71 protein-coding genes and 1 tRNA gene (1 of these 72 running past the window's edge) are annotated in these 51767 nt (G+C 64.1%); 18 read left to right on the top strand and 54 right to left on the bottom strand.

What is annotated here, in order from left to right; all coding sequences use genetic code 11:
* From soxC to DEA8626_RS00320, 8 genes are all read right to left on the bottom strand, one after another.
* On the bottom strand, positions 1 to 1110 hold the 5' portion of the coding sequence (soxC, locus tag DEA8626_RS00355) for a sulfite dehydrogenase (protein WP_108851099.1). It extends 159 nt beyond the left edge of the window; the window shows 1110 of its 1269 coding nt (coding positions 1-1110); the start codon lies at positions 1108 to 1110; its stop codon lies off the left edge, out of view.
* 34 nt (positions 1111 to 1144) lie between these two features.
* Complete coding sequence (soxB, locus tag DEA8626_RS00350) at positions 1145 to 2836, bottom strand: thiosulfohydrolase SoxB (protein WP_108851098.1); 1692 nt, start codon at positions 2834 to 2836, stop codon at positions 1145 to 1147.
* 118 nt (positions 2837 to 2954) lie between these two features.
* Positions 2955 to 3815 (bottom strand): sulfur oxidation c-type cytochrome SoxA, encoded by an 861-nt coding sequence (gene soxA, locus DEA8626_RS00345; RefSeq protein ID WP_108851097.1) that lies wholly within the window; start codon positions 3813 to 3815, stop codon positions 2955 to 2957.
* Between the two features lie 65 nt (positions 3816 to 3880).
* On the bottom strand, positions 3881 to 4210 hold the full coding sequence (gene soxZ, locus DEA8626_RS00340; RefSeq protein ID WP_108851096.1) for a thiosulfate oxidation carrier complex protein SoxZ: 330 nt from the start codon (positions 4208 to 4210) through the stop codon (positions 3881 to 3883).
* An 18-nt stretch (positions 4211 to 4228) separates the two neighbouring features.
* Positions 4229 to 4648, bottom strand: coding sequence for a thiosulfate oxidation carrier protein SoxY (soxY, locus tag DEA8626_RS00335; RefSeq protein WP_108851095.1), 420 nt, complete (start codon positions 4646 to 4648; stop codon positions 4229 to 4231).
* A 42-nt stretch (positions 4649 to 4690) separates the two neighbouring features.
* Positions 4691 to 5164, bottom strand: coding sequence for a sulfur oxidation c-type cytochrome SoxX (gene soxX / locus DEA8626_RS00330; protein ID WP_108851094.1), 474 nt, complete (start codon positions 5162 to 5164; stop codon positions 4691 to 4693).
* A gap of 121 nt (positions 5165 to 5285) precedes the next feature.
* A complete protein-coding gene (locus DEA8626_RS00325; RefSeq protein WP_108851093.1) occupies positions 5286 to 5852 on the bottom strand; it encodes a thioredoxin family protein in 567 nt (188 codons plus the stop codon).
* A 19-nt stretch (positions 5853 to 5871) separates the two neighbouring features.
* Positions 5872 to 6612: a cytochrome c biogenesis CcdA family protein gene (locus tag DEA8626_RS00320; RefSeq protein WP_438502421.1), complete on the bottom strand. Its 741-nt coding sequence runs from the start codon at positions 6610 to 6612 to the stop codon at positions 5872 to 5874.
* Between the two features lie 71 nt (positions 6613 to 6683).
* Here DEA8626_RS00320 and DEA8626_RS00315 point away from each other — a divergent pair, with 71 nt between their 5' ends.
* The 4 genes from DEA8626_RS00315 to DEA8626_RS00300 all read left to right on the top strand — a co-directional run bounded on the left by DEA8626_RS00315 (position 6684) and on the right by DEA8626_RS00300 (position 9052).
* A complete protein-coding gene (locus DEA8626_RS00315) occupies positions 6684 to 7058 on the top strand; it encodes a hypothetical protein (RefSeq protein WP_108851092.1) in 375 nt (124 codons plus the stop codon).
* Complete coding sequence (locus tag DEA8626_RS00310) at positions 7055 to 7546, top strand: GlcG/HbpS family heme-binding protein (RefSeq protein ID WP_108851091.1); 492 nt, start codon at positions 7055 to 7057, stop codon at positions 7544 to 7546. The genes DEA8626_RS00315 and DEA8626_RS00310 overlap by 4 nt, the downstream gene beginning before the upstream one ends.
* A gap of 132 nt (positions 7547 to 7678) precedes the next feature.
* A complete protein-coding gene (locus tag DEA8626_RS00305) occupies positions 7679 to 7963 on the top strand; it encodes an ArsR/SmtB family transcription factor (RefSeq protein ID WP_108853244.1) in 285 nt (94 codons plus the stop codon).
* Between the two features lie 45 nt (positions 7964 to 8008).
* Positions 8009 to 9052: a YeeE/YedE family protein gene (locus tag DEA8626_RS00300; protein ID WP_306418081.1), complete on the top strand. Its 1044-nt coding sequence runs from the start codon at positions 8009 to 8011 to the stop codon at positions 9050 to 9052.
* On the opposite strand, the gene DEA8626_RS00295 is transcribed toward DEA8626_RS00300, so the two are convergent.
* A complete protein-coding gene (locus DEA8626_RS00295) occupies positions 9040 to 10002 on the bottom strand; it encodes a LysR substrate-binding domain-containing protein (RefSeq protein ID WP_108851089.1) in 963 nt (320 codons plus the stop codon). The genes DEA8626_RS00300 and DEA8626_RS00295 overlap by 13 nt on opposite strands.
* 124 nt (positions 10003 to 10126) lie before the next feature.
* Between DEA8626_RS00295 and DEA8626_RS00290 the strand changes: the two genes are divergently transcribed.
* Both DEA8626_RS00290 and DEA8626_RS00285 read left to right on the top strand, forming a co-directional pair.
* Complete coding sequence (locus DEA8626_RS00290) at positions 10127 to 10435, top strand: cupredoxin domain-containing protein (protein ID WP_108853243.1); 309 nt, start codon at positions 10127 to 10129, stop codon at positions 10433 to 10435.
* A gap of 163 nt (positions 10436 to 10598) precedes the next feature.
* Entirely contained in the window at positions 10599 to 11156 is a 558-nt protein-coding gene (locus tag DEA8626_RS00285; protein ID WP_108851088.1) for a GNAT family N-acetyltransferase, read from the top strand.
* A 72-nt stretch (positions 11157 to 11228) separates the two neighbouring features.
* Here DEA8626_RS00285 and DEA8626_RS00280 read toward each other — a convergent pair.
* A tRNA-Arg gene (locus DEA8626_RS00280) sits at positions 11229 to 11305 on the bottom strand.
* A 92-nt stretch (positions 11306 to 11397) separates the two neighbouring features.
* Positions 11398 to 12765 carry a sensor histidine kinase gene (locus DEA8626_RS00275; RefSeq protein ID WP_108853242.1) on the bottom strand — a complete coding sequence of 456 codons (1368 nt, stop codon included), beginning with the start codon at positions 12763 to 12765 and terminating at the stop codon, positions 11398 to 11400.
* 328 nt (positions 12766 to 13093) lie between these two features.
* Between DEA8626_RS00275 and rpmH the strand changes: the two genes are divergently transcribed.
* Genes rpmH through yidD form a run of 3 tightly spaced genes read left to right on the top strand, consistent with a single transcriptional unit; the run spans position 13094 to position 13911 of the window.
* Positions 13094 to 13228 carry a 50S ribosomal protein L34 gene (gene rpmH / locus DEA8626_RS00270; RefSeq protein ID WP_108851087.1) on the top strand — a complete coding sequence of 45 codons (135 nt, stop codon included), beginning with the start codon at positions 13094 to 13096 and terminating at the stop codon, positions 13226 to 13228.
* 24 nt (positions 13229 to 13252) lie between these two features.
* On the top strand, positions 13253 to 13672 hold the full coding sequence (rnpA, locus tag DEA8626_RS00265; RefSeq protein WP_108851086.1) for a ribonuclease P protein component: 420 nt from the start codon (positions 13253 to 13255) through the stop codon (positions 13670 to 13672).
* On the top strand, positions 13669 to 13911 hold the full coding sequence (gene yidD / locus DEA8626_RS00260) for a membrane protein insertion efficiency factor YidD (RefSeq protein ID WP_108851085.1): 243 nt from the start codon (positions 13669 to 13671) through the stop codon (positions 13909 to 13911). The genes rnpA and yidD overlap by 4 nt, the downstream gene beginning before the upstream one ends.
* Here the strand turns inward: yidD and DEA8626_RS00255 are convergent.
* Positions 13908 to 14948: a hypothetical protein gene (locus DEA8626_RS00255; RefSeq protein WP_108851084.1), complete on the bottom strand. Its 1041-nt coding sequence runs from the start codon at positions 14946 to 14948 to the stop codon at positions 13908 to 13910. The two genes, yidD and DEA8626_RS00255, sit on opposite strands and share 4 nt — an antisense overlap.
* Positions 14949 to 15053: 105 nt before the next feature.
* Between DEA8626_RS00255 and ttcA the strand changes: the two genes are divergently transcribed.
* The 8 genes from ttcA (at position 15054) to DEA8626_RS00215 (ending at position 23194) form a co-directional block, all read left to right on the top strand.
* The gene (gene ttcA, locus DEA8626_RS00250; RefSeq protein WP_108851083.1) at positions 15054 to 15923 is read left to right on the top strand and encodes a tRNA 2-thiocytidine(32) synthetase TtcA; all 870 of its coding nucleotides are present in this window, start codon (positions 15054 to 15056) and stop codon (positions 15921 to 15923) included.
* A 77-nt stretch (positions 15924 to 16000) separates the two neighbouring features.
* Positions 16001 to 17539, top strand: coding sequence for a putative bifunctional diguanylate cyclase/phosphodiesterase (locus DEA8626_RS00245; RefSeq protein ID WP_108851082.1), 1539 nt, complete (start codon positions 16001 to 16003; stop codon positions 17537 to 17539).
* Between the two features lie 311 nt (positions 17540 to 17850).
* Positions 17851 to 19671 carry a membrane protein insertase YidC gene (yidC, locus tag DEA8626_RS00240; protein ID WP_108851081.1) on the top strand — a complete coding sequence of 607 codons (1821 nt, stop codon included), beginning with the start codon at positions 17851 to 17853 and terminating at the stop codon, positions 19669 to 19671.
* Complete coding sequence (locus DEA8626_RS00235; RefSeq protein WP_108851080.1) at positions 19668 to 20423, top strand: MOSC domain-containing protein; 756 nt, start codon at positions 19668 to 19670, stop codon at positions 20421 to 20423. The genes yidC and DEA8626_RS00235 overlap by 4 nt, the downstream gene beginning before the upstream one ends.
* The gene (gene yihA / locus DEA8626_RS00230) at positions 20420 to 21070 is read left to right on the top strand and encodes a ribosome biogenesis GTP-binding protein YihA/YsxC (protein WP_108851079.1); all 651 of its coding nucleotides are present in this window, start codon (positions 20420 to 20422) and stop codon (positions 21068 to 21070) included. The genes DEA8626_RS00235 and yihA overlap by 4 nt, the downstream gene beginning before the upstream one ends.
* Positions 21071 to 21150: 80 nt before the next feature.
* Positions 21151 to 22029: an acetylglutamate kinase gene (gene argB / locus DEA8626_RS00225; RefSeq protein ID WP_108851078.1), complete on the top strand. Its 879-nt coding sequence runs from the start codon at positions 21151 to 21153 to the stop codon at positions 22027 to 22029.
* Positions 22026 to 22679 (top strand): 4Fe-4S dicluster domain-containing protein, encoded by a 654-nt coding sequence (locus DEA8626_RS00220; protein ID WP_108851077.1) that lies wholly within the window; start codon positions 22026 to 22028, stop codon positions 22677 to 22679. Before argB ends, DEA8626_RS00220 begins: the two co-directional genes overlap by 4 nt.
* Complete coding sequence (locus DEA8626_RS00215) at positions 22676 to 23194, top strand: SixA phosphatase family protein (protein WP_108851076.1); 519 nt, start codon at positions 22676 to 22678, stop codon at positions 23192 to 23194. The genes DEA8626_RS00220 and DEA8626_RS00215 overlap by 4 nt, the downstream gene beginning before the upstream one ends.
* 18 nt (positions 23195 to 23212) lie before the next feature.
* Here the strand turns inward: DEA8626_RS00215 and DEA8626_RS00210 are convergent, their stop codons facing one another.
* The 11 genes from DEA8626_RS00210 to DEA8626_RS00160 form a co-directional block, all read right to left on the bottom strand.
* Positions 23213 to 24007, bottom strand: coding sequence for an amino acid ABC transporter ATP-binding protein (locus tag DEA8626_RS00210; RefSeq protein WP_108851075.1), 795 nt, complete (start codon positions 24005 to 24007; stop codon positions 23213 to 23215).
* A gap of 11 nt (positions 24008 to 24018) precedes the next feature.
* The gene (locus DEA8626_RS00205; RefSeq protein ID WP_181366314.1) at positions 24019 to 25494 is read right to left on the bottom strand and encodes an amino acid ABC transporter permease; all 1476 of its coding nucleotides are present in this window, start codon (positions 25492 to 25494) and stop codon (positions 24019 to 24021) included.
* 1 nt (position 25495) lies between these two features.
* Entirely contained in the window at positions 25496 to 26773 is a 1278-nt protein-coding gene (locus DEA8626_RS00200; RefSeq protein WP_108851074.1) for an amino acid ABC transporter permease, read from the bottom strand.
* A gap of 125 nt (positions 26774 to 26898) precedes the next feature.
* Entirely contained in the window at positions 26899 to 27915 is a 1017-nt protein-coding gene (locus tag DEA8626_RS00195) for an amino acid ABC transporter substrate-binding protein (RefSeq protein ID WP_108851073.1), read from the bottom strand.
* Positions 27916 to 28148: 233 nt separating this feature from the next.
* Positions 28149 to 28862 carry an ATP12 family chaperone protein gene (locus DEA8626_RS00190; RefSeq protein ID WP_108851072.1) on the bottom strand — a complete coding sequence of 238 codons (714 nt, stop codon included), beginning with the start codon at positions 28860 to 28862 and terminating at the stop codon, positions 28149 to 28151.
* Entirely contained in the window at positions 28859 to 29527 is a 669-nt protein-coding gene (locus tag DEA8626_RS00185; protein ID WP_108851071.1) for an HAD-IA family hydrolase, read from the bottom strand. Before DEA8626_RS00185 ends, DEA8626_RS00190 begins: the two co-directional genes overlap by 4 nt.
* Positions 29524 to 30570, bottom strand: a complete 1047-nt coding sequence (locus DEA8626_RS00180) for an RluA family pseudouridine synthase (RefSeq protein WP_108851070.1) — start codon at positions 30568 to 30570, stop codon at positions 29524 to 29526. Before DEA8626_RS00180 ends, DEA8626_RS00185 begins: the two co-directional genes overlap by 4 nt.
* The gene (gene crcB / locus DEA8626_RS00175; protein ID WP_108851069.1) at positions 30567 to 30944 is read right to left on the bottom strand and encodes a fluoride efflux transporter CrcB; all 378 of its coding nucleotides are present in this window, start codon (positions 30942 to 30944) and stop codon (positions 30567 to 30569) included. The genes DEA8626_RS00180 and crcB overlap by 4 nt, the downstream gene beginning before the upstream one ends.
* A gap of 111 nt (positions 30945 to 31055) precedes the next feature.
* Positions 31056 to 32366, bottom strand: coding sequence for a replication-associated recombination protein A (locus DEA8626_RS00170; protein WP_108851068.1), 1311 nt, complete (start codon positions 32364 to 32366; stop codon positions 31056 to 31058).
* 94 nt (positions 32367 to 32460) lie between these two features.
* On the bottom strand, positions 32461 to 33051 hold the full coding sequence (locus DEA8626_RS00165; protein WP_108851067.1) for an acyl-homoserine-lactone synthase: 591 nt from the start codon (positions 33049 to 33051) through the stop codon (positions 32461 to 32463).
* Positions 33052 to 33113: 62 nt separating this feature from the next.
* Entirely contained in the window at positions 33114 to 33725 is a 612-nt protein-coding gene (locus DEA8626_RS00160) for a helix-turn-helix transcriptional regulator (RefSeq protein ID WP_108851066.1), read from the bottom strand.
* Between the two features lie 78 nt (positions 33726 to 33803).
* Here DEA8626_RS00160 and DEA8626_RS20785 point away from each other — a divergent pair, with 78 nt between their 5' ends.
* The gene (locus DEA8626_RS20785; protein ID WP_146188813.1) at positions 33804 to 33986 is read left to right on the top strand and encodes a hypothetical protein; all 183 of its coding nucleotides are present in this window, start codon (positions 33804 to 33806) and stop codon (positions 33984 to 33986) included.
* Between the two features lie 106 nt (positions 33987 to 34092).
* Here DEA8626_RS20785 and rplQ read toward each other — a convergent pair whose 3' ends face one another.
* The 31 genes from rplQ to DEA8626_RS00005 form a co-directional block, all read right to left on the bottom strand.
* The gene (gene rplQ, locus DEA8626_RS00155; RefSeq protein ID WP_108851065.1) at positions 34093 to 34512 is read right to left on the bottom strand and encodes a 50S ribosomal protein L17; all 420 of its coding nucleotides are present in this window, start codon (positions 34510 to 34512) and stop codon (positions 34093 to 34095) included.
* Between the two features lie 207 nt (positions 34513 to 34719).
* The gene (locus DEA8626_RS00150; RefSeq protein ID WP_108853240.1) at positions 34720 to 35736 is read right to left on the bottom strand and encodes a DNA-directed RNA polymerase subunit alpha; all 1017 of its coding nucleotides are present in this window, start codon (positions 35734 to 35736) and stop codon (positions 34720 to 34722) included.
* Positions 35737 to 35851: 115 nt separating this feature from the next.
* Positions 35852 to 36241, bottom strand: coding sequence for a 30S ribosomal protein S11 (rpsK, locus tag DEA8626_RS00145; RefSeq protein ID WP_108851064.1), 390 nt, complete (start codon positions 36239 to 36241; stop codon positions 35852 to 35854).
* Positions 36242 to 36257: 16 nt separating this feature from the next.
* The gene (rpsM, locus tag DEA8626_RS00140; RefSeq protein ID WP_108851063.1) at positions 36258 to 36626 is read right to left on the bottom strand and encodes a 30S ribosomal protein S13; all 369 of its coding nucleotides are present in this window, start codon (positions 36624 to 36626) and stop codon (positions 36258 to 36260) included.
* Positions 36627 to 36804: 178 nt separating this feature from the next.
* Entirely contained in the window at positions 36805 to 37464 is a 660-nt protein-coding gene (locus tag DEA8626_RS00135; protein WP_108851062.1) for an adenylate kinase, read from the bottom strand.
* A 102-nt stretch (positions 37465 to 37566) separates the two neighbouring features.
* Positions 37567 to 38943, bottom strand: a complete 1377-nt coding sequence (secY, locus tag DEA8626_RS00130; RefSeq protein WP_108851061.1) for a preprotein translocase subunit SecY — start codon at positions 38941 to 38943, stop codon at positions 37567 to 37569.
* Positions 38944 to 39043: 100 nt separating this feature from the next.
* Positions 39044 to 39529, bottom strand: coding sequence for a 50S ribosomal protein L15 (gene rplO, locus DEA8626_RS00125; RefSeq protein WP_108851060.1), 486 nt, complete (start codon positions 39527 to 39529; stop codon positions 39044 to 39046).
* 231 nt (positions 39530 to 39760) lie between these two features.
* Positions 39761 to 40201: a GFA family protein gene (locus tag DEA8626_RS00120; RefSeq protein ID WP_108851059.1), complete on the bottom strand. Its 441-nt coding sequence runs from the start codon at positions 40199 to 40201 to the stop codon at positions 39761 to 39763.
* Between the two features lie 207 nt (positions 40202 to 40408).
* On the bottom strand, positions 40409 to 40558 hold the full coding sequence (locus tag DEA8626_RS20925; RefSeq protein WP_181366313.1) for a hypothetical protein: 150 nt from the start codon (positions 40556 to 40558) through the stop codon (positions 40409 to 40411).
* Between the two features lie 186 nt (positions 40559 to 40744).
* Positions 40745 to 40936, bottom strand: a complete 192-nt coding sequence (gene rpmD, locus DEA8626_RS00115) for a 50S ribosomal protein L30 (RefSeq protein WP_108851058.1) — start codon at positions 40934 to 40936, stop codon at positions 40745 to 40747.
* Between the two features lie 12 nt (positions 40937 to 40948).
* Positions 40949 to 41539: a 30S ribosomal protein S5 gene (gene rpsE, locus DEA8626_RS00110; RefSeq protein WP_108851057.1), complete on the bottom strand. Its 591-nt coding sequence runs from the start codon at positions 41537 to 41539 to the stop codon at positions 40949 to 40951.
* A 106-nt stretch (positions 41540 to 41645) separates the two neighbouring features.
* Entirely contained in the window at positions 41646 to 42005 is a 360-nt protein-coding gene (rplR, locus tag DEA8626_RS00105; protein ID WP_108851056.1) for a 50S ribosomal protein L18, read from the bottom strand.
* An 11-nt stretch (positions 42006 to 42016) separates the two neighbouring features.
* Positions 42017 to 42550: a 50S ribosomal protein L6 gene (gene rplF / locus DEA8626_RS00100; RefSeq protein WP_108851055.1), complete on the bottom strand. Its 534-nt coding sequence runs from the start codon at positions 42548 to 42550 to the stop codon at positions 42017 to 42019.
* Positions 42551 to 42560: 10 nt separating this feature from the next.
* Complete coding sequence (rpsH, locus tag DEA8626_RS00095; RefSeq protein WP_108851054.1) at positions 42561 to 42959, bottom strand: 30S ribosomal protein S8; 399 nt, start codon at positions 42957 to 42959, stop codon at positions 42561 to 42563.
* A gap of 13 nt (positions 42960 to 42972) precedes the next feature.
* A complete protein-coding gene (rpsN, locus tag DEA8626_RS00090; RefSeq protein WP_108851053.1) occupies positions 42973 to 43278 on the bottom strand; it encodes a 30S ribosomal protein S14 in 306 nt (101 codons plus the stop codon).
* Between the two features lie 18 nt (positions 43279 to 43296).
* On the bottom strand, positions 43297 to 43857 hold the full coding sequence (gene rplE, locus DEA8626_RS00085; protein ID WP_108851052.1) for a 50S ribosomal protein L5: 561 nt from the start codon (positions 43855 to 43857) through the stop codon (positions 43297 to 43299).
* A complete protein-coding gene (gene rplX, locus DEA8626_RS00080; RefSeq protein WP_108851051.1) occupies positions 43857 to 44162 on the bottom strand; it encodes a 50S ribosomal protein L24 in 306 nt (101 codons plus the stop codon). The genes rplE and rplX overlap by 1 nt, the downstream gene beginning before the upstream one ends.
* Positions 44162 to 44530: a 50S ribosomal protein L14 gene (gene rplN / locus DEA8626_RS00075; RefSeq protein WP_108851050.1), complete on the bottom strand. Its 369-nt coding sequence runs from the start codon at positions 44528 to 44530 to the stop codon at positions 44162 to 44164. The genes rplX and rplN overlap by 1 nt, the downstream gene beginning before the upstream one ends.
* A gap of 72 nt (positions 44531 to 44602) precedes the next feature.
* Positions 44603 to 44842 (bottom strand): 30S ribosomal protein S17, encoded by a 240-nt coding sequence (rpsQ, locus tag DEA8626_RS00070; RefSeq protein WP_108851049.1) that lies wholly within the window; start codon positions 44840 to 44842, stop codon positions 44603 to 44605.
* A gap of 10 nt (positions 44843 to 44852) precedes the next feature.
* On the bottom strand, positions 44853 to 45056 hold the full coding sequence (rpmC, locus tag DEA8626_RS00065) for a 50S ribosomal protein L29 (RefSeq protein ID WP_108851048.1): 204 nt from the start codon (positions 45054 to 45056) through the stop codon (positions 44853 to 44855).
* 226 nt (positions 45057 to 45282) lie between these two features.
* Positions 45283 to 45642 (bottom strand): hypothetical protein, encoded by a 360-nt coding sequence (locus tag DEA8626_RS00060; RefSeq protein ID WP_108851047.1) that lies wholly within the window; start codon positions 45640 to 45642, stop codon positions 45283 to 45285.
* Between the two features lie 942 nt (positions 45643 to 46584).
* Complete coding sequence (rplP, locus tag DEA8626_RS00050; RefSeq protein WP_108851045.1) at positions 46585 to 46998, bottom strand: 50S ribosomal protein L16; 414 nt, start codon at positions 46996 to 46998, stop codon at positions 46585 to 46587.
* 12 nt (positions 46999 to 47010) lie between these two features.
* Positions 47011 to 47751 (bottom strand): 30S ribosomal protein S3, encoded by a 741-nt coding sequence (rpsC, locus tag DEA8626_RS00045; protein WP_108851044.1) that lies wholly within the window; start codon positions 47749 to 47751, stop codon positions 47011 to 47013.
* Positions 47751 to 48131, bottom strand: coding sequence for a 50S ribosomal protein L22 (gene rplV / locus DEA8626_RS00040; protein ID WP_108851043.1), 381 nt, complete (start codon positions 48129 to 48131; stop codon positions 47751 to 47753). Before rplV ends, rpsC begins: the two co-directional genes overlap by 1 nt.
* Positions 48132 to 48136: 5 nt before the next feature.
* Positions 48137 to 48415, bottom strand: coding sequence for a 30S ribosomal protein S19 (rpsS, locus tag DEA8626_RS00035; protein WP_108851042.1), 279 nt, complete (start codon positions 48413 to 48415; stop codon positions 48137 to 48139).
* Positions 48416 to 48419: 4 nt separating this feature from the next.
* Positions 48420 to 49256: a 50S ribosomal protein L2 gene (rplB, locus tag DEA8626_RS00030; protein WP_108851041.1), complete on the bottom strand. Its 837-nt coding sequence runs from the start codon at positions 49254 to 49256 to the stop codon at positions 48420 to 48422.
* A gap of 120 nt (positions 49257 to 49376) precedes the next feature.
* Positions 49377 to 49673, bottom strand: coding sequence for a 50S ribosomal protein L23 (locus tag DEA8626_RS00025; RefSeq protein ID WP_108851040.1), 297 nt, complete (start codon positions 49671 to 49673; stop codon positions 49377 to 49379).
* Positions 49670 to 50290: a 50S ribosomal protein L4 gene (rplD, locus tag DEA8626_RS00020; protein WP_108851039.1), complete on the bottom strand. Its 621-nt coding sequence runs from the start codon at positions 50288 to 50290 to the stop codon at positions 49670 to 49672. Before rplD ends, DEA8626_RS00025 begins: the two co-directional genes overlap by 4 nt.
* Entirely contained in the window at positions 50290 to 51165 is an 876-nt protein-coding gene (gene rplC, locus DEA8626_RS00015) for a 50S ribosomal protein L3 (protein ID WP_108851038.1), read from the bottom strand. The genes rplD and rplC overlap by 1 nt, the downstream gene beginning before the upstream one ends.
* 14 nt (positions 51166 to 51179) lie before the next feature.
* Positions 51180 to 51488: a 30S ribosomal protein S10 gene (gene rpsJ / locus DEA8626_RS00010; protein WP_036639457.1), complete on the bottom strand. Its 309-nt coding sequence runs from the start codon at positions 51486 to 51488 to the stop codon at positions 51180 to 51182.
* A gap of 76 nt (positions 51489 to 51564) precedes the next feature.
* The coding region (locus DEA8626_RS00005; RefSeq protein ID WP_497706964.1) for an EF-Tu C-terminal domain-related protein at positions 51565 to 51767 on the bottom strand (203 nt) is incomplete at its 5' end.

Raw genomic sequence — 51767 nt, 5'->3', positions numbered from 1 at the left:
CATCTCCGACCCGTCCCAGTCGATGTCGAGGTGGAACCGCGTCAGCGCCTTCGATTTGACGTCTCCGGTCAACCGGGCCGGCTGCCAACTCACGCCGCCATCGAGCGACACGTCGACGCGGTCGATCTTGCCGTTGCCCGACCAGGCGAGGCCGGTAATGACCAGCGGCCCCTTGCCGTGCCGGATCGGCGCCTGCGGCGAAGGCGAGGTGATGACGGATTTCGCATCCATCACCCAGGTCCACTTGCGCGCACGGCCGTCCTTCATCAGGTCGGTGTATTTCGACGTCTCCTCGCGGCTTTCCACCGCCTGATCGTAGACCCCGATGCGGCGCAGCCACTTTACCCACATGTTGCCTTCGAACCCGGGCACGACAAGCCGGACCGGATAGCCGTGCTCCTTCCTGAGCGCTTCGCCATTGGCGAAGAAGGCGACGAGCACGTCGTCCAACGCCTTCTCCAAAGGCATCGAGCGGCCGTTTGAAGAGGCGTCGGCGCCTTCGGCATAGATCCATTTGCCCTCCGGCTTCACGCCTGCCTCTTCGAGGAGCAGGCGCAGCGGCACGCCGGTATATTCCATGTTGTGGATCATGCCCTGCGTGAACTGACAGCCTTCGAGCTGCGCGCCGCCCCATTCCATGCCGCCATTGGCGGCGCATTCGCAGAACGCGGTGGTGATGGTGCGAGGGAACCGTGTGAGGTCCTCGTAGGTGAAGACCAACGGCCTCTCGACGAGGCCATTGATCATCAGCCGGTAATCCTGCTTGCTGAGTTCGATCGCTCCGGAGTGGTGGCGTTCGAAGGCACACCCTTGGGGGGTGATCGTGCCTTCAAGAGCGTGAATCGGCGTGAAATTGATCGAGGATACCGCGCTTTCGGTGAGCCATTCGACGTTGCGCCGAACGACGTGGGATTCGTAGTGGATCGGCATTCCGTAGGGCGTCGCGTCCACCGCATCACCGAAGGAGGACGCCCAGTCCTGCACCTCGGTGATCAGCGGATCGGCAGTTTGCGCCCGCGCGAAGCCCGCGGTCGCGACGGCGCCGCCGGCTGCCAGGCCCGCGCCGAGGAAGGCGCGGCGGCTGGTGCCTGCTTCATCGGTTTCAGACATTGAAACCTCCTGTCTCGTCTTCTTCTTGTTCAACTCATGCCCCCGTCACCTGAACCGAGGTGTTGGGGTCGATCGTCACCTCGCCCTGTTTCTTGATCCAGGCTTCCACGAGGTCCCAGATTGCCGGGCCTTCTGTGCCTTCGTTTACGCTGGCCCATCCCGCGACGACGTAAGTCCTGGCCGGGTCGACCGACTCACCTGTCTTGAGCATCGTCATCTCCGAAATGCGACTGCCTTGAGGCTTGGAAACGTCGATGCGGTAGCCCATACCGCCGACGCGGACCATGTCGCCGCCCTGCTGATAGTAGGGATCGGGATGAAAGAGATTGTCCGCCACGTCCTCGAGGATCGTGTGCAGTACCTCGCCCGTCATCTCCGTGCGATAGGCGGCCGGGTAGTTCATTGCAGTCACGTTGTGCAGATCCTCGCGCGTGATGCTTTCGCCCGGGAGTAGCGACGGGCCCCAGCGGAAGCCCGGGCTGAGCGCAATGTCGGCCTGATGTTCGTCGATCAGCGCGTTGCAGATCAGATCGTCCCAGGTGCCATTGAAGTTGCCGCGGCGGTAGAGAAGGCTGTCGGTCTGGCCCAGCACCTCCTCCAGGTCCGCTTTGAACGGTTCGCGCTCGGCGTCGATCAGCGCGGCGACCTCGGCATCGGGCTCGATCACGTCCGAAAAGATGGGGATCAGCTTGTGCTTGAAACCCATCATCTGGCCGTTCTGGACGTCGAGATCGACGCGGCTGACGAACTTGCCGTTGCTTCCGCTCGCGATGAGAAGCGTGTTGCCGACCATCACCGGCTCGGGCAGCGCGTCATGGGTGTGCCCCGTGAGGATCACGTCGATGCCATCGACGTTGCCCGCCATCTTGCGGTCCACGTCGAAACCGTTGTGCGAAAGAACGACGACCAGATCGGCGCCGGCGTCGCGGACCTCGGCCACGACCTCGGCCATGCGCTCCTCGCGCACGCCGAAGGAGAGGTTCGGGAACATCCATTTCGGGTTGGCGATGGGGAGGTAGGGAAAAGCCTGGCCGATGACGGCCACGTTCGCGCCGCCCACCTCGAACATCTTGTAGGGCTCATAGGCCGGTTCGTCCCATTCCGCGTCGAAGATGTTGGCGCCGAGGAAGGGGAAGTCGAGCCCATCGACGATCTCGGTCACCCGGTCGATGCCGAGCGTGAATTCCCAGTGCGAGGTCATCGCATCGGGCTTCAGCGCGTTCATCACGTTGACCATGTCCTGTCCGAGCGTGCGTTGCGCCGTCAGCGACCCCTGCCAGGTGTCGCCGCCATCCAGCAGAAGCGCGTCGGGCCGCGCGGCGCGGATCGCCTTGATGACGGTGGCGCAGCGGTCGAGCCCTCCCATCTTGCCATAGGCGCTGGCGAGCGCGACGAAATCCTCTTTGGTCAGGGCGTAGGCGTGCGGCGTGCCCGGCTCGATCCCGAAGAGCTTCAGGAAATCGGCGCCCGTGACATGCGGCGGCAGTCCGTTCACGTCGCCGACGCCAAGATTGATCTCGGGCTCGCGGAACCAGACCGGTTTCAGCTGGGCGTGGATGTCAGTGATGTGGATCAGCGTGACGTTGCCGAAATCCTCGAACTCCAGAAGCTGGTCCTGGGTGAGCGCTTGCTGGGCCGCGAGCCGCGACCAGTTGCCGACCCCGGACGCCCCCCAAAGTGCCGAGGCCGCTACTGTTGCCTGCAAGAAATCCCGCCGCGAGATCATGTCTGCCTTCCTCGTACCGTGGGCAAAATGGTATCCGCCGCGCCACAGCGCGTCCGTCTCCTGCCCTTCTTCAAATGAACAAACGAACTGCCGGGCGGCGAACCGCCCGGCTTTGTCACTAGTTACGAACCGACGGCGATTCGACCGACAACCCGTTGCCGCGCGAGGCGACGTACAGCTCGAGCGCGATGAATTCGGGCGAGCCTTCCTTGAAAGTTTCTGCCCGAGTGTCGCGGATGCAGCCCTTGAAGCGGTTGTGCTGTGAGATCAGCGCGCCCTGCTTCAGACGATAGACCGGGAAGCCGTTGGTCTGGCCTTGGCTCAGGTGGTCGGCGCGGATGTAGTTGCCGTAGTTGTCCTCGTGGCAGTTCGCGCAGGCCAGTTCGAGCTGACCGTAGCGGGTGTAGTACATCTCCTTGCCCTGCTCCCAGAAGGGCTTTGCAGGGCCGTCGACCGCCACGTTCATCGGCATTCCGCGCGAAACCGAGGAGATGAGCGCCGTCATGTTGATCATGGGATCGGAGGTCCAGCCCCACTCCTCGGCGCCCATGCGCTCGGTGCGGCATTCGTTGATGTACATCTCCATCGTGTACATCGTGCCCTTCGCCTCGTTGTATTTCGGCATCTGGGTGCGAACGCCCTTCATGCTCGTCTCGACATCCTCGTGGCACGAGGCGCAGGACTTGCCTTCACTGCCTTCCACGGTGTTCCACACTTCTGCGGCAGCCTCGACGCCAAGCATGCCCGGATTGTCGAAATCGTCGGCCTGCATCACACGCGTGTCCGCCTCACGGAAAAGCCAGCCAGAATACTGCTCGGTCAGCCCGTCGATGTAGTCCGGCGCCTTCTCGGTATGCGTGACCATCTCGGTCTCGCCGTTCAGCACCAGAGTGTCATCGGCGGGATCGGCCGTCGCGGAAAGGCCCGAAAACGTCAGGGCCGCAAGCGCGCATCCGCCGGCGAGTAGTCTTATCTTCATTTGTTGTCCTCCCTGAGAGAAAGCGCCGAAGCGGCCGGCGCCTGCCCTGTCCTTGGTCCTGCTCTTCAGGCGACTTCGATCGGCTTGGTTTCTTCGTAGACAGAGCCGTCGTCGTCGTACCAGGTGAACTTGAACTCGCCCGCCGCATCGACCTTGGCGTCGAATTCGAAGTATGGGTTGGTCGAGATCGCCGGCTCCATCTTCACGTCGACAACGTTCTGGCCGTTGAAGTCGCAGGTGAAGCGGTTGATGATCGAACGCGGTATGACGTTGCCTTCCTTGTCCTTGCGTTGGCCGGACTCCATCGGGTGGCTTATCAGCGTCTTGATCGTCACCACCTCGCCGGCAGCGGCGGATTTCGGGACCTTCACGCGGGGTTTGACATCTTTTGCCATTTCTCTTGCTCCCTAATCTCAGCCGCCGCAGCCGCCGATGGTGACCTTCACGGTGGAGGTGGCCTGCACGACGCTGCCATCCGCCATCTTGGCAAGCGCGACCACATCCTGCGTCTTCGCCAGTCGGATCCGTGTCGAGGCCGCGTGCGAACCGGCCGCCGGTCCAAAGTTGAATGTACAGATCGGAGGTGTCGGGTTGCCGGTGGCGAGCACCATGACTGCTGCTGCCCCGGGTGCATCGACGGAGATCGGCACGGTATTGCCGTTTTCGGCGATTTCGGGCGCGGTGAGCGTCAGGCCACCCGAACCGATCTCGGCTCCACCGGCGAATTCCGCGATCAGTTCCTCGACCGTCGCGGCGAAGGCCGGCATCGGCAAGGCCGTCGCCGCGATGCCGCCGAGGCCAACTGCCAGGGCTTCTCGTCTGTTCAGTTTCATTTCTTGCTCCTCATCCTGGTCGGGTGCGACGCGATCGGCATCTTATTCCTTCAGCGTCAGCAGATAGGCGACGACGTCCTCGATCTGCTGGGCTGTCAGAAGCGGGGCGAGTTCACCTTCGGCAGCCTTGCCGGTAAACGCGTTTCCGGGCCGGACATACGGGCCCGTCTTGTAGAACGACGGCATGATCGTGCCGTCGAAGGTCATCTTTGCGTCTGATACGATGCCACGAAGCTCGGCTTCCTCCCACCGATCCCCCGCGCCGTCGAGCGGCGGGCCGACATTGCCCTGAAACGGCACATCCGGCATCGTCGAGACGGCGTGGCAGGCGACGCAATTGCCGAGGCCACGGTTCGACATGACATTCGCCCCCTCGGCCGGGTCGCCCGGCGCCCCGGTCAGCGACTGCGTGATCGCGCCTTCCTCGAACGCTACACTGGCGGGCGTCGTTTCCGCCGCGGCCGCTGATACGATGGTCATAGACGATAACAGGCCGAGAACTATGCGGCGCGTCATGGGTATCCTCCCTGTTCACTCCCGATGCAGAGGGTAGCTGAGGCGTACTGCCGCATGCAACAAAAAATTCAACTGCGTGAATATGAGAATATGTTGCACCGCAGAAAGCCCACCATGTCAGTCAGTTAGATGTGCTGCCTGTCACGCGTTCGGCGAGATACTTCTGGAAATGCTCGCCCGACTCATAGCCGTGATCCTTTACCCAGGTCAGCAGCGCGGCGGTCGTCTGCTTGCCGAAAGCGCCCGGCATCGACGCGACGGCAGCCTCAGACGCGGTCACGCCATCACCCACCTCCTCGGGCAGGAAGATCATCGTCGGCGTGAAGACGACGCCCCATTTCACGGCCATGTCCTTCTCCGACAATGTCTCGCCGTCAAAATCGGTCACCTCCACGTCGCCGAATAGGTTCATCTGCACCACGAAGTAGTTGTCGCGGATCAGCGCGTCGATTTCGGGCTCCGGGAAGATCTTCTCGTGCATCTCGGTGCAGTAGATGCAACCCCGCTGCTCGAAGATCACGAGAAGCCGCTTTCCCTCGGTATTCGCCTCGGCCAGATCCTCGCGCATGTCCTTGAAGGTATCGCGCAGCCAGGCGGGCTTGTGCAGACCGTCATCGCCTAGTTCGACGGCGGCAGCAGGCGTGGCGAGTGCCGTGATGACTGCCAGCGTTCGCAAGATTTGTTTCATGGATTCCTCCCTTGAAAGCTCAGACGAAATTCATGGTCCAAGGCATGTAGTCGATCATGAACTGTGCGATCGCGTTGACCGATCCAGTCGCAATCAGCACGGCGAAGACAATGAGCATGCCGCCCATGACCTTCTCGACATGGCCGAGATATTTCCGGTTGCGGTTCATCCAGGCGAGGAAAGGCTTGGCGAAGACGGCCGCGACCACGAAGGGCGCCGTCATGCCCAGGCCGTAGACGAACAGAAGCGCCGCGCCGCGCCAGATCGCGTCGAGGCTCGACGCGATCATCAGAATGGCGGCGAGCGCGGGACCGACGCAGGGTGTCCATCCGAACCCGAATGCGAGCCCCATGACATAGGCGCCGACTATGGACGTCGGCTCCACCTTCGCATCGATCCGCGCCTCTCGGTAGAGCAAAGGGATACGCAGAATCCCGAGAAAGTGCAGGCCGAAGACGAAAAGGATCGCAGCGGCCACCCATGACAGCTGCTCAAGCCATTGCCGGAAGATCTGGCCGAGCGCGGTCGCCCCCATCCCCAGGAGCACGAAGATCGAGGTCACGCCCAGCGCGAAGGCAAGCGCCGACAGGATGAGCCGCCGCTGCGCGCCCGGCGCGATCGTCTGGTCCGAACGCAGTTCGGCCATCGAGATACCGGCCATGTAGCACAGGTAGAACGGCACCATCGGCAAGATGCAGGGCGACAGGAACGACAGCAGTCCGGCGAATAGCGCGCCTCCCATAGTCGGATCGAGCAGCATCCGGTCCCTCGCCTTGCCGAGTACGCAAAAACATATTACAATTTTTATATGTAAACTGCGAGGCGTCAACCATGCGCCATGTGCTCGCCTTCATCGCCGTACTTTTCAGTGCGGCCGCCAGCCCGGCGTCGGGAGAGCTGCGGCTCGTGATGCTGGAACAGGACGGTTGTGCGTATTGCGCGCGCTGGAACCGGGAGATCGCTCCGATCTACCCGAAAACGCCTGAAGGCAAGGCCGCGCCGCTCGAACGCGCGGATATCCGTGGCCCCTATCCCGACGGGCTGAGCTTCAAGCCGAGCCCGGTCTTTACACCGACCTTCATTCTCGTTGCGGACGGGCGGGAAACGGGCCGGATCGAAGGCTATGCGGGCGACGATTTCTTCTGGGGACTGCTTGGACGACTTCTTGAGCAGAGCGGACAATATCAGATGGAGACAGGGGAATGAGAAAGCTGCTTCTGGCGATGGCGCTGGTGTCCGGGCCGGCGATCGCACAAGACGACGAGGCGCTCGTGCAGTTCGAGGTAATGAAACCCGAAATCGCGCTCAAGCTGGCGCAGGCGGCGCTGGAATCCTGCCGCGATCAGGGCTACCAGGTGGGCGTCGCCGTCGTCGACCGGTTCGGCGTCACGCAGGTCTTCCTGCGCGATCGCTTCGCAGGGCCGCATGTCGAGGAAACCGCGCGCCGCAAGGCCTGGACAGCGGTGAGCTTCCGCACCGACACTCTGACGCTGGCCGAAGAAACCGCGCCCGACAAGATCTCGTCCGGTATCCGCAACCTCTCGATGGCGCTTCCGCTGGGCGGTGGCGTGCCGGTCGATGCCGCGGGCTCGCTCGTCGGCGGCGTCGGCGTGTCGGGAGCGCCCGGTCCAGATATCGACGATGCCTGCGCACGGGACGGTATCGCCGCAGTTGAGGAAGACATCGCGTTCTGATAGGGCGCGAAGCCACCTCGGAAGCAGGAAGAAAGGAAGAAGCCGTTGACCTTTTCGCCGCAGGAACATGCTGCGAAGGCCGTGGGAGCCGACCAGGGCGGCGGTCCACTTGACGGCATCGATCCGACAAGCATGGCGGACAAGGCCGAAGCGGCGTCGAACATGCTCAAGGCGCTGGCGCATGACGGGCGGCTGATGATCCTGTGCCATCTCGCTGACGGAGAGCGCTCTGTCACCGAGCTTGAAACACTGCTCTTCTCAAGGCAGGCTGCCGTCAGTCAGCAACTTGCGCGGCTTCGCCTCGAAGGGCTCGTGAAGGCGCGGCGCGAGGGCAAGGCGATCTACTACTCGCTGAACGACGACCGCGCCGCGAGCATCGTGCGTTTGGTCTATGATATCTTCTGCGCCGACGACTGAGTCCCAGTGACGGAAGGCCGGTTTTGCCGGCTGGGAGGAACAATGATGGAAATGGCGCCAGGCATCCTGGCAGCGCTTGTCGGGCTCGTCGGGGGCGTTGTCCTCGGGCTTGCGGCGCGGCTTGGGGACTTTTGCACGTTGGGCGCAATCGAAGCGGCCCACTACGGTGACGATCGGCGCCGGCTGAGGCTCTGGGGCGTCGTGATCGGCACTGCGATCATCGCGACCTTCGCGGCCGAGGCCATGGGCTGGGCCGCGCCGTCGGAGACTTTCTATCACACGATCGCGTGGAACCCCCTGGCCTCGATCGTTGGCGGGCTCGTCTTCGGCTACGGCATGGCGATGGCCGGAAACTGCGGCTTCGGGGCACTCGTCAGGTTCGGCGGCGGCGACCTGCGATCGCTCGTCGTCGTGGTGGTGCTCGGGATCTTCGCCTTCGCGACGCTCTCCGGCCCGCTCGCCGATCTCAGGGTCGCGCTCTTCCCGCAGAGCGAGGCGACCGGGCCGCAGGGCTTCGCGCATTGGCTGGCGGGCAGGACCGGCCTGCCGCCCCTTGTCTTCGCGCTCGCATTCGGCGCCGCCGCCCTGTCCTGGGGATTTGCCCATACCTCCCTGCGTGCGACGCCGCGGATGATCCTGTGGGGCGTCGCGGCGGGGCTCGCCGTCGCCTGGTGTCTGATCGGAACGACCTGGATCGCCGAGGAAAGCCTTGGCGAGATCGGCGTGGAAGGGCCGTCTTTCACGGCCCCGCTCGGCCGATCGATCATCTACTTCATGACGTCGAGCGCGGGCGGGCTCAGCCTCTCTGTCGGCATCGTCGCGGGCGTGCTTGCCGGCGCGTTCCTCGGCTCGGCCATCCGCGGCCTTTTCCGCTGGGAGGCCTGCGAGGATCCGCGCGAACTGGGCCGCCAGGTCTCCGGCGCTGCCCTGATGGGGATCGGTGGCACGATTGCTCTCGGCTGTTCCATCGGCCAGGGCGTCACGGCGATGTCGACGCTGGCCTTCTCGGCGCCCGTGACGCTCGGGGCGATCCTGATCGGCGCGTTGTTCGGCCTGCGCCGCCTGATTCAGGGCTTTCAGCCGGACTGAACAGCGGCCCGCCGCGCGGCCGGCGCATCCGCCTGCTCCGATTGACCCGCTCCGACTTCAGCGACAAGCCGCTCGACCAAACGCGCGACGGCGGGGCGAAGCGATCCCGGCGCGAACAGGAAGAAGTAGCTCAGCGGACTTTGCGCCTCCGGGAACGGCAGGCGCACCAGGTTCAAGCCGCCGATGACCTCGTCGATAAGCGGACATTGCGCGAGCGCCACCCCCAGCCCGGCTTCGGCCGCGGCAAGGCATAGCGGATAGTCCTCGAACCGGCGGTCGCGGGCGCGCGGACTGTAGGACTGGCCGACTGCGGCTTCGCACCAGGCCCGCCATTTCGCCGCGTCGGTATCGTGCAGCAGCGGATGGGCGAGAAGGCGGCCGACATCGCCCGCACCGATCTCTTCGGCGAGCTCGGGCGCCGCGACCGGGAACAGCCGCTCGGTCATGAAGACCCGCGCGGCGTCCGGCAGACGCTCGCGCCGCGAATAGCGGATCGCCACATCCACTTCTCCTTTTTCGATATCGGCGAGGCCTTGCTGCGCAGCGAGGTCGATATGGATCGGCGGTTCGACCGACTCGATCCGTCTGATCCGGGGCAGAAGCCAGAACTTCGCGAAGGTTGGCGTCGTGGACAGGCGCACGACGTCGCGCCCGCGCCGCCTTTGCCAGCGGTCGGCGGCCCGATCGATGAGTGCAAAGCCGCGTTCGACCTGGTTGAAGAAGATGTGGCCTTCCTGCGTGGGCGAGACGCCGCGCCCGTGCCGCTCGAAAAGCCGCAGATTGACCCAATCCTCGACTGTCCGCACGTGACGGCTGACCGCGCCATGCGTCATGCCCAAAACGGCGGCGGCGGCCGTGAGCGAGCCGCAGTGCGCCACCGCGACGGCCACTTCGAGGCTTCTGAGCGGAGGCCGAGGGGGCGGTTCTGAAATGTGCGAGCTGTGAGCCATGGTCACAGGACTCCGGCGATCTTCAGACTATGTTAGCACAGCCGGCCGTGGCATCCATGCAGCCGTCCCGTGGGGCCGCATCCGGAGCCGGGGCGACAACTATTGAGACGAAGTGGAATTTGACATGAAACCGACATTTGTAATGCTGATTGCCGCAGCTTTGGTTACGGGTCCGGCCCTTGGGGCCGATCACGAGGTGATGATCCGTGGCATGGCTTTTCAGCCTGCGTCGCTCAGTGTCTCGCCGGGCGATACCGTCACCCTCGTGAATGCCGAAGGCGCAGCGCACACCGCCACCGCACGAGGCGGCGGATTCGACACCGGGCGGCTCAAGCGGGATCAGAGCGCGACCATCCGGATCGCCGCGGCGGGGTCGCTATCGTATTTCTGCAAGCTCCATCCCGCAATGAAGGGTCGGATTGCGGCCCGCTGATCGCAGCCGCGGGAGGAACCCGGGACTATCCACCGCCGCGCGGACGACCGAGCATCGGCGCGTGACGGATCTTCGGGAGACCCGCCATTCAGCCATTCTGTTCCGCTAAAATGCTTCCCCCCGGGACACCGGCGGAAAGGCGGCGAAATTTTAGGACCAAATAATGTTGGACACGCATTTTAATAACGCAGCCGCCCTGCAATTGCGCAGGGCAACGCCGCTCGACCGGGAGGAGCTGGACAGGCTCCGGCGCCTCTCGCTCGAGCGGCTTCTCAGCCCCATGCTCAGCGCGGCGCAGCAGCGAACGATGATCGCCCACTCGCCCTTCGACCCGCGGCTGGTCGGGGACGGCACGTATTTCGTGGTCGAAATCGGCGGCCGGATCGTCGCGAGCGGCGGCTGGAGCCGGCGCGTTGCGCTGTTCCGACGTCACGGCGAAGAGGAACCCGAGGACCGTTTCCTCGATCCCGCCAAGGATGCGGCGGCGGTTCGGGCAATGTACACCCATCCCGATTTCGCGCGTCGCGGGCTCGGCTCGATCCTGCTCGCGGCGGGCGAGGCCGCCGCGCGTCTTGCCGGCTTCAAGCGCGCGGAACTGATAGCGACGCCTGCCGGGCGGAAGCTCTATCTCGCACGCGGCTGGCGCGAAATTGATCGCGTCCTCGTCGGCCCGCGGGGTGCAGCGTCGATCGAGGCGAGCCTCATGGAAAAGCTGCTCTGATCCGGCGGCGAAGGATTCAGCCTGCCCATCAGCGGCGCCGGCGAGGCGGCTGGGTCGGCTGCGTTGGAGGAATGGCGCACCCGGGACGATTCGAACGCCCGACCCCCAGATTCGTAGTCTGGTGCTCTATCCAGCTGAGCTACGGGTGCGTGGAAGTGGCATTTAGCGACCCGAGTGGGTCAATGCAAGGGCAAAACCGAAGCGAGGCGGCGGAACACCGTTGCAACTGGCACGCTGAAGATCAGTGCGCTTCGCCGTTGACGCCGGTGCCGAGTTCGCGCGGAAGGTGGAGCATGAATTCCGTCCCCTCCGCGTCGGACTTCAGCAGCTCCAGCCGGCCGCCGTGGCCGCGCACCAGTTCGGCTGCGATGGCGAGGCCGAGCCCTGTGCCGCCCTTGCGGATGCCGCCCTGAAACGGCTGGAACAGGTGTTCGCGCGCACGCGCAGGAAGACCCGGGCCGGTATCGCCGAGGCGGATCCACCAGCCCTCCTCCTCCTCGCCCGCGCCGATCTCGATCGTTCCGGGTTTGGCCGTCGCCTCGATCGCCTGCCGTGCGTTGCGCACGAGATTGGTGAGCACACGGTGCAACTGCTCGTGGTCGGCCCGGATGGCGAGCGACCCGGGCACGTCGATAACGAATTCGACCGCGTCGCCATCCACTGCGAGCTTTTCGCTCTCGACCACGTCGCTGACGAGCGAGGACAGCATGAAACGCGCAAGCATCGGCGGCAGTTCCTCTGCCTTGCCGAAGGCGAGCGTGGATTCGCACAGGCCCACCGCGCGGCTGATCGAGCCCACGAGCTTCGGTGCGGCGCGTTTGACCATCGGGTCGTCGCTGCTCTCCATCCGGTCGGCGACGAGCTGGGCGGTCGTCAGGATGTTGCGAAGATCGTGACTGACCTTGGCAACGGCGCCGCCCAACTGGGCCAGCCGGTCCTTCTGACGGAGTGCCCCGGTCAACTGGCGCTGCATGGACTGAAGCGCCTCTTCCGCCTCGCGAAGCTCGGCCACGCTCGCGGTGGGCTCGATGACCCGGCGCGCATCCTCGGGCGCCTCGGCATAGACGGTCATGTGGTTCACGACGCGCCGGATGGGGGTGACGAGCAGGCGTTGAACTGCGAGGAACAACAGCACCGCCGTAACCGCCGAGATCAGCGCCGAAAGGCCGAGTATGCGTAGGCCGTAGTCGATCATCGCGCTCCTGAGGGGCGCGGTGTCCATGGTGGCCTCGATCAGCAGACCGGCCTGACGGACCGGGCTGCCCATCACCCGGATAACCCGGTTCTCTGGATCGATGAGACAGGCGACCGCGTCCCGGATGAGTTCCCAGGCCGGCGCATCGCGCAGATCGTAGCTCTGCTCAATCGGCGCCGGGATCGGCGAGGACAAGACAAGCTGGCGCACCTCGTCGCGGCGCAGCACGACGTTGTAGACCTCGGCATTGGCCAGAAGCTCGCGCTCCAGGTTCTCTTCGATCATTCCGTCGGTGGCCAGGAGCGCGAGCGAGGCGATCTGGGCGCGTTCGAGGCGAGACAGGATGTAATCCTCGCGGAACCGCGCGACCGAAGGCACGAAGATAAGGATTTCGGCCAGCATGACGAACAGCATCGTCAGCAGGAGGAACCGTCCCGAAAGCGTGTTGAAGAGCTTCAAACTCGTCCTTCCACCCTTGGCACCCCGTGCGGTGCATCCGCAACCGGCGCGTCTCTGCCGAAGATAACCCTTTGACGCGGCGCTTTAAACCTCGGCGCCCCGTTTTGGCGCGGGGCGGTGATCCGTCGCGCGGCCGGGCGGCGCGCGATCGCGAATCCGCCCAAAAAATCCGCGTGGGCGAGTTGACTTGCCAGTCCGACGCGTCTATGAGCCGGGCTTCGAATGACAGCGGCCTTCGAATCCGGTGTACGGAATTGGGCCGCCAGAACCCGGAGTTGCCGCGATGAAGCGCACGTTTCAACCTTCGAACCTGGTCCGCGCCCGCCGGCACGGCTTCCGCGCGCGCATGGCGACCAAGGCTGGCCGCAAGATCCTGAACGCTCGCCGCGCCAAGGGTCGTAAGGTTCTCTCGGCCTAAGGGCTGCCGGAAAGGCACAACGGCATGACACCGCCGGAGGCGCCCGTGCAAGGCCAGGTTGGCCGGGGCACGGATACGCCTCCGGCGGTTTCCGTTTGCACGATACTCCGCAAGCGCTCTGACTTTCTGCGCGCGGCGCAGGCGCGGCGGCAGGGCATGCCGGGCTTCCTTCTCCAGGCGCGCAAGCGGGCGACGGACGAAGCGGATCCTGCGGCGATCCGCGTCGGCTTCACCTGTTCCAGAAAGCTCGGCCCCGCCGTGGCGCGCAACCGCGCCAAGCGCAGGCTGCGCGAGATCGCGCGGCAGATCCTGCCCACGCACGGACGGCCGGGATGGGACTATGTGCTGGTCGGCAGGCCCGGCGCCACGGCGACCCGAGACTTCGCCGCGATGCGTGGCGATCTCGTGTGCGCGCTCGGGCGCATCCACGGTGACGCGAAATGAGCCCGCTCGCCCATGTCGTCGCCCTGCCCGTGCGCGCCTACCGGCTCGTTCTCAGCCCTTGGGTCGGCCATAGCTGCCGCTACCAGCCAACCTGCTCGGCCTACGCGCTCGAGGCGCTCGAACGGCACGGCGCCATCCGGGGAAGCTGGCTCGCCGCCCGCCGGATCGCCCGTTGCCATCCCTGGGGCGGGTCAGGCTATGACCCGGTTCCCGGCAGTGATTCAGGCGATCCAGGCTAACCCTTGGCGCATCCAGCGCCGGGACCCTCGCCCCATTCCTCCGCCAGCCTTGCCACCTCGGACTCCGGCGGCGCGCCCGGGCAATCCTTCCAGAGCCGCATCAGCCGATCCGCGGCAGCGACAGAGAACACCGACTCCAGCCGCGTCGATGGCCCGCGCGGCGGCGGAGCCAGCAACGCTTCCGTCAGGCCGAGGCCATATGCCGCGTCGATCCCCTCTGTAGCGGCGCGGAACCGCGACTGGAACCGCCCGCGCATAGCGCGCGACAGGCGCGGCGGCGTGGCGCGCAGGATGCCCTCGACCGGCCGCAGCCATTGCTTGCTCGGGGCGGCCTCACCGTGCCGGTTATGCAGAAAGCGCAGAAGGTTCTTGTTTGCCCTGCGTACATTTGCCCGGGCTTCCGCAGGCGCCTTGGCGGCGAGTTCCGCAAAGCCCAGCGTCTCCAAGAGGTCCGAAACGGTCGAACCGCTCGCCAGGGCGTGATAGTCGCGGAACTTCGCGCTTAAACCGACGCCGTCAATCGCGTGCGCCACGGCGGAAGCATCGAAATGGAAGGTCCATTTGCGCCAGCTGTACTGCCCCTCTTGCAGCACATCCTCTGCAAGTTCGTCGGCTGCCAGCGGCTGGCCGTGTCTCAGCATCTCAAGATAGAGCGACTCGAAGTAGTCGATCGGGCTACGCAGGTAGATCAGGAACAGGGGGCGCAGATCGGCCCGCTCGCAGAAGGCACTCAGACGGCGGAGCGCATCCGGATCGCCCAGCGCGCTTTCGAAATCCTCGCTTGAGATGAAGATCGAATGGCCCTTAAACGTTCGGGCCGCCTCGGCCAACCGCTCGAACATCGCGGCCTTGCGGGCGAAGCGCTTTTCATGCGCGATGGCGCTGGCATGCTGATGATGCGCGATGCGGCGTCCATCGGGGCTGTGCAGTAGCACGCCGCGCGCCTCAATCACGTCACGAAGTCCCATCAGCGCGATCTGAGCGGCGGTCGAGCCGGTCTTGTGCAACCCGGCATGCACGATCAGTGTCTTCTTCATGCGGCTCCGATACCTGAGACTGCCAAGACGTCAAGGCCCGTCGCCTCTGTCAACCACGCGGCTGCAGGCCTTGTCGGATTCACCGATCTCCACTAAAGCCTGACCATGTTCGACGAGGCCGACGACATCCACCCGCTGTTTCACGGCGCACCCGCCACGACGGAGTTCAAGAAGCTCCGCAAACGGCTCGTGCGCGAGGTGCGCGAGGCGATCGAGACCTACGGCATGGTCGAACGCGGGGCGCGCTGGCTCGTCTGCCTGTCGGGCGGCAAGGACAGCTACACGCTCCTCGCCGTGCTGCATGAGCTGAAATGGCGCGGCCTGTTGCCCGTCGATCTTCTTGCCTGCAACCTCGATCAGGGCCAGCCCGGATTTCCGGCCACGGTGCTGCCCGGGTTCCTGACGAAGATGGGGGTGCCGCACCGGATCGAGTACGCCGATACCTACTCGGTCGTCGTCGACAAGATCCCCCAAGGCCGGACCTATTGCAGTCTGTGCTCGCGGCTGAGGCGCGGCAACCTCTACCGAATCGCCCGGGAAGAGGGCTGCTCGGCGGTCGTTCTCGGCCATCACCGCGACGACATCCTCGAAACGTTCTTCATGAACCTCTTTCACGGCGGGCGGCTTGCCACGATGCCGCCGAAGCTTATGAACGAGGACGGCGACCTCTTCGTCTACCGCCCGCTTGCCTTCGTGGCCGAGACCGATTGCGATAAGTTCGCCCGCGCCATGGACTATCCGATCATTCCTTGTGACCTCTGCGGTTCGCAGGACGGGCTGCAGCGCCAGCGGGTCAAGCGCATCCTTGACGAATGGGAAGCGCGCAGCGCCGGACGCCGGCAGGTGATGTTCCGCGCGCTGATGAACGCCCGGCCGTCCCACCTCTTGGACCCGGCCCTGTTCGACTTCGCCGGGCTCGCGCTTACCGGCGCGGGGATAGATAAAATCCCCGACACATCGGCCGAGGGCGATTAACGTTCCGGTGACCCGCAGTTCCTAGCCTCGCCTCAATTCGGCCGGTTCACGGCCTTCGAGCGAAGGGGTCCCGAATCATGCCACACTTCCGCGCCTCCGGCTTGATGCGGCACGTCCGGGACATTCTGGCGCCCGAGTTTCTGGCGCTTGTGCCCGCGTTCGTGCTTGCCGGCGCCTGGTTCGGACCGCACGGCGCTGCGATTGTGGCCGCCGGGGGCTTGCCGCTCGCCTTTCTCGTGCGCCGGAACGCCGCGCTGCGCGCGGAAGCGCTTGAGGAGATCGCACTGGACGCCACGACCGGCCTGCCCCAGCGCGACGCCGCCATCCGCGCGCTCGACCGCGCCTACCTGCAGGAAGAGGTGATGGGCAAGACCTCGGCCTGCATTGTTGTTGAACTCGACGACGACCAGAAACCGTTCGAGAGCTTCGGTCACGCCGCGCAGAAGGCAGTGCTCAGCAAGATCGGGGAACGCCTGCGGGGCGTCCTCAGAGACACGGACATCGTCTGCCGGCTCGAAGGTACGCGGTTCGCGATCGCGCTCGCGCCGGCGCGCAGGCTCGATCTCGAGGCGCTGATTCAGATCTCGGGCCGGCTGAAGGCGGCGGTGTCCGAACCGATGAGCATCGACGCGACCGGCATCTATGTGAGCGTGTCGGTCGGTTTCTGCCTGTCGGGCCGCGCGCCGGAACGGACGGGCGCGACGCTTCTTGCCGCGGCGGAACTTGCCCTCGAGGAGGCGCTGCGCAACGGACCAGCCGCGATCCGCGCCTTTTCCAATGACATCGCTGAGGCGGCGGAAAAGCGGGAGGCGCTACGTGACAGAATCGAAGCCGCGCTCGAAAACGGCGAGATCGTCGCCTACTTCCAGCCCCAACTCTCCACCGATACCGGCGATGTCGTCGGCTTTGAGGCGCTCGCGCGTTGGCAGCACCCCCAGCGCGGCGTGCTGCCTCCGGTCGAATTCCTGCCCGTCATCCTCGCGGCGGGTCTTGGGGAACGGCTGGGCGAAGTCATGCTCGCGCAGGCGCTGTCGGCGCTGCGCGCCTGGGACATGGCGGCGCTGGGCGTGCCCGGCGTCTCGGTCAACTTCTCGAAAGAGGAACTTCGCAACCCCGATCTCACCGCCAAGCTGCAATGGGAGCTCGATCGATTCGACCTCGCACCCGAACGGCTGACAGTCGAAATCCTCGAATCCGTCATCGCCGAAAGCGACCACGACGTGATCGTGCGCAATGTCACGGCCCTGTCCGATCTCGGTTGCGGGATCGACCTCGACGATTTCGGTACCGGGCACGCGTCGCTCGCCGCGATCCGCCGCTTCGCGATCGACCGGATCAAGATCGATCGCTCCTACATTACCCACATCGATTCGGATCAGTCGCAGCAGCGCATGGTCGTCGCGGTACTCGCGATGGCGGAAAATCTCGGCCTCAAGACGCTCGCCGAGGGGATCGAGTCGATCGGCGAACATGCGCTGCTGGCGCAACTCGGCTGCACGCATGTGCAGGGTTTCGCCATCGCCCGGCCGATGCCGGTCGCCGCGACGGCCGAATGGCTGCGCGCTCATCGCGCCAAGCTGTCGCTGACCCCCGGCGTGAACCGACGGATCGGCTAAAACGGGAAGGCCGGCCTGCCGCCTCATGTCGGTCGTCCTCGCCTCTCGACTTGCACAGGCGCAACCGCCAAAGGCGGCGACCGGAAAACGGGTGTTCAGTCGGCGCTGGCCGCGCTCCGTCCCAGTTCGAAATGCGGGGAGCTCGTCCCCCATAGCGGTGATCTGATCGATCGGCGCCGAGCGGCTGGCGCTCCGGCCCGCGACACGCGACGGCTTGCGGCCCGGCGCCCTGATTCAAGGGAAAACCGCTTGACCTTTGCCTGCCCGTTCTGTTGAACCAGCCCAAATCCTAGCCGGACAGGTGTGTCCTTATGGACGATCAGAACAAGAACCTCATTCTCGCGACCGTGTTGTCGTTCCTCGTGATCCTCATCTGGTACACGCTGTTTCCGCCGCCGACGCCGGAGCCCGAGCCCCAGGTGCCGGCCGAGACGGCGCAGAGCGAGACTCCGGCGCCCGCGACTACCGGCGAGACCGGTACCTCGCCGGAGATCGATGCGGCAGCGGCAGAGATCGCCGCCGCCCCGCGCGTCGCGATCGACACGCCACGCCTGTCTGGCAGCATTTCGCTCCTCGGCGGCAGGATCGACGATCTTCTGCTGAAGGACTACAAGACTACGCTCGACAAGGACGCGCCCAACGTCCGTCTGCTCGCCCCTGTCGGCGGCTCCGAGATAAACGCGGCCAAACCTTATTACGCGGTCTATGGCTGGGTCCCCGCCGGCGGGCTCGACCCGGCGCTCGTGCCCAATGCCAAGACGCTCTGGCAGGTCGACGAGGGCGCGATGCTCGCCCCCGGCCAGCCCATCACGCTGTTCTGGGACAACGGCGCAGGCCTAGTCTTCAAGCGCCGGATCGCTGTCGACGCGAATTATTTGTTCACCATCACCCAGTCTGTCGAGAACCGGGGTGGCGAGGCCGTCCGGCTCGCTCCTTACGGCATCGTCGCTCGCCACGGCCTGCCGAAGACACAGAGCATCTACGTCCTGCACGAAGGCGTCGTGCGCAAGTCCGACGGCGAACTACAAGAGATCGACTACGACGACCTGCCGGATCTCGACATCGACGCGCGCGAACGCACGCCCGCCGACCCGATCGCGGTCGCCGAAAACGGCTGGATCGGCTTCACCGACAAATACTGGATGACGACGCTCGCCCCGGCGCCGGGTCAGGCCTTTACCTCGGTAGCCAAATACGTCCCCGGCGCGGACATCTACCAGACCGAGGCGCGCCTTCCGGTGATGGAGGTCGCCCCCGGCGCCAGCGCGGACGCCACGACCATGCTGTTCGCCGGCGCGAAGGAATGGGAGGCGATCAAGCACTACCAGGACGATACCGGCATCCAGGGCTTCGTGGACTCGATCGACTGGGGATGGTTCTTCTTCCTGACCAAGCCGATGTTCCAGCTTCTCCACTGGCTCCATGGCGCGATCGGCAACATGGGCTGGGCGATCATCGCGCTGACCGTCATCATCAAGCTCATCGTGTTCCCGCTGGCGCGCAAGTCCTACGTCTCGATGGCGAAGATGAAGGAATTGCAGCCCGAGATGGAGGCCCTGAAAGAAGCCGCCGGCGACGACCGTCAAAAGATGCAAAAGGGGATGATGGAGCTTTACAAGAAGAACAAGGTGAACCCCGCCTCGGGCTGCCTTCCAATCCTCCTGCAGATCCCGATCTTCTTCTCGCTCTACAAGGTCATCTACGTCACAATCGAGCTGTACCACGCCCCGTGGTTCGGCTGGATCAGGGATCTGTCGGCGCCCGATCCGTCCTCGATCCTGAACCTCTTCGGGCTCCTGCCCTGGGCCACGCCCGAACCGGGTTCGCTGTTCTTCATCTTCTCGCTCGGGATCCTGCCGATCTTGCTCGGCGTCTCGATGTGGTTCCAACAGAAGCTGAACCCCGCGCCGACCGATCCGACGCAACAGATGATCTTCGCCTGGATGCCGTGGATATTCATGTTCATGCTGGGCGGCTTTGCTTCGGGCCTCGTGCTCTACTGGATCGCGAACAACATCATCACATTTGTGCAGCAGTACTCGATCATGTCGATGCACGGGAAACGGCCGGACCTCTTCGGCAATATCCGTGAAGGATTTAAACGCCGGGCACGCGAGCCCGAAAAGAAATGACTCTGCGCGTCGCCTGGATCCAGCGCCATCCGATTAAGTCGCACGGGCGCGAGGATCTGGCTGAGGTGACGCTTGCAACCGGCCAGGACCTGCCTTGGGATAGGCACTGGGCGGTCGCGCACGAAGCCGCGAAACTGGTGGAGGGCGCCTGGGCGCCGTGTGCGAATTTCTCGCGCGGGTCCAAAGCGCCAAGGCTCATGGCGATATCGTCGCGGCTGGATGAGGCGAATGGCCGAGTGACGCTTAGCCATCCCGACCGGCCCGAATTGACGTTCTCGCCGGATGATCCCAAGGAGGCGAGCCGATTCATCGACTGGGTGCGTCCGCTCTGCCCGCCCGACCGCGCGCAACCGGCCCGGGTCTTTTCGGTCGCGGGACGCGGCATGACGGACACCGACTACCCTTCCGTCTCGCTCATCGGGCTCGCGTCGAACCGGGCACTGTCGGAACATGTCGGCGCGGAAGTGTCGCCGCTTCGATGGCGTGCGAACTTCTGGCTCGAAGGCTTGCGTCCGTTCGAGGAACGCGACTGGATCGGGCGGACAGTCCGGCTCGGCGGGGCAGTCCTGAAGATCGTGGAGCCGAAGGAACGGTGCCTCGCTACAACGGCCAATCCCGCGACCGGCGAACGCGATGTGGAAACGCTGCGCGCGCTTAACGCGCTCCACGGCGACAAGGATTTCGGCGTCTACGCGACCGTCGTCGAGGGCGGAACCGTCCGGCGGAATGACGCGGTGGGGCTTCTGCCGTGACGGTCGCCTTTCCAGAGGCGACCGAACCCGAAACGCAGGCGGCCGAGGCGGGGCGGCTGCTTTTCGCGGGGCCGATCGAATTCCTCAAAGGCGTCGTCGCCATGGACGGCCTGCCCCCGGCCGACCGGGTCGAGGTCTGCTTCGCCGGCCGCTCGAACGCCGGAAAGTCGACGCTGATCAACGCGCTCACCGGCCGCAAGGCGCTTGCCCGCGCCTCCAACACGCCGGGCCGCACGCAGGAAATCAACTACTTCAGCGCCGGCGACAATCTCTACCTGGTCGATCTGCCGGGCTACGGTTACGCCGAGGCGCCGGTCAATGTCGTCGCCAAGTGGCAGGCGCTCCTGAAATCCTACCTCGCGGGCCGTCAAACGCTTCGCCGCGCCTTCGTGCTGATCGACATGCGGCACGGGATCAAGCAGGTGGACGAGGAGATCCTGACGCTCCTTGATCGCTCCGCCGTGACATTTCAGGTCGTCCTGACCAAGTCGGACAAGGTCAAGGCTGCGGACCGCGACAGGGTGCTCGCACAGGTGCGCGGCGCCCTTCAGAAGCATCCTGCGGCCTATCCCGAAATCGTCGTGACTTCGTCGGAAAAAGGCCAGGGCATCGCAGCCCTTCGCGCGATCATCGCGACAATGGCGTGACGCATCATCTTGGCAGAGGGTTATCCGACCGGCTAACAAGAACCACGCACGCCAAGGTTTTCCGAATGAGAAAGCAAGACATGAACCGTGACTGGATCGCCACCGCCCGGACGCTGTCCGAGGCGCTTCCCTATCTGCAGCGCTATACCGGCGCGGTCGTCGTCATCAAGTTCGGCGGCAACGCGATGGGCGACGACGAGGCGATGGCGGAATTCGCGCGCGACGTCGTGCTGATGCGGCAGGTCGGCGTGAACCCGGTCGTCGTCCATGGCGGCGGACCGATGATCAACGACCTTCTGAACCGGCTCGGCATCAAAACGGACTTCGTACGCGGCAAGAGGGTGACTGACAAGGCAACGGTCGAGGTGGTGGAGATGGTGCTCTCGGGTCTGGTCAACAAGCGCATCGTTCAGGCGATCAACGATCAGGGCGGACGCGCCGTCGGAATCTCCGGCAAGGACGATGACCTGATGGTCTGCGTCGCCGACGATCCGGAACTTGGCTTCGTCGGCCGGCCTGTCGAAATGAACGTGCAGGTGATCCGCGACCTTTACGCGGCTGGGATGATTCCGGTGATCGCGCCGGTCGCCACGGGTATGGAGGACAACGAGACTTTCAACGTCAATGGCGACACCGCCGCTGGCGCCATCGCGGGGGCGCTGAAGGCCGACCGGCTGTTGCTGCTGACCGACGTATCGGGGGTCAAGGACGAAAGCGGCGAGGTCGTGACCCAGCTGACGCCGGATCAGGTACGCGAACTGACCGACAAGGGCGTGATCGCCGGCGGCATGATCCCGAAGACCGAGACGGCTCTCAAGGCCATCGAAGAGGGCGTCCGCGCCGTCGTCATCCTGGACGGCCGGGTGCCGAATGCCTGCCTTTTGGAACTTTTCACCGATCACGGCGCCGGCTCTCTCATCCGCTCGACGGAACCGCGGGTGAAGCCGCGAACGAAGTGACGACCCTCTCCGATCTGGAACAGCTGGCCGGACCGCACAAGCTGGCGGTCTTCGGGGCATTCCACCCCGACCCGGAGGACGGGCTTGGCGAGACCGGAACGCTCGTGATGTTCGGCCCCGAAGAGCCCGGCTTCTGGCACCATGTCACGCAGCAACCCGAATGGCGCGACGGCGCGCCCGACCCCATGGACCGCTGGTCGGCCCGGGTGATCGGCCAAATCGCGTCCGGGGCGGGAGGCGCCCCCCTCTTTCCGTTCGGCGGGCCGCCCTATCACCCGTTCTATCGCTGGGCGCTGAAAACCGGGCGTGCCTGGACATCGCCGGTCACGCTCCTCGTCCACGACGCTGCCGGGCTCATGCTGTCCTATCGCGGTGCGATCGCCGTACGGACGCGCCTTGCCTTGCCCGATCCGCCGGCCGCTTCACCCTGCGACAGTTGCGCAGACCGCCCCTGCCTCGTAGCCTGCCCTGTAGGCGCGCTCGACGGTGCGGGTTACGACCTTGCCACCTGCCACGCGTTTCTCGATACAAAGGCGGGCGCGGACTGCCTTTCTTTCGGTTGTGCCGTTCGTCGCGCTTGCCCGGTGTCACAGGCCTATGGCAGGCTCACTCAGCAATCCTCCTACCATATGGGACTCTTTCACAGATGACACCCGCGGGCCGCCGCAGACTAATCCTGACGCGTCACGCGAAGTCGTCCTGGGACGATCCGCGTCTTGACGATCACGACCGCCCGCTGAACAAGCGCGGACGCCGCGCTGCGATGGAGCTCGGTGAATGGCTGGTGTCGCGCGGCTACGAGCCGGACCAGGTGCTGTGTTCGAGCGCCGTGCGCACGCGCGAGACCTGGGCGCGTATCGTGGCCGCCCCGATCGAGATGATGCCGGACGTCTCCTATCGGCGCGCGCTCTATCACGCCTCGCCGGAGGACCTGCTCGCTACGCTCAGGAAGGCGCGCGGCGAGTGCGTGATGATCCTTGGCCACAATCCCGGCATTGCGGAGTTCGCGGCGATGCTGCCTGCGCGCGCGCCCAGCAAACCCGATTTTCGGAAGTATCCGACAACCGCGACGCTGGTCATCGATTTCGACATCGATGACTGGGCCAAGCTCCACCCGGGCTCCGGCAGCGTTCTGGATTTCTTCCTGCCTTCGAGGAGCGGCTGATCCCGCCTGCGCCGCGCCTCAGTGGCCGAGGATCTGGCTCAGGAACAGCTTCGTCCGGTCCGACTGCGGGTTGTTGAAGAATTCCTTCGGCTCGTTCTGTTCGACGATCTGGCCCTGGTCCATAAAGATGACACGGTTCGCCACGGCCTGAGCGAAGCCCATCTCGTGGGTCACGCAAAGCATCGTCATCCCTTCCTCGGCGAGCTCGATCATCGTGTCGAGCACTTCCTTGATCATCTCGGGGTCGAGCGCTGAGGTCGGCTCGTCGAACAGCATGATGCGCGGCTGCATGCAGAGCGACCGGGCGATGGCCACGCGCTGCTGCTGACCGCCCGACAACTGGCCGGGATATTTCAGCGCCTGCTCGGGGATCTTGACCTTTTCAAGATACTCCATCGCCGTCTTTTCGGCTTCCTTCTTTGGAATCTTGCGCACCCAGATCGGCGCGAGCGTGCAGTTTTCAAGCACTGTCAGATGCGGGAAGAGGTTGAAGTGCTGAAACACCATCCCGACCTCAGAGCGCACCTTGTCGATGTTCTTGAGGTCATTCGTCAGCTCGATTCCATCCACGACGATCCGGCCCTGCTGGTGTTCCTCCAGCCGGTTGATGCAGCGGATCAGCGTCGACTTGCCCGAACCGGACGGGCCACAGATGACGATCCGCTCCCCCCGGTTCACGGTCATGTTGATGTCGCGCAGAACGTGGAACGCGCCGTACCACTTGTTCATACCCGAGATCTGGATCGCGACCTCGTCCGTAATCTGCATGTGGCTACGGTCGATTTCGCGGGTAATGGCGTGCGGGTCCTCCATGCGGACACTCCCTAGCGATGTTCGCGCTTCAGCTTGTTCTCTAGGTACATGGAGTACCGCGACATGCTGAAGCAGACGATGAAGAAGATCGCGCCGACGAAGATGTAGGGCTCCCAGTATATGCCCTTCCATTCGATCGTGGCGCGCACGGCGTCAGTGATGCCCTTCAGGGGGTCGAGAAGCGCGACGAAGACGACGAGCGTCGTGTCCTTGAAGAGCCCGATGAAGGATGAGACGATCCCGGGGATCGAGATCTTCAGGGCTTGCGGCATGATGATCAACCGCTGCGCCTTCCAGTAGTCGAGCCCGAGCGCATCGGCCGCCTCGTACTGGCCGCGCGGCAGGGCGGCGAGGCCGCCCCGGATCACCTCGGCGATGTAGGCGGCCGAGAACAGCGTGACCATGATGATGACGCGCAGGACGATGTCGAAATTCGTGCCCGGCGGCAGGAAGTAGTTCAGAAGCAGCGAGGCCGTGAACAGCAGCGTGATCAGCGGCACGCCGCGGATGAACTCGATGAAGCCCACGCAAAGACCCTTGACGAGCGGCATGTCGGACCTCCGCCCGAGCGCGAGGACGATACCCATCGGCAGTGACGCGGCGATGCCCGTCACGCCGATCGTGAAGGCGAGCACGAAGCCGCCGAACTCATCCGAATCGACCCTGCGCAGCCAGAACGGCTGGCTGCGGCCCGTCATCCCGGTCAGGGCCTGGTCCAGCGTGCCCGCGGCGAAGTACCACCAGAGAACTGCGGCGACGAAGCCCGCCCCCGCGCCGACCGCAGGGCCGGACATCTGGGCGACGAAGCGGAAGGCGAACCAGCCGACCACGAAGCCCAGAAGCGCCACTACGGGCAGCCAGACCGAACCGCCCCACAGAAGCCAAAAGGTAAGGCCCGCATAGACGCCCGAGAACCAAAGAAGGTTGATCGGCCAGCGCACGCCGCGCATGCTCAGAACCGCCGTGACCACTGCGACGAGCGCGGCGATGCCCACCGGCATCCAGTCGCCGTAGGCGACCGACAGCCATAAGATGAGCGCCGCGACGACGCCGCCAGCGATCCAGAGCTTGTTCGACATTTCCGCGAAAAGGACCGGCGCGAGCGCGACGACAAGCAGCAGGAAGGCCATGATTGGACGCCAGTAGAGGTCGCGCGGATAGAAGCCGAACAGGAATTGGTTCCAGCGCTCGCGGATCATGGCCCAACAGGCGCCATGCGCCTCCTCGCCCCAGGTCGCCGCGATGATCTCGCGGCATTCGCTGAGCGAGTTCGCGTTCCAGACGCCGTGCAGGAACCATGGCAGAAATTCCCTCACAAGGAGGAACACCGACAAGATACCAAGCACCGTCAAAAGCGTATTCATCCAGCCCGAGAACAGGTTTTCGCGCAGCCATTTGAGCGCGCCCGACTCCAGTGCGGGCGGCGGCACCGCGTCGATCATTTCCCGCCGGACGAAGACGGCCGAATGTGCGTGCAGTTCGCTCATCTCAGCGCTCCTTCAGCTTCACGGCGTTGTTGTAGACATTCATCCCGGCCGATATCAGAAGGCTCAGCGCCAGATAGATGAGCATCAAGAGGAGCATGGCTTCCAGCTCCCGCCCCGTCTGGTTGAGCGTGATGCCCCCGAGCGTGCCGCGCAGATCCATGTAGCTGACCGCGATCGCAAGCGAGGAGTTCTTGGTCAGGTTCAGATATTGCGAGATGAGCGGCGGAATGATGACCCTTAGCGCCTGCGGCAGGATCACGAGGCTCATCGTCCGTCGCGGGCGCAGGCCAAGCGCGTAGGCCGCTTCGGTCTGGCCCGTCGAGATGGCCATGATGCCGGCGCGCACGATCTCGGCAATGAAGGCAGCGGTGTAAAGCGTGAGCCCGAGCCAAAGCGCCATGAGAGCGTTCGACACCAAAATCCCGCCCGTGAAGTTGAAGCCGCCGAGCTTCGGCACCTGGAGCGAGAATCCGAGCGCGATGAGAACCACTAGCAGCGGTCCGAAAAGCGACAGCAGGCTCTTCCACCAGGTGACGGGCCGGACTCCCGTCGCCTCCTGCACCGCCGTGGCGTTCCTTTGGAGGTAGCGATAGCCCAAGATCCCGCCGATGATCGCCGCAAGGACCGCAAGCGTGTTCAGGCTGATCGGCAGGAAGCCCAAGTGAATCTCGCCCAGTGAACGCTCGTAGACCGCCTTCGGTATGAACGTGCCGCGATTGGTGACCGCAACGGAATCGAAGAGGATCATCGAGGCTTCCGGCTTTTCGCCAGCCGCGATCATCTCGTCGGTGACCCGGAAATCACGCGGCTGCGGCGTGATCTCAGTGAAAACCGCGAAGGCCACGAGGATCCACAATAGCACCGGCACGTTGCGGAACGCCTCGACATAGATCGTCATCAGCCGCGCCACGAGCCAGTTGCGCGACAGGCGCAGGACGCCCACGATGACGCCGATCACCGTGGCCGCCAGACAACCCAGAATTGCCACCAGGATCGTGTTGACGAGGCCGACAAGCATCGCGCGGAAATGCGTGTCGTCGTTCGTGTAGGGGATGATGGTCTGGTTGATGTCGTAGCCTGCCCGGTTCCACAGGAACGAGAAACTCAGGTCCTTGCCGCGCTCGGCGAGGTTGGCGAACAGATTGTCAAGCAACCACCACAGGCCGAGCATGAAGAGCATGAGCACGACGATCTGGATGGTGATCGAACGATACCGCGTATCGTATACGAGCATCCCGAGCCGAAAGGACTCCTTCGGCGTTTCCGTGATTGTTGCCATGGTCTTATCCCCATTGGCGAAGGCATGCGCGGCTTTGCCGTCTCCGCGGGGCGGTCGCCCCGGCCTTCACGTCGTTCTTGATGGGTGGGCGCGCGTATCGGCGCGCGCCCACCGGATCTGCGGGATCAGCGGAACGGCGGCGCGTAGAGAAGGCCGCCTTGCGTCCACTGGGCGTTCAGACCACGCGCCAGGCCGATCGGCGTCGATTCACCGATGGTCGCAGCGAAGATCTCGCCGTAATTGCCCGAAGCGGCAACGGCGCGCTTGGCCCAGTCCTTGTCGAGCCCGATCATCGCGCCGAGATCACCCTCGGTCCCGAGCATCCGGTTGATCTCCGGATTGTCGGTGCCCTTCGCGAGTTCCTCGACATTGGCGGAGGTGACGCCGTACTCTTCCGCAGCGACGAGCGCGTTCAGCACCCAGCGGTTGATGTCGGCCCACTGGTCGTCGCCATGACGGACGAGCGGCCCCAGCGGCTCCTTCGAGATGATCTCCGGAAGGATCACGTGGTTTTCCGGGTCCGCGAAGACGGCGCGCGTCGCGGCAAGGCCCGAAGCGTCGGTCGTGTAAGCGTCGCAGGCGCCGGCGAGGTACTGCTGTTCCCCTTCCGCGTTGGTCTGGATCGCGACCGGCTGGTAGGACATGTTGTTGACCTTGAAGAAGTCAGCAAGGTTCAACTCGGTCGTTGTGCCGGTCTGGATGCAGACCGTGGCGCCGTCGAGTTCCTTCGCCGACGATACGCCGAGGTCCTTCTTCACCATGAAGCCCTGGCCGTCATAGTAGTTGACGCCGGTGAAGGTGAACTTCAGGTCGGCATCGCGAGAGAAGGTCCAGGTCGTGTTGCGTGCCAACATGTCGACTTCGCCGGATGCAAGCGCGGTGAAGCGCGTCTCACCCGTCGTCGGAACGTATTTGACCTTGGACGCGTCACCCAGAACGGCCGCCGCGACGGCCTTGCAGATGGCGATGTCGAAGCCCTGCCAGTTACCTTCCGCGTCCGGAGCGGCAAACCCGACAAGGCCGGTGTTCACGCCACAGATCAGCTCGCCACGGGCCTTGACGTCGTCGAGCGTCGCCGCCGACGCGTATCCAGCCAGCAGCGCACTCGCCGCCAGCGTCCCGAGGAATACGGATTTTTTCATACTTACCTCTTCCTGAGTATCCGCCCCATCGGGACGGCTTGAACGGCCAGGTGGTCCTGGCGCAGATTATCGGGTTCTGTTCCCACTGTCGGGTTTTGTCCCCAGTGCGCGCAGTTTTGACTTATGAAATCCTGACGTCAAGCTTGCATTCCGATGTGGTGACGCAAGGTCGCGCGACGAACGGAATTGAGCATCTTCGCTGACAAAACGCCGAGTAATGCCCTGAATTCAAGTCATTCTGCCGATGCAAGGCGCCAGAAGTTGTGCGCCGCGAAGAAGCCCGTGCGTTTCAGGGCAGCGGCCGCCGCGGCCTCCTCGTCCACGCCCCACAGCCGCGCCTGCCACACCTCGTCGATTCGGGACATCCGCCAGAGTTCCTCGGGCTGGAACTCTGGCCGTGTCGCCGCAAGCCCGAGGATCAGCGACCCGGTCAGCGCGACAAGGTCGTGGAGCGCGGCAAGCTGGAAAGGGGTCGTGCGGCAGACCTCGTTGAAGAGCCGCTCAAGACTATCCGGCGGCTGATCGACGGGAACGACGCCCCGTGTCGCCCTGAGTGGGGCGTTCAGGTCACTTGCAGCCCAGTCCAGCATCGGGTCCCAGGCCTCGGCCTGTTCGTCGCACAACTCTTGCGGGGCCTCAGCGCGGTAGCACAGAAGGTCCGTTCCGCCATATTCGGCGATGATCCGGACGACCTCGGCAAACTGCGGGGCGACCTTGTCGATCGCCGAATTCGCTGCGCGGGTCACAGGCATGTCTGTCGGATCGATGACACCCTCAACCGACCGCCACTCATCCGCCATAGCCTCGGCCATCATGCGAGTGGGCAGGATGAGCGGCGCTTTCGCCGGGCTCATGACCGGACGCGCATCGAGAAGGACGCAGAACCCCTTCCCCTCCGCTTCGACCGCGACCTCCTTCCAGAACCGTTTCGCGACCCAGCCAGTCATGCAATCTCCCAGACTCGTTCAAGCGCCGGAAGAAGCGCGTCGAACGCCTCGATCACCTGCCCCGCCCCGGCCTCGGCCAGCGCCTCGGCCCGGTGGTAGCCCCAGGCGACACCGATCGTCGCGAAACCCGCCGCGCGGCCCATCTCGATGTCATAGGTCGTATCGCCGATCATGACGCCCGGCCCGGCCGCGGTCTCGGCGCAGGCGGCGAGGAGCATCGACGGATGCGGCTTTGAAGGGTGGTCGTCGGCCACCTGGCAGGTGACGAAATGCCGGTCCAGCGCATGGGCGCGCAGCACGTGGTCGAGCCCGCGCCGCGACTTGCCCGTCGCGACGCCGAGCAGGACGTCGGCCTGACTGCCAAGCGCCGACAGCGCATCCGCCGCGCCGGGATATAAGGGCGCGAGGGTCTCGGCGCGGAGCGTGCCGAAGCTCTGCTTGTAGGCGGCGACCAGATCCTCATGGCTCTGCCCCGGCAGGTCGGGCACGAGCCGAGCCATGGCTTCCGGCAGCGACAGGCCGACGATCGACAACACCGCCTCACGCGGCGGCAGGTCAATATCCAACGCACCGAACGCATGCGCCATGGCCGCGAGGATATGGTTCTGGCTGTCAACGAGCGTTCCGTCGACATCGAAGACCACCAGTCTCAGGCCGCCTTTCATTCCACCTCCGCGAATGGGTCCGCGGGCACGTCCGCCTCCGACCAGCCGACGGTCTTCCACGTCCGCTTCATGTGGTCGGGCAGAGGCGCAGTGAGCGTCACGCGACGGCCCGTGACCGGGTGGTCGAAACTGATCGAACGGGCATGTAGATGCAGCTTGCGGCTGATCTCGCCGCCCAACTGTGCGCCCCAGCCGTCACCCGGATTGTCCTGCCCCGAACCGCCATACTTGCCGTCGCCGACGATCGGGTGGCCGATCTCGGCCATGTGCGCGCGCAACTGGTGCGTCCGCCCGGTGATCGGCACCAGCGCGACCCACGCCGCCCGCGTGCCAAGCGCGTCCAGAACCGCGTAGTCGGTCGTCGCCCGCTTCGCGCCTTCGGTCGCTCCGATCTTGGCAGGGTGGACGGCGATCATCTTCTCGCCCTCGCCGCCCTTTCCATGGCCCGACGCCTTCACCAGCCCAAAGTGGATCGTCCCCATCGCGGGCGCGGGGACTCCGGCGACGGTCGCCCAGTAGATCTTGCGGGTGGTGCGGGCGCGGAACGCCTCGCTCAGCGCGCGCGCGACGCGGTCCGTCCGGGCGAGCAGCAATACGCCGGACGTGTCCTTGTCGAGCCTGTGGACGAGCTTGGGGCGGTCCTTGTAGCCGAACATCAAGGCCCCGGTCAGTCCGTCGACATGGCGGGTCCCCTGCCCCGACCCGCCCTGCGAGGGCAGACCCGGCGGCTTGTTCAGCGCGATGATATGTTCGTCCTTCCAGAGAACCGCCGCCTGGATCATCTTCGCGTCGGCGCCGCTGTGCTCGGGGCGCGGCCGCGGCGCCACGGGCTTCGTCTTCGGCAAGGGCGGCACCCGCACCTCGGCGCCCGGGCCCACCCGGGTCGAGGCCTTCACCCGACCGCCATCGACGCGGATCTGGCCGGTCCGGCAGAGCTTTTCCACCTGGCCTTGCGTAATCTCTGGGAACCGCCGCTTCAGCCAGCGGTCGAGCCGGCTTTCGCCCTCATCGGCCGAGACCGTCAGAAGCTTCACGCCACTCATGCGAAAAGCCCCCGCGCGGCGGCCATGCCCGCGACGATCGCAGCAAGCGAGACGATGACGGAACCCAGAACGTAAGCCGAGGCGACCGCTGTCTGGCCCCGCTCCCACAGCGTCAGCGCGTCGAGCGAGAAGGCGGAGAAGGTCGTGAAACCGCCCAGTACGCCTGTCATCAGGAACGGCGCGAGCCGGGTCGCATCCTTGTGCGCCAGCACGACGACGAGCGCGCCCATGAGGAACGAACCTACGACGTTCGCCGCGATCGTCCCCCAGGGAAAGCCGGGCCCGATCAGGCGCATGGCCGCCACATTCGTCATGTAGCGGGCCGAGGCGCCAAGCGCACCGCCGAGGGCGACCTGCATGAGGGTCTGCATCATGGCGCCTTCCTCTTCAACGGCGTGACGGATGTCAACCTGGCAAGGGCGCCTTCCGCCCTTCCTTCCCCAAGGGCGTACACATCCGACGGAATCTGGACCAGAGTGTAGGCCTCAGCTCTGCCGCTTGTTGCGCAGCTTCGCAAACCACTCGATCCGCTTCTTCAACTCGCGCTCGAAGCCGCGTTCGACTGGCTGATAGAAGACCGGCCGCTTCATGCCCTCAGGGAAGTAGTTCTGGCCCGAGAACCCATCCTCGGCGTCGTGGTCGTAGGCATAGCCCGCGCCGTATCCCTGATCCTTCATGAGCCCCGTCGGCGCGTTCAGGATGTGCTTTGGGGGCGGCTCGGACCCCGTCTTGCGGGCAGACGCGCGCGCTGCCTTGTAGGCGGCATAGACCGCGTTCGACTTCGGCGCGAGCGCGAGATAGGCGAGCGCCTCGGCCAGCGCGAGCTCGCCCTCGGGGGAGCCGAGCCGTTCGTAGACCTCCCAGGCATGCAGGCAGATCGTCTGCGCCTGCGGATCGGCAAGGCCGATGTCCTCGACCGCCATGCGGGTGATGCGCCGGGCAAGGAATCGCGGGTCCTCGCCGCCCTCGAGCATGCGCGCGAACCAATAGAGCGCCGCGTCCGGGTCCGAGCCGCGCACCGACTTGTGGAGCGCGGAAGTCAGGTTGTAGTGCTCGTCGCCCGACTTGTCGTACTTCGCCGCGCGCCGCATCAGACGCTGGCCCAGAGCCTCGGTCGACAGGGGCTTGTCCACCTTCCAGGCCGCGACCTGCTCGATCAGGTTCAGAAGCGCGCGCCCGTCGCCATCGGCCATCTCCAGAATGGCCTCGCGCGCCTCGGGGCGAAGCGGCAGCGCGCGCGCCAGCTCCTTCTCGGCGCGCTGCGCCAGCCGTTCGAGATGGGCGGGCGTGAGCCGCTCAAGCACCAGCACCTGCGCGCGGCTCAGAAGCGCGGCGTTCAGCTCGAACGACGGGTTCTCGGTCGTGGCGCCCACGAGTACGATCGTGCCGTCCTCCATGTGTGGCAGGAACCCGTCCTGCTGGGCCTTGTTGAAGCGGTGAATCTCGTCGACGAACAGAAGCGTTCCGCCGCCCTGGCTGCGGCGCAGTTTCGCCGTATCGAACACCTTTCTGAGGTCCGGCACGCCGGTGAAGATTGCCGAGATCTGAACGAAGGTCAGATCGGAGGCATCCGCGAGAAGCCGGGCGATCGTGGTCTTGCCGACGCCGGGAGGCCCCCAGAGGATCAGCGACGACAGGCTGCCCGAGGCGAGCATCGCGCCCAAGGGGCCGTCCGGCGCCAGAAGCTTGTCCTGCCCGATGACCTCCGACAGCGCGGCCGGGCGCAGGCGGTCAGCAAGGGGCCGGCTGGCCGCCGGCGCAGAGGACGATACCGCGGTGTCGAACAGATCGGGCATGCGCAGAACCTTACTCTGCGCGTCGGCGGGGAAAAAGATGCGATCGGCGCCCGGCCCTTGCGAGCACCTCAGGTCCGGCTCGGAACGTGGGACGTCAATGCATCTTCGTTGACAGGTCGATCTGCACGCACTGATAGTCGCCATCGTCTATGAACATCACCGGCCCGATTCCGGTCGCGGTCAGGCCGCAGCGGCCATACCAACGCGGCCAGTTGGCCGGCGTGATCGCGATAAGCTGCGTCGCCCCAAGCTCGCGCGCGGACTTGACCATCGCGCCGACCATGTAGCCGTGAACCCGCCGCCGAAGTGATTGCGGCGTGGAATGCAGCACGAAGACACGCGTGCATTCCCAGATATTCGGGTCCACCGGCGCCTCGTCATAGAGAAGGTCCGTGGGCAAAGACGCCAGAAGGCCCCGCTGGGCGTCACGGATCATGTAGCTGTAGATGCCGCAGCGCGCAGTCGACGGCGTCAGCCGGATGCCGGCATAGACCTGGCCCACGTCGTCATGGATCGCGATCCACCGGCTTGCCGGTGTGTCGTACTGGTCGTATTCCATGTCGAGCGCTTCGGGCAGGTTCCATTGCTTCTCGACAATGAAAGACTGCTTCCGCGCCCGAAAAAGGTTTGCGAACAGCTCCCCGTGATTATGGAGATTTTCGAAGGACAGTACCGTTGTATGCATGCGTTAACCCCCGCCTAGTGAACTTTTTAAGCCCTGCATGCAAAGTAGGAACGGACATTGGTTTACATCAGCCTATAGTCCTTGGCGCGCTGAATAGCCTCCGCCGTCGTACGGGCGAGAAGCCGCTGCCGCGCCGACATCAGTCGAGCTTTCAGCGCGCTTTCGGATATGTTCAGTTTGGCTGCTGCCGCCGCGTGCCGATCCCCCGCCGCTATGAGTCTCAGGGCCTCGATTTGTGCCTGCGTAAGGCTCTCGGGCGGCTCCGTGATGTCATGCAACCGCCGAACGAGATGTGTGATCTTCTCTATCTCCTGATCGAGAAAATCGCGGTCCGAACGCGCAAAGCTCGATATCGTACGAGAACTCATGGGGCCACAAGACACAGTCAGCCCGTATTCGAGGCCGAATTGCTTGGCCTCGTCGAACAGGCCGAACGGGTCGGGAACGCCCATTTCGTCCCAGCGACAGGCCCCTTCCTTGCTGAAGCCCCAGGCGATGGTGGGATCGCGCAGGGCATAAGCCTTCTCGGTGTAGTGGTCGAGCCAGTCCTGATCGTAGTTCGAGAACTGCATGAGCGGGGAGGCGTACCGGATGTGCAGGCCGATAAAGTACCCCGCAGGCGCCATGAGCCCCAGTGAGTGCAGGATTGGATCGAGCGTTGGCATTGCGGACATGTCCTTTTAGACAAGTTGCTTTGAATTTGGTCAACCGTAAATTGTGCCGCAGAGTCTGTATGTTACAGGTGACCCAAGGTGCGTACCATTAATCCCACTCTCTTCGCACGCCTCATGCGTTTGCCTGCGCCGGAACGTGCTGATCTGCTTGAATTCGTCGGGGCGACGCGTCTCGATGACGCGCATCTGTCTGCGATGATCGAAGACATGGCGGTCAGGATCGATGCCGATCGCCGGAGCTTGTGTACTGAGCCGAACTGATACTAACATTTCTCGTATCTAGAACAAAAAGATAGCAACAAAGTTGAAAAACCCCGCCAATCTCTCGGCGGGGCCGTGTTTTCTTTGTGGTCATGCTGCCGAAAGATCAGGAATCTGTGGCTTCTTCGGCCTCGGTGCGGGCCTTGTCGGCGGCACCCTTGGCCTCGGGATCACGGTCGACGAGCTCGATGATCGCCATCGGCGCCATGTCGCCATAGCGGAAACCCGCCTTCAGGATGCGGACGTAGCCGCCCTGGCGCTCCTTGTAGCGCGGCCCGAGCACATCGAAGAGGCGGGCGACATGCTTGTCCTGCAAAAGCTGCGACCCGGCCTGGCGGCGGGCGTGCAGGTCGCCGCGCTTGGCGAGCGTGATCAGCTTTTCGACGATCGGACGCAGTTCCTTCGCCTTGGGAAGGGTCGTCTTGATCTGTTCGTGTTCGATGAGCGACCCGGCCATGTTGGCGAAGAGCGCCTTGCGGTGCTCATGGGTGCGGTTCAGGCGGCGGTAGCCGCGGGCGTGACGCATTTTAGTCTCCTAACGTCTCATTTTGCTTTGTCCGGCGGCCGTGGTCCTCGGTCCGCTCACCTTGGGGCGTTATGCCCGGATCGTCCCCGCTTGCGCGGGCATTTCGGGGGGCCGTTTAGAACCGGCCCGCCCGTCTGTCAACTGTCCCGCATCCGTCCCGCACGTGTCGGGCATCCGTCCCGACACGCGTCGGGCGCGGGCGCGGCCTCAGAACTGGTCCTCGAACCGCTTCGCGAGATCCTCGATGTTCTCCGGCGGCCAGTCCTCGACATCCATGCCGAGGTGCAGGCCCATGCCCGAAAGCACTTCCTTGATCTCGTTCAGCGACTTGCGGCCGAAGTTCGGGGTGCGCAGCATCTCGGCTTCGGTCTTCTGGATCAGATCGCCGATATAGACGATGTTGTCGTTCTTCAGGCAGTTCGCGGAGCGAACAGAAAGCTCCAGCTCGTCGACCTTCTTGAGAAGGAGCGGGTTGAACTCCAGCCCTTCCTCGGCCTCGCCCTTGCCGGCGGCTTCCGGCTCTTCGAAGTTGACGAAGATGCCAAGCTGGTCCTGAAGGATCCGCGCGGCATAGGCCACGGCGTCATCCGGGGTCAGCGAGCCGTCGGTTTCGATCTTCATCGTCAGCTTGTCGTAGTCGAGAACCTGGCCTTCGCGGGTCGGCTGGACTTCGTAGGAAACCTTCTTGACCGGCGAATAGATCGCGTCGATCGGGATGAGACCGATCGGCGCATCCTCGGGCCGGTTCTTGTCAGCTGCGACGTAGCCTTTGCCCGTATCCACCGTCAGCTCCACGAACAGATCCGCGCCCTCGTCGAGGTGGCAGATCACGTGGTCCTTGTTCAGAACCTCGATGCCGTTCGATTCAGATATGTCGCCGGCGGTGACGACGCCCGGCCCCTTGGCCGAGATCGAGAGCCGCTTCGGCCCCTCGACTTCCATCTTCAGGGAAACGCCCTTGAGGTTCAAAACGACGTCGGTGACGTCCTCGCGAACGCCCGCGATCGAGGAGAACTCGTGCAGCACGTTATCGATCTGGACCGAGGTGATGGCCGCGCCCTGCAGCGACGACATCAGCACCCGGCGCAGCGCGTTGCCGAGCGTAAGGCCGAAGCCGCGCTCCAGCGGCTCGGCGATCAGCGTCGCCTGACGCTGCGGGTCATTGCCGGGTTTCACGTCAAGCTGCTGCGGCTTGATCAGTTCAGCCCAATTTTTGTGGATCATGCGTTCTGCCTCCATACCTGTTCCCGGCCCATGTCCGAAGCCCGGGAACGCCCGAGGATAAAAACGAAAGCGAGCCGGGCCGCGCAATCGACGCGGCCCGGCTGCAAGAGAGTTGTCACACGCGGCGACGCTTCGGCGGCCGGCAGCCGTTATGCGCGATCGGCGTGACGTCGCGGATCGACGTGATGTTGAAGCCGGCGGCGGCCAGCCCGCGCAGCGCGCTTTCGCGCCCCGAGCCCGGCCCTTGCACTTCGACTTCCAGAGTCTTGACGCCATGTTCCTGCGCCTTGCGCGCCACGTCTTCGGCGGCCATCTGGGCGGCATAGGGCGTCGATTTCCGCGAGCCCTTGAAGCCCATCGTGCCGGCCGAGGACCAGGCGATGGCGTTGCCCTGAACGTCGGAGATCAGGATCTTGGTATTGTTGAAGGACGAATTCACATGAGCAACGCCGGAGGCGATGTTCTTGCGTTCCTTCTTCTTCGTACGGGTCTTTTCACGTGCCATTTTTCAACGCCTCCCCTTACTTCTTCTTGCCGGCAATGGCTTTTGCCGGGCCCTTGCGGGTGCGGGCGTTGGTGTGGGTCCGCTGACCGCGGACAGGCAGGTTGCGGCGGTGACGCAGACCGCGGTAGCAGCCGAGGTCCATGAGCCGCTTGACGTTCATCTGGACTTCACGGCGCAGGTCGCCCTCGACCGTGAAATTCGCGTCGATATGTTCGCGGATGGCGAGCACTTCGGCGTCGGACAGTTCGTTCACCCGGCGCGACGCCTCGATCTTGACCGCGTCGCATATCTTCTGGGCCGACTCGGCACCGATGCCGTGGATATATTGAAGTGCGATGGGGACGCGTTTCCCCGTCGGAATGTTGACGCCAGCGATACGTGCCACGCGTTTCTTCCTTTCGTTGCGGTTCCGTAGTGCCGGAACCTTTTTTCACAACTATGGCCCGAGGGTTCGAAGACCTTCGGGCCGGTTCTTCCGATCTGATTCGCTTTAGCCGAAACCCCAGCAAATCAAGACGATTCTCATCAGAGACGCCGTGACCTAGAGGGTTTCATACCCCGCGTCAAGTCGCCTTGGCCTGATCGAGCACATTGGTGATGGATTTCGCCACCACGTCGATCTCGGCCAGCCCGTCGACGGTGAAAAGGTCGCCCATCGCATAGTAGTAGCCAATGAGCGGCGAGGTTTTCTTGTAGTACTCCATCAGTCGCTGCTTCAGGCTTTCGGCATTATCGTCGGCGCGGCGGCGAAGGTCGGACGATCCGCATTCGTCGCAGACGCCATCCTTCTTCGTGGGCTTGGTCTTGTCGTGATAGACCTCGCCGCAATTTCCGCAGGTGTAGCGGCCCGATATCCGGTCGACGAGCGCGTCGTCGTCGACCCGCATCTCGATCACCGCGTCGAGCCGGTGGCCCGAGCGCTGCAAGAGCTCACCCAGCGCGTCGGCCTGGGCGAGCGTGCGGGGGAAGCCGTCGAAGATGAAGCCTTTGGCGTCGGTATCCCGAAGCTTCTCATCGATGAGCCCGATCACGATTTCGTCCGTAACCAGGTCGCCGCGCGCCATTACGTCGGCGACGATCTTGCCCATCTCGGTGCCGGAATCCTTGGCCTCGCGCAGCATGTCACCGGTCGAAAGCTGCACCAGACCGCGTTCCTCGGTGAGAATTCTGGCCTGTGTCCCCTTGCCCGCCCCGGGCGGTCCGAGAAGGATGATATTGGTCATGGACTGTCCCCCAATAGCGTTTCGGGTTCTGGTTGGAACGGGAAGTATCCGATTTCAGGCAAACTTTGATTGAATTCGGATCCGAGGCAAACCCGAAACGCCCTACCTGCGGACCGGCGTCTTGCGGGACCCTGCCTTGCCGGCACTGCCGCGCTTCTTGCCGCGCAGCTGCGACTTCTCGATCAGCCCCTCGTACTGATGGGCCAGCAGATGCGACTGGATCTGGTTGATCGTATCCATCGTGACCGAAACGACGATCAGCACCGACGTGCCGCCGAAATAGAACGGAATCGCGAGCTGCGAGCGCAGGATCTCGGGCAGAAGACAGACGGCCGCTAGGTAGCCGGAGCCGACCACCAGGATGCGCGCGACGACGTAGTCGAGGTAATCGACCGTCTTGGCACCTGGCCGGATGCCCGGAATGAAGCCGCCCTGGTTCTTCAGGTTTTCCGCCACGTCGTCGGATTTGAACGAGACGTTGGCGGTGTAGAAATAGGCGAAAAAGATGATCATCGACGCGAAGAACAGAAGGTAAAGCGGCTGGCCGGGGCCGAAATAGGCGAGAACCGTCGACATGATCGGGCCGGTCTGGGCACCCGAGAAGGTCGAGATCGTGGTCGGCAGCAAGAGGAGCGACGAGGCGAAGATCGCCGGGATGACGCCCGCCGGGTTGACCTTGATCGGCAGGTGCGAGGACGAGCCGTCATAGATCTTCATGCCGACCTGGCGGCGCGGGTACTGGATGTGGATCTTTCGAAGCGCACGCTCCATGAAGACCACGAAGGCGATCACCGCGACGATCATCACGATCACGCCGATGATCGCGGGGGCCGAGATCGCGCCGATTCGGCCCTGCTCGAAGAATTGCGCGAGCGCGCCCGGCACCTCGGCGATGATGCCGACGAAGATGATGAGCGAGATGCCGTTGCCGACGCCGCGCGCGGTGATCTGCTCGCCAAGCCACATCAGGAACATCGTGCCGCCGACGAGCGTGATGACGCAGGACAGCTCGAAGAAAAGGCCGGGATCATGCGCGAGATCGCCCGCTTCGAGGCTCTTCGCAAGGCCATACGCCTGGAAGGTCGCCAGAAGCACCGTGCCGTAGCGGGTGTACTGGTTGATCTTCTTGCGCCCCTGCTCGCCTTCCTTTTTCAGCTGGTCGAGCGCGGGCACCATGGCGGTGAGAAGCTGCACGATGATCGAGGCAGAGATGTAGGGCATGATGCCGAGCGCGAAGATCCCCATCCGGCCGAGCGCGCCGCCGGTGAACATCTGAAGCATCCCGCCGATGCCCTGCGAGGCTTCCTGCATGAACTCGCGCAGCGCCTGGGCGTCGATGCCGGGCACCGGGATATAGGTGCCGAGGCGGTAGACAATCAGAAGTCCGATGGTGAAGAAGATGCGCTGGCGAAGATCGGTGGCCTTGCCGAGGGCCCCCCAGCTGATATTCGCCGCCATTTGCTCTGCAGCAGATGCCATTCCGGTCTCTCTCATGAGAGCGCCGCCAAACCGTTTTCCGGTCGGCGGCGCTTGGAAAACTCGTGCTTATGTAAGCGCCGCGAGGGCCGCCCACAACACCTTATTCGGCCGTAGCCGCCGCCGATGCCGCCGCCGTGACCGAAAGCGAGCCGCCCGCCTTCTCGACCGCGTCGATCGCGGCCTTGGAGGCGCCTGTCACAGCGAGCTTGAGCTTCGCCTTGATCTCGCCCTTGGCAAGCACGCGGATGCCGTCGAGCTTGCGGCGCACGACGCCGGCTTCAACGAGCAGGTCCTCGGTAATTTCCTTCTTCGCGTCGAGCGTGCCGGCGTCGACGAACTTCTGAAGCTGGCCGAGGTTGATCACCGCGAATTTCTTGGCGTTCGGCTTGGTGAAGCCGCGCTTCGGCAGGCGCCGGTAGAGCGGCATCTGGCCGCCCTCATAGCCGCCGAGCGCCACGCCCGACCGCGATTTCTGACCCTTGATGCCACGGCCGCCCGTCTTGCCCTTGCCCGAGCCCGGGCCGCGGCCGACGCGCTGGCGCTTCTTGGTCGCACCGGGATTGTCCCGGAGTTCATTCAGTTTCATGTCGCTTCTCCTTGGCCGGAACCGCCCCCGAAGCGAGATGGGCGGACACGGCATTTCTTGGTTTTTGACTCGGGCCCTTCAAGGCCACCGGGGGCGTATAGACGCGAAGGTGCCGCGATGCAAGCTTTCCCGTCCGCGCAAAGCGCCTTGGCATGCGCCAAGGCGCTTTGCGGTCATTCACCACCTGTAGTCCCGTTCGCAGCCGCGACTTGCCCGTCCCGTTCGCGCGCCTCAGGCGCCAGCAGGCATCGCGAATTCAGGCCGGAACCCCTCGTAGACCGGGCGGCCGTCATCGGGCTTGGGATAGCCCTTCGTGTTGTCGTAGAAGGCGTGGTAGGTGGCTTTGGGGAACTTCGCGTCGTCGTAGCCCATGATGTTCGGGACCGCGACGCGGATGCGCTTCTGCTTGTCGTCGAGCATGATCGCCGCGCCGCAGTCCTTGCAGGTGCAGAGCTCCAGCGGGCCGTTCGGATTGTCCTTGTTGAACGGCTGGCGGGCGAGCTTCTCGGGATGGTCCACCTTCAGGTCGCCGTGATTGAAGAACGCGACATGGGTCGTGTGCTGACCGGTCACGGACTTGCAGACGTTGCAGTGGCACTCATGATTGTCGATCGGTTCGGCGTCGGCATGCGTGTGAACGTGGTCGCAGCCACCCTCATATTTGTGAGACATGTATCCCCCCTGTGACAGTCGCTCATTCGGCGACAATGAATCCTGGAAATCGCACGGATACTTCTAACCGGAGGAGTTTAGCACAGGACCAGGGGGGCGCGGAAATGCCGACATAAGTAGCCGTCGGTGGAATGACTCGGCGCGGAGGAGGGCACGAAAACGCCCCGGGGCAGGCCGGGGCGTTTTCGCTTGGGCGATCCGGGCGCCTCAGTTCCGGCGCTCGCGGGTGTCGCGAAGATAGTCGGTCCAATAGGGCGCCGGATCGGCGGATCCGACCGATGTCAGCCGGGTGACGAATGCCCGCAGAACGCGGATCGTTTCGCCGATAAGCCCGGCATTACGCGTTATTTCCAACATGGCTGGCCTTTCATGGCTTCATGAGTTGCGCCACAGATAGGCCGAAGCCCGTGCCGCCACCACAGACAAACCGGAAAAGCCGGGTTGCATGGGACGCAAGGCAACCCGCTGCCATGAAACGCAAAACGCCCCGGGCGACCGGGGCGTTCCGTGGGCAAGTCACGGCCCCTCGTCGGGGCCTGTCGCTCAGCCGCGCTCTTCGACGATCTCGACGAGGTGCGGGATCTTCGCGACCATTCCGCGGACCGAGGGCGTATCCTCGAGCTCGCGCGTGCGGTTCATCTTGCCGAGGCCGAGGCCCTTCAAGGTCTGCGCCTGGATTGCCGGGCGGCGGATCGGCGAGCCGATCTGCTTCACGACGATGGTTTTCTTGGCCATGGTCCGGTCTCCTTACGCTTCAGCCGCTTCGGCGGCTTCCGCCGGCGCTTCGGCGTCGGGCTTCTTCAGGATGTCGGCCACCTTCTTGCCGCGGCGCTGCGCGACCATGCGGGGGCTCGATTCCAGCTTCAGACCGTGGATCGTGGCGCGGATCATGTTGTAGGGGTTCTGGCTGCCCAGCGATTTTGCGACGACGTCCTGAACGCCCAGCATCTCGAACACGGCGCGCATCGGACCACCGGCGATGATCCCGGTACCAGCCGGAGCCGACCGCATCACGACCCTGCCGGCGCCGTGACGCCCCTCGATGTCGTGGTGCAGCGTGCGGCCGTCGCGCAGCGGCACCCGGACCAGCGAACGCTTCGCCTGTTCGGTCGCCTTGCGGATCGCTTCCGGCACTTCCTTGGCCTTGCCCTTGCCGAAGCCGACACGGCCGCGCTGGTCACCGACCACCACGAGCGCGGCGAAACCGAAGCGCTTGCCGCCCTTCACGGTCTTCGACACGCGGTTGATCGCCACGAGGCGATCGGCGAATTCCGGGTTCTCGTCGCGCCGGTCGTCCCTACGGGGACCACGGTCCCGGCGCTGTTCTCTTTCTGCCATCAGGCATTCCTTGCATGGTGGCGCGGGCCTCGCGCCGTTACGTCCAATCCTGGTGGGCGCGGGGCCCCCGGATCATCGGGGTGGCATAGGACGCCACCCGCATTCATCAGAACTTCAAGCCGCCTTCACGGGCAGCATCGGCCAAGGCCTTGATCTTTCCGTGAAAGAGGAAGCCACCGCGATCGAAGTAGCACTGTTCGACCCCGGCTTTCTTGGCGCGCTCGGCGATCGCCTTGCCGACCTTTGTCGCCGCCTCGACGTTGTTCTTGCCGACGACGCCCAGATCCTTTTCGAGGCTGGAAGCCGACGCGAGCGTCACGCCGTTTGCGTCGTCGATCAGCTGCACGCTGATGTTCTTCGACGAACGGTGAACCGAGAGGCGCGCGCGCCCGTCGGCCTGTTTGCGAAGCTTGTTCCGGACGCGCAGGCGGCGCTTGAGGAACAGATCCCGTTTGCTGTTTGCCATCTGTCTGGTCCTTACTTCTTCTTGCCTTCCTTGCGGAAGATGTACTCGTCCTTGTACTTGATGCCCTTGCCCTTGTAGGGCTCCGGGCTACGCCATTCGCGGATATTGGCCGCGACCTGGCCGACGAGTTGTGGATCGATCCCTTCGACGACGATCTCGGTCAGCTTCGGGGTCGTGACGGTCACGCCCTCGGGAACGTCGAAGTTCACTTCGTGGCTGTATCCGAGCGACAGTTTCAGGACCTTACCCTGCATCTGCGCGCGGTAGCCGACGCCATTGATCTCGAGTTCCTTCTTGAAGCCGTTGGTCACGCCTTCGACGAGGTTCGCCACCATGGAGCGCGACATTCCCCACTGCTGGCGCGCCCGCTTCGAGGTGCCGCGCGGCTTCACCGAGATTTCGTTGCCGTCGAGCGTGATCGAGACGTCGTCGGTCGCCGTGAAGCTCAAAACGCCTTTCGGGCCTTTCACTTCCACGGTCTGGCCCGATATGGTCGCGGTGACGCTCGAGGGGACTTCTACGGGTCGCTTGCCGATACGAGACATTAAACCCTCCTCAGAACACGGTGCAGAGCACTTCGCCGCCGATATTGGCGCTCCGTGCGGCTGCATCCGACATCACGCCCTGGGGCGTGGAAACGATGGAGACACCGAGGCCCTGACGGACCGAAGGGATGTCCTTGGCACCCGAATAGACCCGGCGGCCGGGCTTCGAGACGCGCTTGAGTTCGCGGATGACCGGCGTGCCCTCGTAGTATTTCAGGCTGATTTCAAGCTCATTGTGGCCGGCGTCGGTTGTCACCTTCTCATAGCCGCGGATGTAGCCCTCGTCCTTCAGGACGTCGAGCACCCAGGCGCGGAGCTTCGAGGCCGGTGTGCGGACGGTCGACTTGCTGCGCATCTGCGCGTTCCGGATGCGGGTCAGCATATCGCCGAGAGGATCGTTCATCGACATATCTCGGTCCTCCTTACCAGCTCGACTTCACCATGCCCGGGATCTGCCCCATCGAGGCGAGATCGCGCAGCATGATGCGGCTGAGCTTGAGTTTGCGATAATAGGCGTGCGGACGACCCGTCAGCTGGCAGCGGTTGTGGATCCGCGTCGCCGAAGAGTTGCGGGGCAGCTTCGCCAGTTTCATCGAGGCCTTGAAGCGCTCTTCCATCGGCTTCGACTGGTCGTTGATGATTTCCTTCAACGCGGCGCGCCTGGCGGCATACTGCTTGACCAGCTTCGCGCGCTTCACTTCGCGGTTCACCATGGATTTCTTAGCCATATCGTCGTTCCTCCGCGATCAGCTGGTGAAGGGCATGTTGAATTGCTTCAACAGCGCCTTCGCTTCCGCGTCGGTCGGCGCGGTGGTGCAGATGATGATGTCCATGCCGAGAACTTCGTCGACCTTGTCGAAGTCGATCTCGGGGAACACGATGTGTTCCTTCAGGCCCATCGCGTAGTTGCCACGGCCATCGAACGACGAGCCCTTGACGCCGCGGAAGTCGCGGACGCGCGGCAGCGCGATCGTGATCAGCCGGTCGAGGAATTCGTACATCCGGTCGCCGCGCAGCGTCACTTTCGTGCCGAGCGGCATCTCCTCACGTACCCGGAAGCCGGCAATCGACTTCTTGGCCTTGTTGATCACCGCCTTCTGGCCGGCGATCAGGCTAAGCTCCTCGGAGGCCTGCTTGACCTTCTTGGTGTCCTTCACGGCCTCGCCGACGCCCATGTTCAGCACGATCTTCTCGAGCTTCGGGATCTGCATGTCGTTCTTATAGCCGAACTCTTCCTTGAGAGCGGCGCGAACGTTGGCCTGGTAATGCGCCTTGAGGCGCGGGGTATAGGTCTGGGTATCGAGCATCAGATCACGTCCCCCGTGGTCTTTGCGAAGCGCACCTTCTTGTAGCCGTCCATCTTGAAACCGACGCGGGTCGCCTTGCCGTTCTTGTCGAGAAGCGCGAGGTTCGACAGATCGATCGGCATCGCCTTCGGCTGGCGGCCGCCCTGGCTGTTCTGGGTCTGGCGCTGGTGGCGGATGGCGATGTTGACACCCTCGACCACGGCCTTGCCGGCCTTCGGGTCGATGGATGCAATCTCGCCTTCCTTGCCCTTGTCCTTGCCGGCAAGAACGACGACCTTGTCGCCTTTCTTAAGTTTCGCAGCCATCAGAGCACCTCCGGAGCGAGCGAGATGATCTTCATGAAGTTCTTGGCGCGCAACTCACGCACCACCGGTCCGAAGATCCGGGTGCCGACCGGCTCGCCCTGGTTCGTGAGGATCACGGCGGCGTTGCGGTCGAAGCGGATGGCGGTGCCGTCTTCGCGGCGGACTTCCTTGGCGGTGCGCACGACGACGGCCTTGCGGACGTCGCCCTTCTTCACGCGGCCGCGCGGGATGGCTTCCTTGACCGACACCACGATGATGTCGCCGACGCTGGCGTAGCGGCGGTGGGAACCCCCCAGGACCTTGATGCACTGCACCCGGCGTGCGCCGGAGTTGTCAGCGACATCCAGATTGGTCTGCATCTGGATCATTTGGTTTCTCCCGACCTTTGGGAACCTGCCTTAGTCCGCGGTCCCAGGGTTTCGATTGAACTGGCGTGGGGATCAGGCCGAAGCTTCAGCCACCACAGTCCAGCGTTTCGTCTTCGAGATCGGCGCGCATTCTTCAATACGCACGGTATCGCCGACCTTGAATTTGTTCTCCGCGTCATGGGCGCGGTATTTCTTCGACTTCCGCACGGTCTTGTGCAGCAGCGGGTGCTTGAAGCGGCGCTCGACGAGGACGGTGATCGTCTGGTCGTTCTTGTCCGAGGTCACGGTGCCTTGCAGGATACGTTTGGGCATGGGTGGTTCCTCAGTTCGCCGCCGCTTCAGCGGCTTTCTGGTTCAGGACCGTCTTGATGCGGGCAACGTCACGGCGAACCTTGCGCATGCGGGCGGTGTTCTCAAGCTGGCTGGTGGCCTGCTGGAAGCGGAGGTTGAAGGCCTCCTTCTTCAGCGCCGTCAGCTCGTCGCGGAGCTGGTCGGGCGTCTTCGCTTTCAGTTCCTGGGCGTTCATCGCCTTTTCCTTTGCAACATCACCGGAAGGCCCTCAAGACGGGTGACCCTTGGCCCGGTGGAGTCAATGATGGACATGCGAATCCCGGAGGCCCGGAATCGCAGGATGCGTCCCTATAAGGGAGGGGGTGCGGGAGGGCAAGGGAAAAGGTTGGAGGGAAGTGCAGTGAGGGCCGATCAAAGCCGAACATTTGCGTTCGCTTCAATAAGTTGCATCACACAATGGGTCAGTGCGAACGCGGAAACGTCGCTTCTAGCCAAGGGGCTACCCAGTCCAACAATCCGAGCCAGCCTCCCACGGCGAAACCAAATGCTATCAAAGGCATCGCTATGTCAAACGTGACAACCCTCAGAAAGCGCGTTCTACCAAAACCAACAAAGAGCTTGCGCCTATACCATTGCTTCACTTGGGCTTCGCATAGCATCTTGGTTTGCTCGGCTAACTGTCGAATTTCGTCCTTACATGCTTCGACGTCGCCCGCTTCGATCATGTCCTTCAATCGAAGATAGTTGCGATTGATTTGCCCGCCGTCGAAGTTCTGACGGTCCGGCTTGTTTTTCTCAAAGCGCTTGAATTCTTCTTCCATATTCGCGCTGAAGAATAGTGCGGCAACGCGCTCGAACTAATCTATCGTCCTTGCTATGCCATCCCTTTCTGATTTCACTTTCTGGTTGGTGCTCAGGTACTCATTTTTTTTTTTCAAGCAGAAGACGGCATACGAGATGAACAAATAAAGCACTGAGAGCACAAGTACAAAACTCAGAAGGTACTCGGGAACAAGGATGTCGAAACCTGCGTTCTCCAATTTTGTTAAGCGAAGCCGAAAGACCGACACCGAGACAGAGGTAAGGCAGAAGATCAGCAAAGCCGTCTGTTTTTTTCGTGTTGATGCGCTCAAGTATTCCATGTTTGGAGCCACGCTAGACCTGCTTTGAACGGGCGACAGAAGCATGTTGGACACGGTTGCATCGTGAATATTCCGATCATTCAATTTTCCCCCTCCGCCTATCAACACAAATGTGGACCCCAGGCCGGGTGACAGGACTCATTCGCTACTTACCGCGTCGGAAATAGAAACAGAGCGGGTTTCACCCCGCCACTTCAATAATATCGTCTGGCGTCGTATCCCGCCCGGCGGCAACGCCGGGCAGCGCCCGGCCCGCCCCCAGGCGGGCGCTTCTCGCCCGCCCGGGCCGGGCGCTGCCCTCATCTCTTCATCTTGCAGGTCTCGGCCCCCTCCCCCCTCCCCTCCCACGAGGGGAGGGGCGCCAGGCGTCACGGCCGGGCACAACGCGGCTCCCTCCCCCTTCGTGGAGAGAGATGCGGTGGGGGGCGCCAATGCCGACAGACCACCCCACCCTATCCGGCGATCCCCCGCACACGCGGCCAAAGGGTTAAAATCGCCCTAACGCGTCACGAATTATCGTTTATTTTCAACGCAGATGCCACGATTTCACGCGTGAAACGGCGTGAAAGAAAAGGCGCGCCCGAAGGCGCGCCTTTCCGAAACCGTTCTCTCGGGCCGGCCTTACCAGTCCTCGCGGACCACGACCCGGGTCTTGACCGGCAGCTTCATCGCGCCGAGGCGGAGCGCCTCACGGGCGACGGTATCGCTCACGCCGTCGATCTCGAACATGATCCGGCCGGGATGGACCCGTGCCGCCCAGAAATCGACGGAGCCCTTACCCTTGCCCATCCGGACCTCGGTCGGCTTCGACGAAACCGGCAGGTCCGGGAAGACGCGGATCCAGACCCGGCCCTGACGCTTCATGTGGCGGGTGATCGCGCGGCGGGCCGCCTCGATCTGCCGCGCCGTGATGCGCTCGGGCTGGGTCGCCTTGAGGCCGAAGCCGCCGAAGTTGAGCTCGTGCCCGCCCTTGGCTTCGCCGTGGATCCGGCCCTTGTGCTGTTTGCGGAACTTCGTCCGTTTCGGTTGCAGCATCTTCGTTACTCCTTACCGGGCGTCGCGGCGCGGGCCGCGCGGGTTCGGACCACGCGGGCCTGGGCCACGCGGGCTCGGACCTTCCTGGGCCTCGGCAGCCTTGCGGTCGCGGGCCTGCGGATCGTGCTCCATGATCTCGCCTTTGAAGATCCAGACCTTCACGCCGATGATCCCGTAGGGGGTCGTGGCTTCGGCGAGCGCGTAGTCGATGTCGGCGCGGAGCGTATGCAGCGGCACGCGGCCTTCGCGGTACCATTCGGTCCGCGCGATTTCCGCGCCGCCAAGGCGGCCGGCGACGTTCACGCGGATACCGAGCGCCCCCATGCGCATCGCGTTCTGCACGCCCCGCTTCATCGCGCGGCGAAACGAGACCCGGCGCTCGAGCTGCTGGGTGATCGACTCGGCCACGAGCTGCGCGTCGAGCTCGGGTTTGCGGACCTCGACGATGTTGAGGTGCAGTTCCGAGTCGGTGAAGTTTGCGAGCTTCTTGCGCAGGACCTCGATATCTGCGCCCTTCTTGCCGATGATGACACCGGGGCGGGCAGTGTGGATCGTGACGCGGCACTTCTTGTGCGGCCGTTCGATGATGACTTTCGACACACCGGCCTGCTTCGCGTAATCATGGATGAACTCGCGCATCTTGAGGTCCTCAAGAAGCAAGTTGCCGTAGTCCTTGTTGTCGGCGTACCAGCGGCTGTCCCAGGTGCGATTGACCTGGAGGCGCATGCCGATCGGGTTGACCTTCTGTCCCATTACGCTTGCTCCTCGACTTGCCGCACCTTGATGGTCAGCTCGCTGAACGGTTTCAGGATGCGGCCGAACCGGCCACGGGCGCGCGGCCGGCCGCGCTTCAGTGTCAGGTTCTTGCCGACATAGGCCTCGGCGACGACGAGATCGTCGACGTCAAGCCCGTGGTTGTTTTCGGCATTGGCGATCGCCGACTGGAGGCACTTCTTGACGTCGTCGGCGATCCGCTTCTTCGAGAAGGTGAGATCGGCGAGCGCCTTGTCGACTTTCTTGCCGCGGATGAGCGCCGCAACGAGGTTCAGCTTCTGCGGCGAGGTGCGAAGCATCTTGGCCTTGGCCATCGCCTCGTTCTCGGCCACGCGGCGCGGATTCTTTTCCTTACCCATGGCGCTTACTTCCTCTTGGCTTTCTTGTCGGCCGCGTGACCGTAATAGGTCCGCGTCGGCGAGTACTCACCGAACTTCTGGCCGATCATCTCCTCGGTCACGTTGACCGGGATGTGCTTGTGACCGTTGTAGACCCCGAAGGTGAGGCCGACGAACTGCGGCAGTATGGTGGAGCGGCGCGACCAGATCTTGATCACTTCCGACTTGCCCGATGCCTGAACCTTCTCTGCCTTCTTCAGCAGGAAGCTGTCGACGAAGGGGCCTTTCCAAACAGAACGAGCCATGGATCTAGCGCCCTTTCTTCGTGTGACGGGAACGGACGATGTACTTGTCCGAGTTCTTGTTCGACCGGGTGCGGGTGCCCTTGGTGCCCTTGCCCCACGGGGTGACCGGGTGACGGCCGCCGGAGGTGCGGCCCTCACCACCGCCATGCGGGTGGTCGATCGGGTTCATCGCGACGCCGCGAACAGTCGGGCGCACGCCCATATGCCGCTTGCGGCCCGCTTTGCCGAAGTTCTGGTTCGAATTGTCGGGGTTCGAGACCGCTCCGACGGTCGCCATGCACTCCTGGCGGACCATGCGCAGTTCGCCCGAGGACAGGCGGATCTGGGCATAGCCGCCGTCGCGGCCGACGAACTGGGCGTAGGTGCCCGCGGCCCGCGCGATCTGACCGCCCTTGCCCGGCTTCATCTCGACGTTGTGGACGATCGTGCCGATCGGCATGCCGGAAAACGGCATCGCGTTGCCAGGCTTGACGTCAGTTTTCGCGCCCGCGACGACGGTGTCGCCCACGGCAAGACGCTGCGGCGCGAGAATATAGGCCCGTTCGCCGTCCTGATACTTGACCAGCGCGATAAAGGCGGTGCGGTTCGGGTCGTATTCGATCCGTTCCACGGTCGCCGGGACGTCGAACTTGCGACGCTTGAAATCGACGATACGGTAGAGTCGCTTCGCGCCCCCACCTTTGTGCCACATCGTGACGCGCCCGGTGTTGTTCCGGCCGCCCGTCTTGGTCAGACCCTCGGTGAGGGTCTTGACCGGGCGACCTTTCCAAAGCTCCGAACGGTCGATCAGAACCAGCCCACGCTGGCCCGGCGTCGTCGGTTTGTACGACTTGAGTGCCATGCTTTCTGTCTTCCGTTGCTTTGAACCTGTCGGTCCGTTGGTTTGAGGGCCCCGTAGGTCCCCGTGGTATCAAAAACTCACGGCCCCGGAGGACGGGGCCGCGAGATTCGGCGCCTTCTATCAGAGCCCGGAGGTCACGTCGATAGTGTTGCCTTCCTCGAGGGTCACATAGGCTTTCTTCACGTCGCTCCGCACGCCGGGACGGCCGCGGAAGCGCTTGGTCTTGCCCTTGGTGACGACAGTGTTGACCGCCTTCACCTTGACGCCGAAGACCGCTTCGACCGCTTCCTTGATCTGCGGCTTGGTCGCGTCGTTCGCCACTTGGAAGACGACCGCGCCGGCCTCCGAGGCCATGGTCGCCTTCTCGGTGATCACGGGCTTGACGATCACGTCGTAATGTTCCGCTTTCACGCTCATTTCAATCGAGCCTCCAGAGCTTCGACACCCGCCTTCGTGAGCACGAGCGTGTCACGCTTGAGGATGTCATACACGTTGGCGCCCATCGAGGGCAGCACATCGATGCCCTCGATGTTCTGGGCGGCGCGGGCGAAGTTCTCGTTCACGTCGGCACCGTCGATGATGAGCACCTTCTTCCAGCCGAGTTCCTTCGCCGTCTTGGCGAGCGCCTTGGTCTTGGCGTCCTTCATCTCTAGCGAGTCGAGGATGATGAGCTGGCCGGCGCCGGCCTTGGCCGACAGGGCATGCTTGAGGCCGAGCGCCCGGAACTTCTTGGGAAGGTCATGGGCGTGGCTGCGCGGGGTCGGGCCCTTGTAGGTGCCGCCGTGACGGAAGATCGGCGCGCCACGATCACCGTGGCGCGCGCCACCGGTGCCCTTTTGGCGGTAGATCTTCTTGGTCGAGTAGCTGACCTCGGACCGGGTCTTGACGCTGTGCGTTCCGGCCTGCGCCTTCGCGCGCTGCCAGCGCACGACGCGGTGCAGGATGTCGGCGCGCGGCTCGAGCCCGAAGATCTCGTCGGAGAGATCGATCGAGCCAGCCTTCTTGGCGTCGAGCTTGATCACATCGAGTTTCATTATTTCTCTCCTTCGGGCGCGTCACCGGCATCGCCGGCTTCGGCCTCACCTTCCTCGGCGGCTGCGGCCGCTTCGGACGCGGCGAGCGCGGCCTCCTGCGCGGCGGCTTCGGCTTCAGCCGCGGCCTTGCGGGCGGCTTCTTCCTCGGCGGCGGCGGCGGCGGCGGCTTCTTCAGCGGCCTTCTTCGCGGCTTCGGCCTGCGACCGCAAAGCTGCCGGCAGGATCACGTTGTCGGGAAGCGGTTTCTTCACCGCATCCTTGATCGTCACCCAGCCACCCTTCGAACCCGGAACCGAGCCCTTGACCATGATCAGCCCGCGGTCGCTGTCGGTGCGCACGACCTGCAGGTTCTGCGTGGTCACGCGGACGGCGCCCAGATGGCCGGCCATCTTCTTGCCCTTGAACACCTTGCCGGGGTCCTGGCACTGGCCGGTCGAACCGTGCGAGCGGTGCGAGATCGACACGCCGTGCGAGGCACGCAGACCGCCGAAGTTGTGCCGCTTCATCGCGCCCGCAAAGCCCTTGCCGATCGAGGTGCCCGCGATGTCGACGAACTGGCCCTCGAAGTAATGGTCGGCCGTGATTTCCTCGCCCACGCCGATCAGGTTCTCGGGGCTCACCCGGAACTCGGCCACCTTTCGCTTCGGCTCCACCTTCGCGGCAGCGAAGTGGCCGCGCATCGCGGCGGTCGTGCGCTTGGCCTTTGCGGCGCCGGCTCCGAGCTGAACGGCGGAGTAGCCGTCCTTCTCGGCCGTGCGCTGCGCCACGACCTGCAGATTGTCCAGTTGCAGGACGGTCACCGGAACCTGCCGGCCGTCCTCGAGAAAGAGCCGGGTCATACCCAGCTTCTTTGCGATCACTCCAGAGCGCAACATCGTCAGTGCCCTCCTCAGACCTTGATTTCGACGTCGACGCCGGCGGCGAGGTCGAGCTTCATCAGCGCGTCCACCGTCTGGGGCGTCGGGTCGACGATGTCGAGAAGCCGCTTGTGGGTGCGAATCTCCCACTGGTCACGGCTCTTCTTGTCGATGTGCGGGCCACGGAGAACCGTGAACTTCTCGATCTTGTTCGGCAGCGGGATCGGCCCGCGGACCTGGGCGCCCGTGCGCTTGGCCGTGTTCACGATTTCCTGCGTGCTGGCGTCCAGTACGCGGTAATCGAAGGCCTTGAGCCGGATGCGGATGTTCTGACCAGTCATTGTCTTGCCTCTCGCGGGCTTTCGGTTGAGAGGCAGACCGGGCCTCGTGCCCGGCCTGCATCGAACCGTTCTTGTCTTACTTCAGGATTTTCGAGACGACGCCGGCGCCGACGGTGCGGCCGCCTTCGCGGATGGCGAAGCGGAGCTTCTCTTCCATCGCGATGGGCGCGATCAGCTCGACCTCGAACTTCAGGTTGTCGCCCGGCATCACCATCTCGGTGCCCTCGGGCAGCGTCACGGTGCCCGTCACGTCCGTCGTGCGGAAGTAGAACTGCGGCC

This window comes from Defluviimonas aquaemixtae (assembly GCF_900302475.1).
Classification (GTDB): Bacteria; Pseudomonadota; Alphaproteobacteria; order Rhodobacterales; family Rhodobacteraceae; genus Albidovulum; species Albidovulum aquaemixtae.
This window is presented reverse-complemented; position numbering and strand designations above follow the sequence as displayed.

Coding starts and splice junctions, on each gene's coding strand:
- soxX (WP_108851094.1), bottom strand. CDS start 5,164: ATGACGCGCCGCATAGTTCTCGGCCTGTTATCGTCTATGACCATCGTA.
- DEA8626_RS00165 (WP_108851067.1), bottom strand. CDS start 33,051: ATGCATACAACGGTACTGTCCTTCGAAAATCTCCATAATCACGGGGAG.
- rpsE (WP_108851057.1), bottom strand. CDS start 41,539: ATGGCAGAAAGAGAACAGCGCCGGGACCGTGGTCCCCGTAGGGACGAC.
- DEA8626_RS00305 (WP_108853244.1), top strand. CDS start 7,679: ATGGCGGACAAGGCCGAAGCGGCGTCGAACATGCTCAAGGCGCTGGCG.
- rplR (WP_108851056.1), bottom strand. CDS start 42,005: ATGGCAAACAGCAAACGGGATCTGTTCCTCAAGCGCCGCCTGCGCGTC.
- yidD (WP_108851085.1), top strand. CDS start 13,669: ATGAGCCCGCTCGCCCATGTCGTCGCCCTGCCCGTGCGCGCCTACCGG.
- rpsK (WP_108851064.1), bottom strand. CDS start 36,241: ATGGCACGTGAAAAGACCCGTACGAAGAAGAAGGAACGCAAGAACATC.
- DEA8626_RS00185 (WP_108851071.1), bottom strand. CDS start 29,527: ATGAAAGGCGGCCTGAGACTGGTGGTCTTCGATGTCGACGGAACGCTC.
- DEA8626_RS00135 (WP_108851062.1), bottom strand. CDS start 37,464: ATGACCAATATCATCCTTCTCGGACCGCCCGGGGCGGGCAAGGGGACA.
- DEA8626_RS00235 (WP_108851080.1), top strand. CDS start 19,668: ATGACTCTGCGCGTCGCCTGGATCCAGCGCCATCCGATTAAGTCGCAC.
- DEA8626_RS00275 (WP_108853242.1), bottom strand. CDS start 12,765: ATGCTGTTCGTCATGCTGGCCGAAATCCTTATCTTCGTGCCTTCGGTC.
- argB (WP_108851078.1), top strand. CDS start 21,151: ATGAACCGTGACTGGATCGCCACCGCCCGGACGCTGTCCGAGGCGCTT.
- DEA8626_RS20925 (WP_181366313.1), bottom strand. CDS start 40,558: ATGTTGGAAATAACGCGTAATGCCGGGCTTATCGGCGAAACGATCCGC.
- DEA8626_RS00215 (WP_108851076.1), top strand. CDS start 22,676: ATGACACCCGCGGGCCGCCGCAGACTAATCCTGACGCGTCACGCGAAG.
- DEA8626_RS00205 (WP_181366314.1), bottom strand. CDS start 25,494: ATGAGCGAACTGCACGCACATTCGGCCGTCTTCGTCCGGCGGGAAATG.
- rplQ (WP_108851065.1), bottom strand. CDS start 34,512: ATGCGTCACGCCCGCGGCTACCGCCGCCTGAACCGCACCCATGAGCAC.
- rnpA (WP_108851086.1), top strand. CDS start 13,253: ATGACACCGCCGGAGGCGCCCGTGCAAGGCCAGGTTGGCCGGGGCACG.
- rplX (WP_108851051.1), bottom strand. CDS start 44,162: ATGGCTGCGAAACTTAAGAAAGGCGACAAGGTCGTCGTTCTTGCCGGC.
- rpsQ (WP_108851049.1), bottom strand. CDS start 44,842: ATGCCCAAACGTATCCTGCAAGGCACCGTGACCTCGGACAAGAACGAC.
- rpmD (WP_108851058.1), bottom strand. CDS start 40,936: ATGGCCAAGAAAACCATCGTCGTGAAGCAGATCGGCTCGCCGATCCGC.
- rplB (WP_108851041.1), bottom strand. CDS start 49,256: ATGGCACTCAAGTCGTACAAACCGACGACGCCGGGCCAGCGTGGGCTG.
- rplF (WP_108851055.1), bottom strand. CDS start 42,550: ATGTCTCGTATCGGCAAGCGACCCGTAGAAGTCCCCTCGAGCGTCACC.
- soxA (WP_108851097.1), bottom strand. CDS start 3,815: ATGAAGATAAGACTACTCGCCGGCGGATGCGCGCTTGCGGCCCTGACG.
- rpmH (WP_108851087.1), top strand. CDS start 13,094: ATGAAGCGCACGTTTCAACCTTCGAACCTGGTCCGCGCCCGCCGGCAC.
- DEA8626_RS00180 (WP_108851070.1), bottom strand. CDS start 30,570: ATGAGTGGCGTGAAGCTTCTGACGGTCTCGGCCGATGAGGGCGAAAGC.
- rplC (WP_108851038.1), bottom strand. CDS start 51,165: ATGTTGCGCTCTGGAGTGATCGCAAAGAAGCTGGGTATGACCCGGCTC.
- DEA8626_RS00150 (WP_108853240.1), bottom strand. CDS start 35,736: ATGATCCACAAAAATTGGGCTGAACTGATCAAGCCGCAGCAGCTTGAC.
- DEA8626_RS00255 (WP_108851084.1), bottom strand. CDS start 14,948: ATGAAGAAGACACTGATCGTGCATGCCGGGTTGCACAAGACCGGCTCG.
- DEA8626_RS00310 (WP_108851091.1), top strand. CDS start 7,055: ATGAGAAAGCTGCTTCTGGCGATGGCGCTGGTGTCCGGGCCGGCGATC.
- rpsN (WP_108851053.1), bottom strand. CDS start 43,278: ATGGCTAAGAAATCCATGGTGAACCGCGAAGTGAAGCGCGCGAAGCTG.
- rpsS (WP_108851042.1), bottom strand. CDS start 48,415: ATGGCTCGTTCTGTTTGGAAAGGCCCCTTCGTCGACAGCTTCCTGCTG.
- DEA8626_RS00290 (WP_108853243.1), top strand. CDS start 10,127: ATGAAACCGACATTTGTAATGCTGATTGCCGCAGCTTTGGTTACGGGT.
- yidC (WP_108851081.1), top strand. CDS start 17,851: ATGGACGATCAGAACAAGAACCTCATTCTCGCGACCGTGTTGTCGTTC.
- crcB (WP_108851069.1), bottom strand. CDS start 30,944: ATGATGCAGACCCTCATGCAGGTCGCCCTCGGCGGTGCGCTTGGCGCC.
- DEA8626_RS00060 (WP_108851047.1), bottom strand. CDS start 45,642: ATGGAAGAAGAATTCAAGCGCTTTGAGAAAAACAAGCCGGACCGTCAG.
- DEA8626_RS00210 (WP_108851075.1), bottom strand. CDS start 24,007: ATGGAGGACCCGCACGCCATTACCCGCGAAATCGACCGTAGCCACATG.
- soxB (WP_108851098.1), bottom strand. CDS start 2,836: ATGATCTCGCGGCGGGATTTCTTGCAGGCAACAGTAGCGGCCTCGGCA.
- rplD (WP_108851039.1), bottom strand. CDS start 50,290: ATGAAACTCGATGTGATCAAGCTCGACGCCAAGAAGGCTGGCTCGATC.
- rplE (WP_108851052.1), bottom strand. CDS start 43,857: ATGCTCGATACCCAGACCTATACCCCGCGCCTCAAGGCGCATTACCAG.
- rpsJ (WP_036639457.1), bottom strand. CDS start 51,488: ATGACTGGTCAGAACATCCGCATCCGGCTCAAGGCCTTCGATTACCGC.
- ttcA (WP_108851083.1), top strand. CDS start 15,054: ATGTTCGACGAGGCCGACGACATCCACCCGCTGTTTCACGGCGCACCC.
- DEA8626_RS00325 (WP_108851093.1), bottom strand. CDS start 5,852: ATGAAACAAATCTTGCGAACGCTGGCAGTCATCACGGCACTCGCCACG.
- DEA8626_RS00245 (WP_108851082.1), top strand. CDS start 16,001: ATGCCACACTTCCGCGCCTCCGGCTTGATGCGGCACGTCCGGGACATT.
- DEA8626_RS00170 (WP_108851068.1), bottom strand. CDS start 32,366: ATGCCCGATCTGTTCGACACCGCGGTATCGTCCTCTGCGCCGGCGGCC.
- DEA8626_RS00320 (WP_438502421.1), bottom strand. CDS start 6,612: ATGCTGCTCGATCCGACTATGGGAGGCGCGCTATTCGCCGGACTGCTG.
- rplP (WP_108851045.1), bottom strand. CDS start 46,998: ATGCTGCAACCGAAACGGACGAAGTTCCGCAAACAGCACAAGGGCCGG.
- DEA8626_RS00160 (WP_108851066.1), bottom strand. CDS start 33,725: ATGTCCGCAATGCCAACGCTCGATCCAATCCTGCACTCACTGGGGCTC.
- DEA8626_RS00285 (WP_108851088.1), top strand. CDS start 10,599: ATGTTGGACACGCATTTTAATAACGCAGCCGCCCTGCAATTGCGCAGG.
- rpsH (WP_108851054.1), bottom strand. CDS start 42,959: ATGTCGATGAACGATCCTCTCGGCGATATGCTGACCCGCATCCGGAAC.
- DEA8626_RS00300 (WP_306418081.1), top strand. CDS start 8,009: ATGGAAATGGCGCCAGGCATCCTGGCAGCGCTTGTCGGGCTCGTCGGG.
- DEA8626_RS00120 (WP_108851059.1), bottom strand. CDS start 40,201: ATGTCTCACAAATATGAGGGTGGCTGCGACCACGTTCACACGCATGCC.
- DEA8626_RS00195 (WP_108851073.1), bottom strand. CDS start 27,915: ATGAAAAAATCCGTATTCCTCGGGACGCTGGCGGCGAGTGCGCTGCTG.
- DEA8626_RS00200 (WP_108851074.1), bottom strand. CDS start 26,773: ATGGCAACAATCACGGAAACGCCGAAGGAGTCCTTTCGGCTCGGGATG.
- soxY (WP_108851095.1), bottom strand. CDS start 4,648: ATGAAACTGAACAGACGAGAAGCCCTGGCAGTTGGCCTCGGCGGCATC.
- rpsC (WP_108851044.1), bottom strand. CDS start 47,751: ATGGGACAGAAGGTCAACCCGATCGGCATGCGCCTCCAGGTCAATCGC.
- DEA8626_RS00315 (WP_108851092.1), top strand. CDS start 6,684: ATGCGCCATGTGCTCGCCTTCATCGCCGTACTTTTCAGTGCGGCCGCC.
- rplV (WP_108851043.1), bottom strand. CDS start 48,131: ATGGGTAAGGAAAAGAATCCGCGCCGCGTGGCCGAGAACGAGGCGATG.
- soxZ (WP_108851096.1), bottom strand. CDS start 4,210: ATGGCAAAAGATGTCAAACCCCGCGTGAAGGTCCCGAAATCCGCCGCT.
- rpmC (WP_108851048.1), bottom strand. CDS start 45,056: ATGAACGCCCAGGAACTGAAAGCGAAGACGCCCGACCAGCTCCGCGAC.
- rplO (WP_108851060.1), bottom strand. CDS start 39,529: ATGAAACTGAATGAACTCCGGGACAATCCCGGTGCGACCAAGAAGCGC.
- DEA8626_RS00190 (WP_108851072.1), bottom strand. CDS start 28,862: ATGACTGGCTGGGTCGCGAAACGGTTCTGGAAGGAGGTCGCGGTCGAA.
- rplN (WP_108851050.1), bottom strand. CDS start 44,530: ATGATCCAGATGCAGACCAATCTGGATGTCGCTGACAACTCCGGCGCA.
- secY (WP_108851061.1), bottom strand. CDS start 38,943: ATGGCATCTGCTGCAGAGCAAATGGCGGCGAATATCAGCTGGGGGGCC.
- DEA8626_RS00025 (WP_108851040.1), bottom strand. CDS start 49,673: ATGAGCGTGAAAGCGGAACATTACGACGTGATCGTCAAGCCCGTGATC.
- DEA8626_RS00295 (WP_108851089.1), bottom strand. CDS start 10,002: ATGGCTCACAGCTCGCACATTTCAGAACCGCCCCCTCGGCCTCCGCTC.